Source organism: Photobacterium phosphoreum (assembly GCF_002954725.1).
In the GTDB taxonomy this organism is placed as follows: domain Bacteria; phylum Pseudomonadota; class Gammaproteobacteria; order Enterobacterales; family Vibrionaceae; genus Photobacterium; species Photobacterium phosphoreum.
In genome coordinates, this window is sequence record NZ_MSCQ01000001.1 from 941,275 (window position 1) to 998,367 (window position 57,093).

General features: G+C 37.7%; 59 protein-coding genes and 3 pseudogenes (1 of these 62 only partly in view). 23 read left to right on the forward strand and 39 right to left on the reverse strand.

Annotated features, from left to right (window positions below; genetic code table 11):
- The 10 genes from BTO21_RS04125 to BTO21_RS04170 form a co-directional block, all read right to left on the reverse strand.
- Window positions 1-621, reverse strand: partial view of an O-antigen ligase family protein gene (locus BTO21_RS04125; protein ID WP_045029367.1) — the beginning only. It extends 765 nt beyond the left edge of the window; the window shows 621 of its 1,386 coding nt (coding positions 1-621); it begins with the start codon at window positions 619-621; its stop codon lies off the left edge, out of view.
- The gene (locus BTO21_RS04130; RefSeq protein ID WP_045029365.1) at window positions 611-2,065 is read right to left on the reverse strand and encodes a lipopolysaccharide biosynthesis protein; all 1,455 of its coding nucleotides are present in this window, start codon (window positions 2,063-2,065) and stop codon (window positions 611-613) included. Before BTO21_RS04130 ends, BTO21_RS04125 begins: the two co-directional genes overlap by 11 nt.
- 9 nt (window positions 2,066-2,074) lie before the next feature.
- Entirely contained in the window at window positions 2,075-3,217 is a 1,143-nt protein-coding gene (locus BTO21_RS04135; RefSeq protein ID WP_105026694.1) for a glycosyltransferase family 4 protein, read from the reverse strand.
- Between the two features lie 152 nt (window positions 3,218-3,369).
- Complete coding sequence (locus BTO21_RS04140; RefSeq protein ID WP_045029364.1) at window positions 3,370-4,392, reverse strand: glycosyltransferase family 4 protein; 1,023 nt, start codon at window positions 4,390-4,392, stop codon at window positions 3,370-3,372.
- The gene (locus BTO21_RS04145; protein ID WP_105026695.1) at window positions 4,376-5,851 is read right to left on the reverse strand and encodes a sigma-54-dependent transcriptional regulator; all 1,476 of its coding nucleotides are present in this window, start codon (window positions 5,849-5,851) and stop codon (window positions 4,376-4,378) included. The genes BTO21_RS04140 and BTO21_RS04145 overlap by 17 nt, the downstream gene beginning before the upstream one ends.
- Window positions 5,852-6,161: 310 nt before the next feature.
- A complete protein-coding gene (locus BTO21_RS04150) occupies window positions 6,162-7,682 on the reverse strand; it encodes a response regulator (protein WP_105026696.1) in 1,521 nt (506 codons plus the stop codon).
- 1 nt (window position 7,683) lies between these two features.
- On the reverse strand, window positions 7,684-8,391 hold the full coding sequence (locus BTO21_RS04155) for a CpsD/CapB family tyrosine-protein kinase (protein WP_045029362.1): 708 nt from the start codon (window positions 8,389-8,391) through the stop codon (window positions 7,684-7,686).
- Window positions 8,391-10,505: an SLBB domain-containing protein gene (locus BTO21_RS04160; RefSeq protein ID WP_045029361.1), complete on the reverse strand. Its 2,115-nt coding sequence runs from the start codon at window positions 10,503-10,505 to the stop codon at window positions 8,391-8,393. Before BTO21_RS04160 ends, BTO21_RS04155 begins: the two co-directional genes overlap by 1 nt.
- Window positions 10,506-10,510: 5 nt before the next feature.
- On the reverse strand, window positions 10,511-11,350 hold the full coding sequence (locus BTO21_RS04165) for an OmpA family protein (RefSeq protein WP_105026697.1): 840 nt from the start codon (window positions 11,348-11,350) through the stop codon (window positions 10,511-10,513).
- Between the two features lie 30 nt (window positions 11,351-11,380).
- Window positions 11,381-11,698, reverse strand: a complete 318-nt coding sequence (locus BTO21_RS04170; RefSeq protein WP_045029359.1) for an STAS domain-containing protein — start codon at window positions 11,696-11,698, stop codon at window positions 11,381-11,383.
- 482 nt (window positions 11,699-12,180) lie between these two features.
- Between BTO21_RS04170 and BTO21_RS04175 the strand changes: the two genes are divergently transcribed.
- Window positions 12,181-13,110, forward strand: a complete 930-nt coding sequence (locus tag BTO21_RS04175; protein WP_045029355.1) for an LpxL/LpxP family Kdo(2)-lipid IV(A) lauroyl/palmitoleoyl acyltransferase — start codon at window positions 12,181-12,183, stop codon at window positions 13,108-13,110.
- Between the two features lie 84 nt (window positions 13,111-13,194).
- Here BTO21_RS04175 and BTO21_RS04180 read toward each other — a convergent pair whose 3' ends face one another.
- From BTO21_RS04180 to BTO21_RS04195, 4 genes are all read right to left on the reverse strand, one after another.
- A complete protein-coding gene (locus tag BTO21_RS04180) occupies window positions 13,195-13,947 on the reverse strand; it encodes a DUF481 domain-containing protein (RefSeq protein ID WP_045029353.1) in 753 nt (250 codons plus the stop codon).
- A 204-nt stretch (window positions 13,948-14,151) separates the two neighbouring features.
- Window positions 14,152-15,444 (reverse strand): serine/threonine transporter, encoded by a 1,293-nt coding sequence (locus BTO21_RS04185; RefSeq protein WP_045029351.1) that lies wholly within the window; start codon window positions 15,442-15,444, stop codon window positions 14,152-14,154.
- A 530-nt stretch (window positions 15,445-15,974) separates the two neighbouring features.
- On the reverse strand, window positions 15,975-16,457 hold the full coding sequence (locus BTO21_RS04190) for a YajQ family cyclic di-GMP-binding protein (RefSeq protein ID WP_045029349.1): 483 nt from the start codon (window positions 16,455-16,457) through the stop codon (window positions 15,975-15,977).
- A gap of 138 nt (window positions 16,458-16,595) precedes the next feature.
- On the reverse strand, window positions 16,596-17,654 hold the full coding sequence (locus tag BTO21_RS04195; RefSeq protein ID WP_045029347.1) for a 3-deoxy-7-phosphoheptulonate synthase: 1,059 nt from the start codon (window positions 17,652-17,654) through the stop codon (window positions 16,596-16,598).
- Window positions 17,655-17,972: 318 nt separating this feature from the next.
- Between BTO21_RS04195 and BTO21_RS04200 the strand changes: the two genes are divergently transcribed.
- Entirely contained in the window at window positions 17,973-18,770 is a 798-nt protein-coding gene (locus BTO21_RS04200) for a putative PEP-binding protein (protein WP_244906764.1), read from the forward strand.
- A gap of 277 nt (window positions 18,771-19,047) precedes the next feature.
- On the opposite strand, the gene BTO21_RS04205 is transcribed toward BTO21_RS04200, so the two are convergent.
- Window positions 19,048-20,082, reverse strand: a complete 1,035-nt coding sequence (locus BTO21_RS04205; RefSeq protein ID WP_045029344.1) for an FUSC family protein — start codon at window positions 20,080-20,082, stop codon at window positions 19,048-19,050.
- Between the two features lie 96 nt (window positions 20,083-20,178).
- Complete coding sequence (gene cra / locus BTO21_RS04210) at window positions 20,179-21,162, reverse strand: catabolite repressor/activator (RefSeq protein ID WP_045029343.1); 984 nt, start codon at window positions 21,160-21,162, stop codon at window positions 20,179-20,181.
- 325 nt (window positions 21,163-21,487) lie between these two features.
- Between cra and fruB the strand changes: the two genes are divergently transcribed.
- The 3 genes from fruB to fruA all read left to right on the forward strand — a co-directional run bounded on the left by fruB (window position 21,488) and on the right by fruA (window position 25,419).
- Window positions 21,488-22,606: a fused PTS fructose transporter subunit IIA/HPr protein gene (gene fruB, locus BTO21_RS04215; RefSeq protein WP_045029339.1), complete on the forward strand. Its 1,119-nt coding sequence runs from the start codon at window positions 21,488-21,490 to the stop codon at window positions 22,604-22,606.
- Between the two features lie 46 nt (window positions 22,607-22,652).
- Window positions 22,653-23,597 carry a 1-phosphofructokinase gene (gene pfkB / locus BTO21_RS04220; protein WP_045029414.1) on the forward strand — a complete coding sequence of 315 codons (945 nt, stop codon included), beginning with the start codon at window positions 22,653-22,655 and terminating at the stop codon, window positions 23,595-23,597.
- Window positions 23,598-23,664: 67 nt separating this feature from the next.
- Window positions 23,665-25,419 (forward strand): PTS fructose transporter subunit IIBC, encoded by a 1,755-nt coding sequence (gene fruA, locus BTO21_RS04225; protein WP_045029338.1) that lies wholly within the window; start codon window positions 23,665-23,667, stop codon window positions 25,417-25,419.
- 862 nt (window positions 25,420-26,281) lie between these two features.
- Here the strand turns inward: fruA and BTO21_RS04230 are convergent.
- A complete protein-coding gene (locus BTO21_RS04230; protein ID WP_105026698.1) occupies window positions 26,282-26,674 on the reverse strand; it encodes a hypothetical protein in 393 nt (130 codons plus the stop codon).
- A gap of 293 nt (window positions 26,675-26,967) precedes the next feature.
- Window positions 26,968-27,276, reverse strand: coding sequence for a phage integrase N-terminal SAM-like domain-containing protein (locus tag BTO21_RS04235; protein ID WP_413505391.1), 309 nt, complete (start codon window positions 27,274-27,276; stop codon window positions 26,968-26,970).
- A gap of 190 nt (window positions 27,277-27,466) precedes the next feature.
- Between BTO21_RS04235 and BTO21_RS04240 the strand changes: the two genes are divergently transcribed.
- A complete protein-coding gene (locus BTO21_RS04240) occupies window positions 27,467-28,636 on the forward strand; it encodes an SIR2 family protein (protein WP_105026699.1) in 1,170 nt (389 codons plus the stop codon).
- A 318-nt stretch (window positions 28,637-28,954) separates the two neighbouring features.
- Here the strand turns inward: BTO21_RS04240 and BTO21_RS04245 are convergent.
- The 3 genes and pseudogenes from BTO21_RS04245 to BTO21_RS04255 all read right to left on the reverse strand — a co-directional run.
- Window positions 28,955-29,230: pseudogene (locus tag BTO21_RS04245) on the reverse strand (site-specific integrase); the annotation flags it as partial.
- Between the two features lie 154 nt (window positions 29,231-29,384).
- The gene (locus BTO21_RS04250; RefSeq protein ID WP_045032875.1) at window positions 29,385-29,669 is read right to left on the reverse strand and encodes a type II toxin-antitoxin system RelE family toxin; all 285 of its coding nucleotides are present in this window, start codon (window positions 29,667-29,669) and stop codon (window positions 29,385-29,387) included.
- Entirely contained in the window at window positions 29,659-29,907 is a 249-nt protein-coding gene (locus BTO21_RS04255) for a type II toxin-antitoxin system Phd/YefM family antitoxin (protein ID WP_012535627.1), read from the reverse strand. The genes BTO21_RS04250 and BTO21_RS04255 overlap by 11 nt, the downstream gene beginning before the upstream one ends.
- Before the next feature lie 237 nt (window positions 29,908-30,144).
- Here BTO21_RS04255 and BTO21_RS04260 point away from each other — a divergent pair, with 237 nt between their 5' ends.
- A complete protein-coding gene (locus BTO21_RS04260; protein ID WP_045032871.1) occupies window positions 30,145-30,408 on the forward strand; it encodes a BrnT family toxin in 264 nt (87 codons plus the stop codon).
- Window positions 30,398-30,643 carry a type II toxin-antitoxin system BrnA family antitoxin gene (brnA, locus tag BTO21_RS04265; RefSeq protein WP_045032869.1) on the forward strand — a complete coding sequence of 82 codons (246 nt, stop codon included), beginning with the start codon at window positions 30,398-30,400 and terminating at the stop codon, window positions 30,641-30,643. Before BTO21_RS04260 ends, brnA begins: the two co-directional genes overlap by 11 nt.
- Window positions 30,644-31,087: 444 nt before the next feature.
- Here brnA and BTO21_RS20320 read toward each other — a convergent pair whose 3' ends face one another.
- Entirely contained in the window at window positions 31,088-31,288 is a 201-nt protein-coding gene (locus BTO21_RS20320) for a phage integrase N-terminal SAM-like domain-containing protein (RefSeq protein WP_105026817.1), read from the reverse strand.
- Between the two features lie 32 nt (window positions 31,289-31,320).
- On the opposite strand from BTO21_RS20320, the gene BTO21_RS04275 reads away from it, so the two are divergent.
- Window positions 31,321-31,572, forward strand: a complete 252-nt coding sequence (locus BTO21_RS04275) for a type II toxin-antitoxin system Phd/YefM family antitoxin (RefSeq protein WP_065193610.1) — start codon at window positions 31,321-31,323, stop codon at window positions 31,570-31,572.
- A complete protein-coding gene (locus tag BTO21_RS04280; RefSeq protein ID WP_420874929.1) occupies window positions 31,490-31,738 on the forward strand; it encodes a type II toxin-antitoxin system RelE family toxin in 249 nt (82 codons plus the stop codon). The genes BTO21_RS04275 and BTO21_RS04280 overlap by 83 nt, the downstream gene beginning before the upstream one ends.
- Window positions 31,739-32,040: 302 nt before the next feature.
- Here BTO21_RS04280 and BTO21_RS04285 read toward each other — a convergent pair.
- The 6 genes and pseudogenes from BTO21_RS04285 to BTO21_RS04310 form a co-directional block, all read right to left on the reverse strand.
- Window positions 32,041-32,322: pseudogene (locus BTO21_RS04285) on the reverse strand (site-specific integrase); the annotation flags it as partial.
- 185 nt (window positions 32,323-32,507) lie between these two features.
- On the reverse strand, window positions 32,508-33,014 hold the full coding sequence (locus BTO21_RS04290; RefSeq protein ID WP_181314113.1) for a GNAT family N-acetyltransferase: 507 nt from the start codon (window positions 33,012-33,014) through the stop codon (window positions 32,508-32,510).
- A complete protein-coding gene (locus BTO21_RS04295) occupies window positions 33,011-33,283 on the reverse strand; it encodes a type II toxin-antitoxin system TacA family antitoxin (RefSeq protein ID WP_045028709.1) in 273 nt (90 codons plus the stop codon). The genes BTO21_RS04290 and BTO21_RS04295 overlap by 4 nt, the downstream gene beginning before the upstream one ends.
- Before the next feature lie 51 nt (window positions 33,284-33,334).
- Window positions 33,335-33,631 (reverse strand): phage integrase N-terminal SAM-like domain-containing protein, encoded by a 297-nt coding sequence (locus BTO21_RS04300; RefSeq protein WP_082056827.1) that lies wholly within the window; start codon window positions 33,629-33,631, stop codon window positions 33,335-33,337.
- A 76-nt stretch (window positions 33,632-33,707) separates the two neighbouring features.
- Window positions 33,708-33,986 (reverse strand): type II toxin-antitoxin system RelE/ParE family toxin, encoded by a 279-nt coding sequence (locus tag BTO21_RS04305; protein ID WP_045028708.1) that lies wholly within the window; start codon window positions 33,984-33,986, stop codon window positions 33,708-33,710.
- Entirely contained in the window at window positions 33,983-34,267 is a 285-nt protein-coding gene (locus tag BTO21_RS04310) for a type II toxin-antitoxin system RelB/DinJ family antitoxin (RefSeq protein WP_045028706.1), read from the reverse strand. The genes BTO21_RS04305 and BTO21_RS04310 overlap by 4 nt, the downstream gene beginning before the upstream one ends.
- Window positions 34,268-34,473: 206 nt before the next feature.
- Between BTO21_RS04310 and BTO21_RS04315 the strand changes: the two genes are divergently transcribed.
- Window positions 34,474-34,770 (forward strand): hypothetical protein, encoded by a 297-nt coding sequence (locus BTO21_RS04315; RefSeq protein ID WP_045028705.1) that lies wholly within the window; start codon window positions 34,474-34,476, stop codon window positions 34,768-34,770.
- 132 nt (window positions 34,771-34,902) lie between these two features.
- On the forward strand, window positions 34,903-35,454 hold the full coding sequence (locus tag BTO21_RS04320) for a hypothetical protein (RefSeq protein ID WP_045028703.1): 552 nt from the start codon (window positions 34,903-34,905) through the stop codon (window positions 35,452-35,454).
- A gap of 115 nt (window positions 35,455-35,569) precedes the next feature.
- Here the strand turns inward: BTO21_RS04320 and BTO21_RS20375 are convergent, their stop codons facing one another.
- Complete coding sequence (locus BTO21_RS20375; RefSeq protein WP_412779383.1) at window positions 35,570-35,629, reverse strand: hypothetical protein; 60 nt, start codon at window positions 35,627-35,629, stop codon at window positions 35,570-35,572.
- A gap of 186 nt (window positions 35,630-35,815) precedes the next feature.
- On the opposite strand from BTO21_RS20375, the gene BTO21_RS04325 reads away from it, so the two are divergent.
- The gene (locus BTO21_RS04325; protein ID WP_045028701.1) at window positions 35,816-36,163 is read left to right on the forward strand and encodes a DUF3024 domain-containing protein; all 348 of its coding nucleotides are present in this window, start codon (window positions 35,816-35,818) and stop codon (window positions 36,161-36,163) included.
- A gap of 555 nt (window positions 36,164-36,718) precedes the next feature.
- Here BTO21_RS04325 and BTO21_RS20405 read toward each other — a convergent pair.
- A pseudogene (locus BTO21_RS20405) lies at window positions 36,719-36,844 on the reverse strand (hypothetical protein); the annotation flags it as partial.
- A gap of 94 nt (window positions 36,845-36,938) precedes the next feature.
- Window positions 36,939-37,250 carry an NIPSNAP family protein gene (locus BTO21_RS04335; protein WP_045028700.1) on the reverse strand — a complete coding sequence of 104 codons (312 nt, stop codon included), beginning with the start codon at window positions 37,248-37,250 and terminating at the stop codon, window positions 36,939-36,941.
- A gap of 415 nt (window positions 37,251-37,665) precedes the next feature.
- Between BTO21_RS04335 and BTO21_RS04340 the strand changes: the two genes are divergently transcribed.
- Both BTO21_RS04340 and BTO21_RS04345 read left to right on the forward strand, forming a co-directional pair.
- Window positions 37,666-37,980 carry a hypothetical protein gene (locus BTO21_RS04340; protein ID WP_045028698.1) on the forward strand — a complete coding sequence of 105 codons (315 nt, stop codon included), beginning with the start codon at window positions 37,666-37,668 and terminating at the stop codon, window positions 37,978-37,980.
- Between the two features lie 320 nt (window positions 37,981-38,300).
- Window positions 38,301-38,543: a hypothetical protein gene (locus BTO21_RS04345; RefSeq protein WP_232572954.1), complete on the forward strand. Its 243-nt coding sequence runs from the start codon at window positions 38,301-38,303 to the stop codon at window positions 38,541-38,543.
- A gap of 101 nt (window positions 38,544-38,644) precedes the next feature.
- Here BTO21_RS04345 and BTO21_RS04350 read toward each other — a convergent pair whose 3' ends face one another.
- Complete coding sequence (locus tag BTO21_RS04350; protein ID WP_065193617.1) at window positions 38,645-38,860, reverse strand: HP1242/YdcH family protein; 216 nt, start codon at window positions 38,858-38,860, stop codon at window positions 38,645-38,647.
- 316 nt (window positions 38,861-39,176) lie between these two features.
- On the opposite strand from BTO21_RS04350, the gene BTO21_RS04355 reads away from it, so the two are divergent.
- The 4 genes from BTO21_RS04355 to BTO21_RS04370 all read left to right on the forward strand — a co-directional run bounded on the left by BTO21_RS04355 (window position 39,177) and on the right by BTO21_RS04370 (window position 42,759).
- A complete protein-coding gene (locus BTO21_RS04355; protein ID WP_045028694.1) occupies window positions 39,177-39,584 on the forward strand; it encodes a VOC family protein in 408 nt (135 codons plus the stop codon).
- A gap of 61 nt (window positions 39,585-39,645) precedes the next feature.
- Window positions 39,646-40,155 carry a GNAT family N-acetyltransferase gene (locus BTO21_RS04360; RefSeq protein WP_045028692.1) on the forward strand — a complete coding sequence of 170 codons (510 nt, stop codon included), beginning with the start codon at window positions 39,646-39,648 and terminating at the stop codon, window positions 40,153-40,155.
- A gap of 70 nt (window positions 40,156-40,225) precedes the next feature.
- Window positions 40,226-40,876 (forward strand): polysaccharide deacetylase family protein, encoded by a 651-nt coding sequence (locus BTO21_RS04365; RefSeq protein WP_105026701.1) that lies wholly within the window; start codon window positions 40,226-40,228, stop codon window positions 40,874-40,876.
- A 20-nt stretch (window positions 40,877-40,896) separates the two neighbouring features.
- Window positions 40,897-42,759 (forward strand): HAD-IIIC family phosphatase, encoded by a 1,863-nt coding sequence (locus tag BTO21_RS04370; RefSeq protein ID WP_045028688.1) that lies wholly within the window; start codon window positions 40,897-40,899, stop codon window positions 42,757-42,759.
- Between the two features lie 62 nt (window positions 42,760-42,821).
- On the opposite strand, the gene BTO21_RS04375 is transcribed toward BTO21_RS04370, so the two are convergent.
- The 3 genes from BTO21_RS04375 to ppsR form a co-directional block, all read right to left on the reverse strand.
- The gene (locus BTO21_RS04375) at window positions 42,822-44,168 is read right to left on the reverse strand and encodes a DEAD/DEAH box helicase (RefSeq protein WP_065195287.1); all 1,347 of its coding nucleotides are present in this window, start codon (window positions 44,166-44,168) and stop codon (window positions 42,822-42,824) included.
- 93 nt (window positions 44,169-44,261) lie between these two features.
- Entirely contained in the window at window positions 44,262-44,540 is a 279-nt protein-coding gene (locus BTO21_RS04380; protein ID WP_045028686.1) for a hypothetical protein, read from the reverse strand.
- 103 nt (window positions 44,541-44,643) lie between these two features.
- Window positions 44,644-45,477, reverse strand: a complete 834-nt coding sequence (ppsR, locus tag BTO21_RS04385; RefSeq protein ID WP_045028685.1) for a posphoenolpyruvate synthetase regulatory kinase/phosphorylase PpsR — start codon at window positions 45,475-45,477, stop codon at window positions 44,644-44,646.
- Between the two features lie 151 nt (window positions 45,478-45,628).
- On the opposite strand from ppsR, the gene ppsA reads away from it, so the two are divergent.
- The 3 genes from ppsA (at window position 45,629) to BTO21_RS04400 (ending at window position 51,003) form a co-directional block, all read left to right on the forward strand.
- Complete coding sequence (gene ppsA / locus BTO21_RS04390) at window positions 45,629-47,995, forward strand: phosphoenolpyruvate synthase (RefSeq protein ID WP_045028684.1); 2,367 nt, start codon at window positions 45,629-45,631, stop codon at window positions 47,993-47,995.
- A 147-nt stretch (window positions 47,996-48,142) separates the two neighbouring features.
- A complete protein-coding gene (locus BTO21_RS04395; RefSeq protein ID WP_105026702.1) occupies window positions 48,143-49,021 on the forward strand; it encodes a sulfurtransferase in 879 nt (292 codons plus the stop codon).
- 17 nt (window positions 49,022-49,038) lie between these two features.
- Window positions 49,039-51,003, forward strand: a complete 1,965-nt coding sequence (locus BTO21_RS04400) for a response regulator (protein ID WP_045028682.1) — start codon at window positions 49,039-49,041, stop codon at window positions 51,001-51,003.
- Between the two features lie 52 nt (window positions 51,004-51,055).
- Here BTO21_RS04400 and BTO21_RS04405 read toward each other — a convergent pair whose 3' ends face one another.
- Window positions 51,056-53,254, reverse strand: coding sequence for an immunoglobulin-like domain-containing protein (locus BTO21_RS04405; RefSeq protein WP_045028680.1), 2,199 nt, complete (start codon window positions 53,252-53,254; stop codon window positions 51,056-51,058).
- 515 nt (window positions 53,255-53,769) lie between these two features.
- Here BTO21_RS04405 and def point away from each other — a divergent pair.
- Complete coding sequence (gene def / locus BTO21_RS04410) at window positions 53,770-54,282, forward strand: peptide deformylase (RefSeq protein ID WP_045028679.1); 513 nt, start codon at window positions 53,770-53,772, stop codon at window positions 54,280-54,282.
- 60 nt (window positions 54,283-54,342) lie between these two features.
- Here the strand turns inward: def and BTO21_RS04415 are convergent, their stop codons facing one another.
- From BTO21_RS04415 to BTO21_RS04425, 3 genes are all read right to left on the reverse strand, one after another.
- Window positions 54,343-55,308, reverse strand: a complete 966-nt coding sequence (locus tag BTO21_RS04415) for an LD-carboxypeptidase (RefSeq protein ID WP_045028677.1) — start codon at window positions 55,306-55,308, stop codon at window positions 54,343-54,345.
- A gap of 64 nt (window positions 55,309-55,372) precedes the next feature.
- On the reverse strand, window positions 55,373-56,500 hold the full coding sequence (locus tag BTO21_RS04420) for an anhydro-N-acetylmuramic acid kinase (protein WP_045028676.1): 1,128 nt from the start codon (window positions 56,498-56,500) through the stop codon (window positions 55,373-55,375).
- A gap of 151 nt (window positions 56,501-56,651) precedes the next feature.
- A complete protein-coding gene (locus BTO21_RS04425) occupies window positions 56,652-56,939 on the reverse strand; it encodes a hypothetical protein (protein WP_045028675.1) in 288 nt (95 codons plus the stop codon).
- Between the last annotated feature and the right edge of the window lie 154 nt (window positions 56,940-57,093).

The following is a 57,093-nucleotide window of genomic DNA, read 5'->3' on the forward strand; positions in this document are numbered from 1 at the left end:
CAGCATTGATCCAATATCACGACCGATTGTTGCACGAGTTCCCTCAACTAATCCAATGCCTTCAATTCTATTATAAATGGCGGTGATTGCGACAACCATTCCAGAGAAAATGATGGCTTGTAAAGTAAGCGTTAATTGACTGGGTTTTTGAATTAAAATAGCTATCGAGAAGGTCATAATAATGATTTTCCAATACGTATTTTTAAAACTTTCAAAGGCGAGAGGGCGATCTACAGCAAAGACAATACCTACCATAATAATCAACATGAATGTGGTAATTAAGGTGAATTCACGACACCAAAAAAGCTGGATATTACGTTGAATAAATATTTGCCACATAAATGCAGCCAGTGAGATTATCGATAAATATTTAGGTATTTTAAAATCATATAAAAAAGGAAAAACTTCATGTAATCGAAAAAATGAAAATAAAATAAACAGTAACACAATAAAAAAAGGATGATTAAAACTATAGTAAGCGCCTATCGGTATTACACCAATCGTAATAATTAATATTGGATGAGGTAGGAAATACCATATTATGCCGATAATGAAAGACAATAAAAGTGTTATAAGCCAATACGATGGTAGTGCTTTTGGTGGAGAATGATCAGATAGCATCATTATCTCCTATGATTTTTTTTGATTTATTTATGCTTGGAAAGATAACTAAGCGGCTCCAAAAAGCGTAACTTAATAAAATGAGAAGCGATAAAATAGCACTTGATAAATGGAATACTATTGTTTGTTGAAATTGGCTTAATCCTATAGATATAGCACTGATAGTAAACAAAACAGCGATTTTATTGAGAGCAAAAGGAAAATGAAAACACCGCTGGGATAACCAATAAGTGCTTAATGTTCTAATACTTTGCGCAACCATTAATGCACTAAGCACGCCATTAACTTTATATTCTGGCGTCAGTACGATAATGAGTGTTACTCCAACGACAGTTGCAAGGCAATTAATCACTAATAATTTTTTTGTTTCTTGTTTAATGAGTGCCCCCATATTAATCAGCTCATTAAGCTCTTTAATTGCAAAAATGATCACTAAAACTACCACTATATCTTTTGCGGCGTGATAGGTTTCAGGCATAAACCAATCAATAAAAACAGGCGAGAAATAACATACACAGATAGTTAAGCTACAGAGTAAAACAATACTAATATGAGTAATTTGTGTGGTGGTATTTACACCATTGTTAGATAGATATTCAAACCGTTTTGGCATCCACCACATACCAAATGGTTGCATCAATAATACTAAGATTAAGGCAAATTTAAATGCGACGGCATACAGTGCGACATCATTGAATGAAACATAGAAAATCAAGAACCAGCGTTCCAACCCATTGAGACCAAAAATAATCAAGCCGCTGAACATCAGTGGCAAACAATAAGTGAAATATTTATGTGTAGTATTAATATTAATATGGTAGTTAATACACGCTTTTTTATTTGTTTGATATTGCAAATAGATGATCACGACCACTTGCAACATGGCACTAATAAATCCTGCTAAAATTACGGCTTTTACACCAAAGCCATAATGGAGCACAATCATAGTTAAGAGCGCATGAAACAGTGCTCTGCCGGTGGTGATATAAAAAAACAGCAGTGCCTTTTCTTGCATTCTTAATGCCGATAAAACAACCATGGTGACAGCTTCAAAGGCCAATGGAAGTAATAATAGTTTAAGTTCCAGTGTCGAGGTTTGTAATTGACTAAGTTGACTTAATAATGGACAAATTAACCAAATGATAGGTAGAGCAATAGCCGCCATAATCATACTAATAATAAAAATATCTGCGGTAATTTGGGGTTGCTGGCTTTTTTTTGCAGTACCTGAAAAACGGTATAACGCTTCATGTAACGATAAACCAAAAATAATACTGATAATAACGGAGATGGTAACCAGAATTTCTAAGCGGCCTAATTCTGATTGAGATAAATGGGTTGCGATATATGGCAGCATGATAAGTGACACTCCCTTCATAAGCACGATGCTAGTGCTATAGAGAATGATATTTTTAAGTGGCGTCGCTAAAGGCCATATGCGCATATAGCTAACCTATACCGATGTGGAATTGGGTTGACAAAGGGTGGCTATGATTACGGCATAACATTGTTCGGCTTGATAATTTTGAGCTAATATTGCGGCTTCAGTGCCTAATATCGAAAGTTGTTGGGGGTTGTTGCTGATATAGTCTATTTGCTGCTGGAGTGATTTACGATCATTAGAAATATATTTTAAACAGTTTTTTTTGTGCGTTAGCTGAGTATCCCAAAAAGCACCATCTTTGGGAATAATGATACACATACCAGCAAATAATGCTTCTAAAATAGACAGTCCGAAAGGTTCTTTGTCACTGGTTGAAATGAATATATTACTGCTTGCACGAATACTATCGATTGATAATGGCTGCTGATACCAGGTTATAGACTCAATAGGTTGAGGAGCAAGAGTGATCGGTAATGTGGTGTTTTGAGGCACAAGGTAACAAATATTGGTTGGGATTCTTTGATTTACCGCTGTTTTCCTTATGACTTCGAGCAGCAAGTCGAGTCCTTTCCACTTTAAAAGCGAAGCCGCCCAAAATAATGTTGGCGTATGGTATTGGCACAACGAAGGGGCACGCTCTTTTGCTATGCCATTTATAAACGGTAAAAAGTGGCCTGATGATAATAACTGTTGACATTTTTGGTCGCGAATTTTGGGTTTACGTTTTCGCCAACGATGCTGTATTACTGCAATAATTGAAGCGTAAGCACTGTGTAAATAAAACACATTGTCTGCTTGATATAAGCATAATCCACATGAACGTGAAATACTGATATTACCATGAATGAACTGGGCTACTTTGTATCTTAATAACCACTTTAACAGGTAAAGGGGCATATCATTTCCTGGGCAAGATGCACCAACAGCAACATTTATTGAGCCATGAAGACAACGTACATACAAAATCCACCAACAAAAATAGAACTGTCTTAACCAATAGCCATTACCAACATCACTAATAGGCAACCATGATGGATAAGGTAACGATATAATATTGGCTTGTTTCATCTGCCATGATTGAGGATCTGACGTTAAGATAGTTAGACGATGTTGTTGGCGATCAATAAGGTTTAACACTTCGCGAGTAGCGAATTTAGACCCACCAGTGTAGCAAATAGGGTCAAAAACAAAGATATGATGATCATGAGCCATGACGTCCTTCCGTATACTGATATAAATGCACTAAGCTATGAATATAATAAGCAAAAGGAGTGCCAAATTTATTTATCTTAACCATTTGAAAATGAATATTTTTTTTAATAGTGGTAACTATTTAAATCGTTATTCTTAAATTGAGAATAAAACTAATGATTATAGATATCGAGTAAACGAGGGATAACCACACGTGATGAATAGTGTTGTTCAATCATATGTTGAGCTCGTTTTTGTATTTGACTTCGGTGTAGTTGGCTTAATTGAGACCAATGAATAATAGCTGCAACCAGTTGATGTGGTTCAGTAATCCAACCATTAATATTAGATTGAATAAGCTGGTGGATATTACCTACGGGTGTAGCAATAACAGGAATACCGCGTCCCATAGCTTCAAGTGCAACCATTGGTAGGCCTTCATAACGAGAACAAATCACCAGTAAGCCAATATGCTGCCATATATTATCCATTGATTGTTGTTGACCATGAAATAGTAGGTTAGATGGTGCTTGTTGACGCAATGCTGGCTCTAAAGGGCCATTACCATAAATATGGAAGTTAAATTGTGGTAAACATCGAGCGAGATCGACAAATCTGTCAGGGGCTTTTTCAGCACTTAATCGACCCACAAAGGCAATTTGTTGGCCATGAGAAACTGTCAGTTGTTCAGTATTTATAAAGTTATTAATAATTTCCGTTTTAAATGGAATACGTTGTTTTATATCATCACTTACGACTAAATTAGCGTGATTTAAATAGGCGCTCCATCGATCTATAGCATCATATAGTTTTACTTTTCCTGTGGGAATTTCTCCCGCATGAAAGGTATTAATAAATCGTATGTTAAGAGAAGAAAATAAGAGACACAACCGTATTAAGCGACAATAAATAGCCGCTTTGTAACCATGAGAATGAATAACATTGGGTGGGTTTTTTAAGGTGAATTGCAGTAATGAACGTACAGAACCGGATAAAAACTGATAATTAATATGAGCATGGTTAAGTAAATGGATTAAGGGGTGTTGTTTGTGATAGCGGCGTAAAAAAATAATATCAACGTCATGCTGCAGTAGGGTTAGACCTTTAGCGAGTTGTAGGATATGTGATTCAATACCCCCGATATTTTTACTATCAATAACTAGCCAAATGCGCAGTGGCTTAATCTGACTCTTCATAAGAATCCCAAACTTGTTTTTTTCTGTATAACGTCGATGGGCTTAGTTCGAGAAGTACTGCTGCATTTAGAACATTACCATCGCAATAATCAATAGCATTTTCGATAACTTCACGCTCTATATCAGCCATAGGACGAATGAGGTGAGTATTAATTGCTTTTTTGTCATCAGGTTCACTTTTTAAAGTCGTCATTGTATGTAATGGTGGTTCTATATTTGTTATTGGCTTGATTGGAGTAATGTTATTGAGTTTTATGTGTTGCTTATCAGGTGTTTTTGCCGTTGTTTTAAAACTATTAAGTGGTTCTGGTAGATGCTCCATTGATATATGAGTGTTATTATGAAGTACAACAATATTGCGAATAATATTTTGTAATTGGCGTACATTACCGGGCCAAGAATAATGGCAGAGTTTTAATTCAACATTACGTTTTATGGCCTCAAATTTTTTATGATCTTGTTTGGCAAATTTCTTTAAAAAGAAACGAGCAATATCAAGAATGTCAGTACCTCTATCGCGAAGTGGAGGCATTTTAATGGGGACAACATTGACACGATAATAGAGATCTTCACGGAATCGTTTTTCATTAAGTTCAACCAGTGGATCACGGTTAGTCGCACAAATTATACGTAAATCTGTAGCAATTTCTTTACTGCCACCAAGAGGGGTAAAGCGCCCAGTTTGTAGAAAACGAAGTAATTTTTTCTGCATTTCTAATTCCATTTCACACAATTCGTCTAAAAAAAGTGTTCCTCCGTTTGCGAGCATGGCTGCACCTTTACGATCGGTGGTTGCGCCAGTGAAAGACCCTTTTAGATGACCAAAAATTTCACTTTCCATTAAATCTCGAGGTATCGCACCACAGTTAATTGCCACAAAAGGTTTGTTGTAGCGTTGGCTTTTATAATGAATAGCTTCTGCACAAACTTCTTTACCTGTGCCACTCTCTCCTGAAATAAAAACACTGGCATTGGTTGGCGCAACGGCATCTATCATTTTATAAACAGCCTGCATTGGTAAGCTCGATCCTATAAAACCTTGATACTTATTGCGATTGAAATCATTTTTAATATCTTCGACTATTCCTTCCAGTTTGTTGTGCGCAAGGTGGTTTTTAATCGAGGTTTTAAGGCGGTTTGCTTGGATTGGTTTTTCTAAAAAATCATTTGCACCACTTTGAATCAGTGTGACTGCAATATCGATAGTGCCATGAGCTGTTGCTATGATTACTGCTGTTGGGATCTTTTGATCTCGAATCCACTGTAAAATTTCTTCGCCTGATATATCAGGAAGCTTGAGATCTAAAATAATTAATTGTGGTGGGTTCTTCACTATAAATTTTTTAGCATCTTCACCTGTTGTAACATGAAAGAACTCATAAGGTTCATCTTTTACATATTGCTTATAAAGAATCGCTAATGATGTTGAATCTTCTACTAAAAGTACTTTTTGTAGCATAGTAACATCCTGTTTATAGAGACGGTTTAACGACTAATTTTTATTTATTGTTAATTTTAGTGTTATTTTTATCCTAATTTGTACGATTAGCGACAAAATATTATCGGCAGTAAAATACTAAAATGGGTTATTAAATAATGATTTAAGAACATTATAATATGCTAATACTTACCTTATTATTTATTATAGCTGCTTTTAAAATGCTTGTTTAAGAATACACGGATGTGAAAATTCTATTTTGAGCTAGTTGATATTTACTATAAATGAAGGAAATAATAGGAATATGCTTTTAACATACAACGATAGTCAGTTATTTTTTCTCAATCAGCAATAATAGGGCATCGTCATTAGGAGGAGTGCCAGCTAATGCATCAAAAACCTGCATTATTTTATCAAGTGCTACATTGAGTGGTAAATTTGCGGTTATGATTAAATGCTTTTTTATCGCACATTCAAGTGTTTCTCGTTCTGTAATCGTATTACCTGATTCAAATAAACCATCAGTTATTAAAACAATACGTTCATTTTTTTTTAAGGTAATGGATAAATTATTATATTCAGTATGGGGTAATAATCCGGGCAAGGTGCCTTCAGCTTTGATTAAATCGAGTTTCTTGTGATGAATATGCATAGGGTAAGGATGTCCGGCACAGCTTAATTTGATCGTGTTAGTATTAATAAAGCTAAGGCAGCACCCCGTTAACATTGTTTGTGATAGCAATTGATCTTTATAGGCGTTATTAGATAATTTTGTGAGTAATTGTGCTGGCTGAGTAAGATCAGTATTTTGCATAAGCCCACGGATATAGCCAGCATAAGCATAAGAAAAGAATTTTGCACTTTCATCATGCCCCATGACATCGGCAACTAATAATTGTGTGATACCGTTATCACGGGTTGATAGTACAAAATCGCCACCACCTCTACCCGTATTACGTTGCTGAAAAGCCAGCCGCCAGTGTTTTGATTTTAAATTAATTTGAGGCAGTAAAGTATCGGTTATTTTTTGATTTACTTGTTGCGAAAGCGCATGGTAAACCTGATTAAAACGCGCCAATACACGGTGAATTGAATTGAGTAATTGTTCTTTTTGAATGGGTTTTGTTAAATAGTCATCAATACCTAAAGTGGCAGCATCATGAAGTACGGTTTCGTCTTGTGACTGAGATAAAAAAATAAACGGTATTGAAGATATTTTTCTTTTTTCTAAGTGTTGTCGTAATTCTATACCGTTCATTTCTGGCATTTGAATATCGGAAATAATCAAATCGACAGTTTCATTTTTTAAAAAAGTTAATGCTTGTTTACCATCATTCACAGAGCTTACAGTAAACTGATGTTTTATATATGAATGGAACAGTGCTCTTTGCGATTTTTGGTCTTCAACTAATAATATATGGGGTTTAATACGGTGAGTATCGCGCTCCCAAATAATAGTAAAAATATTGTGTGTTGGTAGTGATTGGTACAATATTTCATCTGAGATAGTTTTGATGATATGAAGGCCATAACCACCGCCTTTTAATGCATTGGTATTATCATTGATGGCAGTATGATGCGTGAGTGGGTTCCACGTTCCACCAGAATCTTTGATAATTAACAACCATTTTTTTTTCGATTTTCTCAAGCTAACGGTAATATCATTACTAGGTGGGGTCGAGTGAAGAATGATATTAGTACACCATTCAGAACAGCATAATAGACAGTATTGTTTTATATTGATTTTAATATCAAGGTGATCGAGAATTTTAGACAGTGATTGACGTAATATTCGCACAGATTCTAATGTGGAAGACTGGGTACTTGTAAAGAGAAGAATAGAATCTGTCATTTTACACCAAAATAGATAAAAACCGATTATGTTGTATAAAGTGGATAAGCTTGGTTGTTATTTTTTCAGGTAAAAAAGTACAACGGTTAATCTCACGACAGATTTCATCTTTAATATGAGGTTGCAGTTTATCATTAAAGACTAATCCAATCAGCTGAGCATTATATACAGTTAATTTTTCTATCGTATCTTTAATTTCATTTTGCTGTGTTTTTCCTGAAAGTACGATAAGAATAGTACCATCACAGCAACTTGCAACTGTATGTGCGGGAATATTGTGTAAGGAAGATTGAGAAAGAGGAGAGGTATCAATAATGATTTTATCAAATTCTAATAACCACGCATCAATTTTAAGTTTTAAGTTTTGAGGTTGACGTAATTCAATAATATGGGCTTTATTATTAATAATAGATGCGCCTAATAACCCTACTTTATTATGGGCATCATAGGTTAAATAATTATTTAAGTTCTGGTCTTGGTGTGATTTATTAATAATATCTATTAATGGTATTAAACTTGGATTTTGAACGTTAAGGTCAACAAGCAGAGTGCGATAACCCGCTAATAAATACCGTTCAGTAATCGCTTGTGCGATAGACGTAACGCCTTCTTGTGGATTACTAGAAGTAATGCATATGGAATGATAATTTTGTTGCTCTAAGAACAAAAAGATATCTTCGATTTCCATCTGGTATGAAGGGATCTTCATTACAATGCTCCAAGGAGAGCAATAGTAGCAAGTACCTGGAATATATCTTTGAAACCAAGGCGAACATTAGCAAGAATACTTTCATCTTTGTTAGGCACATAAACGGTATCACCAGCTCTTAATACAGGGAGCAATCGATAATCACCGGTTCGGCTAAATTTAATGAGATCAAACGTTCGAGCTTGCCCTTGATGACGAGAGTTATTAATAATACTAATTTTTTCAGGATAAGCATTGTTCGTTGTGCCGCCAGCTTTGGCTAATATATCGAGTATCGTCATTGAGTCATTATAGCGATAACGTCCAGGTTTATGCACTGCGCCTAACATACGAATGGTTGACTCATTAGTTTCATCGATCCAAGTGCGATCTTTTTCTGGAATATAGATTGAATCACCTGTTTTTACTATAGGTAATAATGATTCGTCCCCAGTCTCAAAATAAAGAGCGAGATCTAACTTTGAGACTTTTGAATATTTTTGATTACGGTGAGTAATTCGAATATTGTGCAAATCGGCATTGATTGTAGGGCCATCAGCTGCAGCAAGAATATCTAAGAAATGAAGGTTATTGGTAAAGCGATAACGACCACCAGAGTTAACTTGTCCAAAAACATAGATAGAACTATCAGATGTTTGACGTACCCATTGTGATTTATTATCAGTGGGATCTAGGGGTAAATCACGGACTCTTATTGTAGCACCAGCACGGATGACAGGGAGTGTTGATTCAGATCTTCCTTCAAGCATAAAGCTATCAAGGTCAAAGGTATAAACCTGGTTTCTGCCATTTGCATCTGGTGTGACAACTTCAATGTTCGCGGTATCTGCTCGTACAGTGGGTCCTCCCACGTGGGCGAGTAAGTCAAGAAATGACATTTCATCAGACCACTCTATGCGGCCAGGATCTTCGACTTCACCAAGTACACGTACTGCACGATGAGGTGCTATTTTTAACCATGACTTCTCATTCATATCTGTTTTTTCAGGAACGAAAATCGCATCGCCAGACTCAACGGGTGGGGGGGATTGGTAATTAGTGCCTTCGGTGTACCCCGAGAGGTCAAAATTAATCACTTTACCGTCAGATTTGATAACGCGAATTTGGCGAGATTCTGCAAACCGTGTTGGACCGCCAGCATTAGCCAGAATACTCATGAAACTTGCGCCTTTTTTACCTTCATATGCGCCGGGTTCTGCGACTTCTCCCATTACGTAGACAATATTGGCACCAAATTTAATCTCTTCTTGTTGTTTAGGAATAAAAATGGTTGAACCTGGATACAGCTTGGGTAGTAAAGTTTCGTCACCTGAGTCTAAGTATTTTTTTAGGTTAAAAGTACGTGGTGCATTATTAGAAATAACTCTGATTTGCTCAACAGTCGCATAACGAGTTACGCCACCTGCACGCATTAAGACATGCACAATAGAGGCCCCCTCGTTATAGGAAAACGTACCAGGATCGTGAACTTCACCAAATACTTTGACAGCGTTTTTATCATCAGCAGCATCACCAGCTTGTGCTAATTTAGCGGTATCAAATTCTTGTTCAATATTACCAATCATTGCTGATGCTGGAATAAACAGGGTATCGAGGGACTGCAGGGTCGGTAATTTTGATAGATCACCAGAGTCTAAAAACGCTTTATAATTAAATGTTGTTATTGTGTCACCACGGCGCAGTTGTAAGCGATTGAGTTGTGCGCCTGGCCGTAATCCGCCAGCAGCATGCAATGCCAGTTGTACCGAGTCGGTGTCGGCAATAATATATTCTCCGGGTTGATTAACATAACCTTGAATATTAATAATAAGTTGGCGTTTACTGATAAAAACTTGCAAGTGACTGAGATCTTGCATCACGCTTTTTAAGCTGATTGTAATGATTGCAACCATCTGTTTTTCTGTTTTTCCAGCAATGGCTAACGGTCCGACTTCCGGTAAAATTATCCGTCCTTGTTTATTGACTTGAAACGTTTTATTTAAAGATTCTTCACCAGGTAAAATGATAGTAATAACATCGCCAACACGCACCTTATTGGATGATTCAGCATAAGCATATTGACTCAATAAGATAAGAGTACACAAAGAGAATAAAATGAGCTTAAAGAGATGCATTGTAATTACCTCTCTGATAAGTGATTAAGTGTGAGATTTTGATCAATATGCATTAATTCAATGGTTACACGACGATTACTTAAGTGCTCGCTTGGTTGTGGTATTGATACTAAAGAAGGGCGAGAATTAATAGCCTCAATATGAATGCGATTAGGATTGAGGCCAAAAATACTGAGATAACGCTTTATTTGCTCAGCCCTCTGACGAGCAAGTTTATTGTCTGGCATATCTGCTGCAAAGACATCGCTATGGCCGGTTATTAATATTTTATAATCGGCATTTTTGGCCAATAATTGTGAGGCTACAGATAGGTTAATAATATAGTTAGGATCGAGTTCTACGGAGTTAAAAGTAAATTGATTAGCGCTATTGAGTAAGTTGTAAATCTCTTTAGCAAAGATAACATCATTCGGTTCCATAGTGCTGTTTCGTGGAGGTTTACATTTTTGTTGTTGCTTGGCATCTTTTGTTTGGTGTTCTAACCGTTGTAGTAAATTACGCTGAATAATCAAACTATTGGTCGCATCAACTTCTAATCCTCCAACAAGTTCACTGGCAATACGAGATTCATTTCGTTGTGCTTGAAGCACGGTGGCTGGAAAACACCATTGAGCCTGATCCGTGATGAGCATGTCAAGATGGCGAGCAACAAGTACCCATTCAAACTGTAAACCATCTTCTGGGTCTAATGGTGGAAGATGATCGAGTGTCGTTGAGCGCGTATTTAAATAGTTATTAGCACCACCTCCACGTCCATGCTCAGCAAAAGGGGTACAACCTGATAATAAAAGTAAGCTAATAACGAATAGTGACTTTAAATTATGTTTTATGCTTCTAAATTCCATAGCGTGATCACCTCCATGATAAGAGCAGTGCTAGTCACTATGTTCATTAACTGGAATAGCATTCTCAATTCTTAGTAATTTTAGCAATGAAAGCGGTTGCCCATGGGCATTTTTTATTTGCATACTGTGTTGCTTTTCTGTGAGTCGTTTATAGAGATAAACTAAAGCCCCAATCCCTGATGAATCTAAAAAGGCGACATTTTCCATGTCTACGTCAATATGTGAATGTGGTTTACTAATTACATCATCAATGGTTGATTGGATATTTTGACAACCAGCAGCATCCATATCACCATTGATAGATAACACGATCGTATCGTTATTTATCTCTAATTGACGTAATTCCATATTTGACACCTAATAAAGTAATATTGAGATTGTTAACAAAATTGCAGTAATTGTGCCAACAATATTATTCATTATATTCAAGTGGTTAATTTTTTTTTGGGGGGCGAGTAAACGAAATACCGTCATTTCTTTATTTGCAATGCAGTATGGTAGTTATCTTATTTAGACGTTATAACAATGCGGGCTATTGTCAGCGAAGCAACAAGCATAACGGTATGGTTGTTAATCAAGAGCATAAAAAACAGAGATAAGAAGGGACGTTAGTGAGATGTTGAAAATAATAATAAATGTCAAACGAAAAATAATAAGATACTGTTAGATAATGTTATTTTTTATTTTTAATCGCAAAAGTTAGTATTATTCTAATTTTGACAATAAAAATCATACTTTTGCTTTTTACTCGAATGCTAAAGGATTATTATAGACCTATTCAACTATCATGTTTTTTAGTTAATCATTAAAACCCAAGGCTATAATATCGTATGAGCTCTAAGCATATTCCGGTTTTTTCTTATTCATTGTTGCATCCTCGTTACTGGGGAACATTAATGTTACTAGCACTAATGTATCTCCTTAGCTTATTGCCTTATCGTGTGCAGTTCTTCTTAGGAAAACATATTGGCCGTTTAGCGATTAAATTAATGAAAAATCGCCGCCATACAATTTATCGTAATCTAGAGCTATGCTTTCCATTAATGAGTGTCAGTGAGCGGGAAAGTTTAGTTAAGAAAAATATTGATAACTCAGGATTAGCACTATTTGAAACGGGTATGGCATGGTTTTGGTCTGATGCGCGCGTTAGTCGCCATGTCACGATCAAAGGTATGGAGCATATGGAACAACTAGAACGCGAAGGTAAAGGCGCGTTGATGGTTGCTGTGCATTCAATGAATCTTGAGTTGGGCGCGCGCGCTTTTGGTATTAAAAAAACCGGAATGGGTGTTTACCGACCTAATAATAATCCGTGTTTTGATTATTTCCAATATCAAGGCCGGTCACGATCTAACCGAACTTTAATCGATCGTAAAGACGTTAAAGGTATGTTACGAGCATTAAAAACAGGGGAGCGTGTATGGTATGCCCCTGATCATGATTATGGCTTACGTCGTTCAACATTTGCACCTTTGTTTGCAGTTGAGCAAGCATGTACAACGACTGGAACTAGCTTATTAGTTGATGCGTCACATTGTGCGGTAGTGCCCTTTACCATGGTACGTGATGATGACAAAGTAGGTCATTATACGTTAACGATATGCCAGCCAGTAGAAGGCTTTCCTCATAAAGATCCAGAAGCGGCAGCTGTGTTTATTAATAAGATTGTTGAGCAATCAATTATGGCAGCACCAAGTCAATATATGTGGCTTCACCGTCGTTTTAAAAATCGTCCAGAAGGACAGCCAAGTCTTTATTAATTAAAGCGATATTACTAATATAATGAAGCTCATCTTTTTAGATGGGCTTTTTTATTGGGTGGCGTTTTAGTCTCATTATTAAGATTAAAAATCATACGTTAAGCTAACTGTACTATAAATTTCGGAATGACTTTTATCCGAAGCCACTTCGGTATTATAGATATATTGAGAGTCGAGCAATAATGAAATATCACCAATAAGTTTATTTTTAATATAACCATCAATAGAGTAATTGGTATTTGAAACACCATAATCAATACCGCTATTTGCACCGACGGTTAATGTAGAAGTAATATGTTTTTCTGCATTTAAGAACGCATTGGCAATGATATTTCGTTCAATTTGACTTGGATGATCAAGATCATTTAGTTGACGTTTACTGTAACGAAAACCTGGGCCCCCGCCAATCGTTAACTTGGTCGTTTTGGTATCGTAAATTTTATAACCTAAACCTGTCGCAATAATATATTCATGGCGATAAGTTTCAAACTGGTCATGGTTATATTCATTACGTAAGTAAATAAATTTATGCGAATTAATCATATAGTGATTATTCAATGTAACACTGTATTTATTAACGCCATCTTCTTCTTTTGATGAATCGGTATAATAAGAACTAAATTTAAGTTTATTACTCCAGTCATCAGTACTGTGCTTTAACGTAGCGGCAGAATTCATCGACATCGAAGTATTTGTCGTTTTAGAGTAAATAAAACCTAATTTTGCCGTGCCGTTAAAATCAGAACAATGCTCTTCAATTGGTTGATTATTAATGTTTGTGGCGTAGGCAGCATGGCAAAATAAAGTTGTAATAGGTATTAACAGTAATGCTTTCATTGTTTAGCCGTCGAATGTAATTTGAGCCACAATGTAAGAAATATAGCCATATAAAATGTCATGGCTTTGTATGGTTGCTGTAAAGTGCTTGTGATGATGCTTAATGATGTGGATGACAGCAAAATGAAGTATTTATAACGTTTTGGTTTAAATAAAGAAAAAGGCTAATAAATTATTAGCCTTGTCATGGTGCTGATTACGTTGTTACTGCGTAAGTGAATAAAAAATAGCAGAAATAGACATTAAACCAATAACAGTAACGAAAACATTACTAATTGAACCTGCATATTTTTTCATCGCTGGCACTTTCTTAATTGCATACATTGGCATGATAAACAATAACATCGCAATAATGGGTCCACCCAAGTTCTCAATCATACCTAAAATACTTGGGTTCAGTGTAGCAACGGCCCAAGTAGTAAGAAGCATAAATAAAGCAGTGAAACGATTAAGAGCCTTATCTGAAATAGTTTTATTCTTATCTCGTGCGACTTTGTGAATAATACCATTTAAACCTTCACTTGCGCCTAAGTAGTGACCAAGGAACGATTTTGTTATGGCAATAATAGCCACAATCGGTGCGGCATAAGCAATAACAGGTGTATCAAAATGATTTGCAAGGTAAGTCAGAATAGAGGCATTTTGCGCTTTAGCTTCTATTAGGTTAGCAGGCGTTAAACTTAATACGCAACTACAAACAAAAAACATTACCGTAATGACCATCATAATATGGGCACGTAATAAAATACGAGAACCTTGACGCTCTGCGTTAGCACCATATTCTTTTTCTTTAGCCACCGCAAAGGAAGAGATAACCGGTGAATGGTTAAAAGAAAAGACCATTACAGGTAAGATCAACCATACCGCCAACATTACAGTATTAATGTTACCACCTTGAGGAATGATATCGGTGAAAATAGCATTGTTCCAATGAGGGACAAGATATAACGCAAGCATCAGTAAGACAGCAACAAAAGGGAAAACTAAAATGCTCATCGCTTTTACGATCAGTTGCTCACCTAAACGAACAATGGCCATTAAAATCAGAATTAAGATCAAAGCCAAAATAGCACGAGCTGGTGGCTCAATACCTAATTGGTATTTCATGAAGCTTTCAACAGTATTGGTTAAAGCCACACTATAAACGAGTAAAATAGGGTAGATGGCAAAGAAATAGAGCAGAGTAATAATCTTCCCCATATTTTTACCAAAGTGTTCTTCAACAACATCCGTAATATCAGCACCAGGATTGGCACTTGATAGTACAAAGCGCATCATCGCTCGGTGAGCAAAGAATGTCATTGGTAACGCCAAAATCATCATCACGATGAGGGGAATTAAGCCACCAACGCCAGCATTAATCGGTAAAAACAAAGTGCCAGCACCAACTGCTGTACCATATAAACCTAGCATCCATACAGTATCACTTTTACTCCAGCCGAGATTTTGGGTTTTTTCGGCAGTTGTTGCAGTTGTTTTTTGTTGTGCGGTGCCCATGATGGACATCTCCTTTATTTTCTTTTCAGTTAATGTGTATTGAATAAATTGAGTCGCACAACAAGCGATATACAACAATTGTATTATCGTAAAAATGAACGTTCCGTGATCGTATAAGCATATCCGTATTAGCTATCGTTGCTGTTGCTCTTTATCCTAAATTTGTTAATAACAGAGAATGAAAAATAATTAACCATTATTGAAGTGCGTGAATTATAGGGTATAAGCATGCTTCGCAACAATTTTTGCAAATAAAAAAATTCCGTTTGCTTAAAAAGTATGCTTGGTTGTAAGTAAGGTGTTGGTGATGTTGTATTGTGGTTTATAGAATGGTTGTGTATGTAGAGGTGTTGTTTTGTTAGTGTGTGATTTTATATTTGTATGACGTATTTTGATATAACAGTAAAGTATAAACTTAATGACTACAGTTTAAATGTTGTTGGATTTTTTAAATAAACTCAAAAATAGTTGAGCGTTTAAGGCAAAAAAAAGGAAGCGTAGATACGCTTCCCTTATGATATTAACCGTAATTAATCACGGAAATTATCAAATTGGAATGGCTGACCAAGATCTTGAGCACGAACCAGTGCCATAGTTGCTTGCAAATCATCACGCTTTTTAGCTGTTACACGTAACTTTTCACCTTGAATAGCCACTTGAACTTTTAATTTCGCATCTTTAATTGCTTTAACGAGTTTTTTAGCATTAGTGGTTTCAACACCTTGCTTAAATTCAATATTCTGTGACGCTGTTTTGCCTGAGAAATTGATTGATTTACGCTCAAGCGCATTGGCATCAACACCACGTTTAGCAAGGTTACCACGTAAAATCGCCACAATCTGATCAAGTTGAAATTCTGATTCTGAAGTGATTTTTACGATTTCTTTGTTTAACTCTACGTTGGCTTCAACACCACGAAAATCAAAGCGAGTGCTAATTTCTCGGATTGAATTCTCTACCGCATTTTTGATTTCTACGGTATCTACTTCGGAAATAATATCAAAACATGGCATGTTATTGGCCTCTAATCTGAAGATGGGAAATATATCCCGTTATAAATTAACGCGTACATTATACCGTTAATTTATAACGAGAGGAAAGGAGCAACAATATCTTGGTGCGCCTTTATTGTATTAAGATGTTAAGCGGAATTATGCGTTAGCGTCTTTAATCGCACCAGCCAGCATATCAAGCATCACCAACGTATCATTCCAATCGATACATGGATCTGTGATTGATTTACCGTAGACCAGTTCGTTTTCTTTACCGCTGATCACCGCTTGATTACCTTCTTCAATAAAGCTTTCAGCCATAATGCCAGCAATAGAGCGGCTGCCATTACGAATTTGGTTACAAATATCAGCCGTTACATCAAGCTGGCGTTTGTGTTGTTTTTGACAATTACCGTGGCTGAAATCAACAATTAACTTTGGCGTTAACTCAAATTCAGTTAAAGCGGCGCACGCTGTCGCAATATCTTGTGGGTGGTAATTGGGCATTTTGCCGCCACGAAGAATAATATGACCATATGGATTACCAGAGGTGCGATAAATCGTCATTTGACCATTTTTATCTGGCGAACAGAATAAATGTGATGCACGAGTCGCTCGAATAGCGTCAATGGCAATTTTAATATTGCCATCAGTACCATTTTTAAAGCCAACAGGGCATGACAATGCTGATGCCATTTCACGGTGGATCTGAGATTCAGTGGTGCGGGCACCAATGGCTCCCCATGTGATAAGGTCAGCAATATATTGACCGGTGATCATATCTAAAAATTCAGTCGCGGTAGGTAGCCCCAACGCATTAATATCAATTAATAGTTTACGTGCTTTATGCAAACCAGCAGCAAGATCAAGGCTGCCATCAAGATGTGGATCGGAGACTAGACCTTTCCAACCCACAACGGTACGCGGCTTTTCAAAATAAGTACGCATAACGATAAAGAGTTGGTCTTTATATATTTCTTGTACAGCAGCAAGGCGTTTCGCATAGTCAAGCGCAGCATCAGTGTCATGAATTGAACATGGACCTACAATCACCAAAAGACGTGAATCTTTACCTGATAGGATAGCTTCAACTTGCTTACGTGCGTTATCAACATGCGCAGCAATAGCATCTGTCATTGGTGAGGCTGTTTCTACTTCTGCTGGGGTCGGCATTCGGCCGAGACTCATTGTGCGAAGTTCATCTGTTTTCATTGGCATAATAGTTTGCCTACCTTGGTATCTCTGTAATAACCCCGTTAAGATAGCCCAAATCATCGTTGGAATAAACCAAACTTGTGATAACAAATAGGTTTTTAATGAGTGACAGCGGCTATTAATCGCTGAAATGGTGATTTAGCATGCAAATATTACTATTCATAAACCTAGTGGCATATGTCAATAACGTTGACTAATTGTTAGCAAATAACGTTTTGTTCTTGCTTGAAAATTAAACACGCAGTAAGGTCAAGAGAGAGTTATTTAATGGATTGATAGTAATAGACATCAGTCTTTTTAACATGGATGTATAGGTGGTGTATGACAACACAAACAGAATTAAAGCTTGCAACAACAACCGTATTACGTAATGCACAACAACTAACGACACTGAGTAATGAAGGTATCGGGCTTGTATCATTAGATGATCTTATTGCAACCGCGATTGGTATCCATCCATTAGTTTTTACTCAGCAAAGTGCTTTATCGCAACAAACCCAACAAGCACTACAACAAAAAATAGACGATCAATATGGTCAGCAGACAGTAGCGTTAGCTGAATATTACGTTGCGATGCTAACTGAGTTATTAGTGTCGGCCGCGAGACAACAAGGTGATGCATCATTAAAAGTGCAATTGGCCGGAGCTTATTCAGAATGTCGACGTCAATTATTAGGTGCTGAATTAGAAACTTTAGAAAGTAATCCGCAATTAGGTTTACGCGGTGTCAGCTTTTGTGCGGATGCTAATTATAGACCGAGTTTTGCTTTACAATGTGAAGCCATTAAGCGCGCTCGCGCAACGGTTGGTGGCGGTAATATTGAACTGGTAGTGCCATTTGTGCGCACATTCAGTGAAGCAGCAACGATGATTGACCTTCTTGCTGAACAAGGTTTGTGCCGAGGTGCTAATGGCTTAAAAGTCCACATGTTGTGTTCTGTGCCAGCGAATGCTTTATTAGCAGATACCTTTATTCATTATTTTGATGGTTTTGTCGTAGATGTTGAGCAACTTGCACAATTGGCATTAGGGCAAGATTTTGTTAATCCACATTTTAATTATCGTGTTGATACTCAAAATGATGCAGTTATTAAAAATGTGGTTAGCAGTAATAGGTAACACATCAAAAGATTGCGATATTTATTACAGTGCGATTGAACAATCACCGCGTTTGCAACGATGGTTGGTTGATCATGAAGTCACCACTGTTATTTGCTAGCAGTTAGCAGTTAGCAGTTAGCAGTTAGCAGTTAGCAGTTAGTGCTAATAATAACCACTGGTTAAGAATATTAATCAGCACGATTAATTGTCATCGTGCTGATTTTCTTTTTCTATTCTTGGCTTTTTCTTATTGAGCTATTATTAGCGGGTCGCTAGTCAGCATTTGGTAACGGTATTATTGATTAATGATCCGTAATTGAAGAATCAGTGCATCGAGTCGACTAATAAATTGACGAGTTAGCCAGAAATAGCCGTAAATACCCAGAGCATTTGCAGTATCTGTCGGTGATATTTCTTCTACCATTGTCGGAAGGAGATTCATATCAGGTAATGCATCAATATCCGCTAAACTAGTATGATTAACTGATGCTAGCTCTAATTGCGTTAAAATTGTAATAATATGTTGTTGATACAGCTTTAAGTCGGTTTGAGCCAGTAATTGACGGCGACTAATATCTGAACTCCAATGGGTTTCAATTAATTGTTCGGTAATACTAATTAATGTGCGTTGTACCGTTATAATAGTTCGATAATGTCCCGCTAACTTGTGTTTTTCTTTTTGGACGTTAGGTAATAGGATGATCATTTTCATATGTCGTTCTAACACTTCACGTTTCATCGAATTAAGTTGTTTAATACTCAGCATATGAGCAGAAGCATGGGCTTGATAAAGCTGACGTAATGCGCGTAAGTTTTGATTAAACAGTGTATTCCAGCCTGTAATTGCACGAATAGGCATTAACATTGAAAAGGCAATCGCAATCAAACTACCAATTAAAATATTGGCTACTCGCCATAGCGCCACATTAACTTCTAATGCCGTATCACCTTGATAAGAAACAATAATTAATGTCATGACGGCTAAAAAGAAGAAATAAATATTCTTACCGTAAGATTTTAGTGACAGTAAGAATACCCATGCCAACATCCACACCGGTATTAGATAATCAAGATGGTGGGGGAATAAGACCGTTAACAGCCCTAATAAAGCCCCTAATAATGTGCCGCCAATACGCTGAAAACCTTTGTAAACAATGGCGCCAGCATAAGGTTGCATCATAACCACGACCACGGTAACCGGTCCCCACATTGAATGTGGAACGTGGACGACAGAATAAAAGGCAAGCGTAAAAGCTATGGCTAATGTTACCCGTAAAGCATGAGAGAATTGCGCATGCGATATTAATAATGCTTTAAGACGTAAATACATGGCGCAGCCTATAGCGATTCAATAAAAGAATATGATTATGAGTTATCGGGTATTTTTTCATTATTGTTATTATTCCGCAATAGAATAATAGCGGTATTATCGATGAATAACTTGGCGCGGGATCACTTCAATATTTGGCTCATAAGTCCCTTTAATGGCATTTAACGCCAGTGTTAACGCATGATCAGCAATAAGCTCAAATTGTTGTGACAGTGATTGTATTTTATTAGGTAAAAAATCCAGTAGGCGATTATCACCAAAGGTAGCTAAATAGGTATCACTCATCAGTTGAGGATTCTTAAGCAGACAATCAAGTACACCTTCAAATAAGGTATAAGATGTCGCTAAAATAGCATCAGGAAAACAATCATCATCAATCCATTGTTGAACAATTTGTTGGCCATTTTGTTGACTAAAATGCTCACCATAGCCAATCAGCGATGTTATTGGTTTTTGATGACGTTCAATCGCGGCAATAAACCCTTGTTGGCGTTCTTTTGATACGCCAAGATCAACAACCGCACCCACTAAACCAATACTGTTAATTGGTTTATTTAATAACGATTGGGTGAGTTGATAAGCACCTTCTAAATCTTCACTGATCACCGAGACAAAAAATTCATCATCTAAGGCGCGGTCAATGGCAATAACAGGGATGCCCTTAGCTTGAATTTTCCGATAAAAAGGGTGATCAGCCGCTAACGCACTGGCAACAATTAACGCATCAGTACGGCGACTTAATAGCATATCAGCCACTTTCATTTCAGTTTCAGGATCATCATCAGAGCAAGAGATGATCATTTGATAACCTGCTTTGCGTGCATTACGTTCTAATAACTTCGCAATTTTGGCATAACTGGTGTTTTCTAAATCAGGAATAATAAGCCCTAAAGAATGACTGTTACCGATACGCAATGATGTCGCTGCATGATCGGGGCGATAGTCATGTTCTTCAACAACCGCCATTACCTTTAGTTGGGTTTTCTCACTAATACGATATTGTTTTGCTTTACCGTTAATGACGTAACTTGCCGTCGTGCGAGAAACACCCGCGAGTTTTGCAATTTCATCCAATGTCATGGCGCTTATCCATTGTTAAGAAGCTAATTTTGTGCACTTGATCATATATTGATAGAGCGTATGCTTTACACGTTTGCAATTCTAGCTGAAACGATTCAGTATGCAAGCTGAAAGGTTTCAGCAATAGGTTAAAGCAACATTTGAAGTGGATAAAAAGTGTAGCGCGAGGATCGCGTCTTTTTTATTTCCCTTTTAGCTGAAACGATTCAGCTATTGATAAGAGAGTATTGTTTATTGTTATTAAACGGATTGCGCTTATCAATAGCTTTAATGAACAGCATTATAAATAGCAATAATCTCACAGAGTATTGAATCGGAGAATTACATGTTATCACTGTCTAAAAATGATATTACGATGCAGCAAATAGCATCGAACAAACAAGACGCAATTAAAGCGTTGGCGGCTGATCTTGAAGCAACAGGATTGGTACAGACAGGGTATGTCAATGGGATGCTTGCTCGTGAACAACAAAATTCCACTTATCTGGGTAATGGCATTGCGATCCCACATGGCACCACTGAAACCCGCGATTTAGTTAATCATACGGGGGTGAAAATTCACCATTTCCCACAGGGTGTGCCATGGGGGAATGATCAAACGGCTTATATTGCCATCGGTATTGCGGCTAAATCAGATGAACACTTAGGTATTTTAAAACAGTTAACCAAAGTGTTATCAGCTGATGGAATGGAAGAGAAGTTGCGCCGCTGTGAATCTGAGCAAGCGATCATTGCATTACTTAATGGCGATGAGCAGCAAGAAGCGGAATGTAATCCAGAGCTTATTTTACAGCAATTTCCAGCGCAAGATTTATTGCAGTTAACTGCGGTAGCGGCAGGATTAATTAAATACCAAGGTTTTGCAGAAACAGCCACCGTAACGGATGCGATTAATCAAGGTGCGACCTATTTAGGTCAAGGCTTGTGGTTGGTGAAAAGCAATAAACAAGTAAAACGTACTGCGATTGCTGTGGTAACACCTCAAGTTCCGTTTGAAGAATTAGGACATCCTGTTGCTGGCATGATCATGGTGGCAGCCAATAATATGGCGCATAAAGCCAATCTTGAGCACCTCACTAATTTGATCTCTCAAGGCAAAATTGGTCAATGGTTAGCATCATCAGCACAAGAGATGGTAACGGCACTGACACAAGCGAGTTTAGAAGGTAGCCAAGCTACATTTGCGATTCGAAATCCACATGGTTTACATGCTCGTCCAGGCGCAATGTTGGTTAATACCACTAAAAAATTCGATGCCAATATTCAAGTGGTTAATATCACCAGCGACAGTAAACCTGTTAACGCAAAAAGCTTAATGAAAGTGATTGGTCTCGGGGTGAAATGTGGTCATGAACTGCAATTTACCGCCCAAGGCAGTGATGCTGAAGCGGCATTAACCGCAATCGGTCAGGCTATTGCTGATGGATTAGGCGAGAAACTATAAGGGCGTCGTTATGACTATTCCAACAACTTATTTAGAGACAACCACTATGCACCAAGCAGTAAAACCTAAAGTCGTCACCGTTACCTTGAACCCTGCATTGGATTTAACGGGAAGTTTAGCGACGATTGCATTAGGCAGTGTCAATGTGGTCGATAAGGGTAGTCTGCATCCTGCGGGTAAAGGGGTTAACGTTGCCAAAGTATTAGCCGAGCTTGGTGCTGATGTAACGGTGACAGGTTTATTAGGTGCTGATAACCAAGAACCTTTTTGCCAATTGTTTGAGAAAATGGGCGCGACAGATAAATTTGTTCGTGTAGCTGGCGCAAACCGTATTAACGTCAAATTGGTCGAAAAAAACGGCCAAGTAAGTGATATTAATTTTCCTAGCGTAGCGGTAACGGCTGCCAATATCTTAGCATTCGAAAAAACATTATTTGAATTAGCGGTTACACATGATGTGTTTGTGATTGCGGGTAGTTTACCACAAGGTATTACTCCTGAAATGTGCGCTAACTGGTTAGAAAAGCTGCATAAATTAGGCAAGAAAGTGTTGTTTGATAGCAGTAAAACAGCATTGGACGCGGGCTTAGATGCACACCCATGGCTTGTAAAACCCAACGATGAAGAATTGGCTGAGTGGGCAGGAAAAGCATTAGAGACTCAACAACAGTGCATGGAAGTCGCGGAACAAATCGCAACCAAAGGCATTGCTAATGTCGTGGTATCACTGGGTGCGAAAGGGGTGATGTGGTTCAACCATGAAGGGTGGCTACATGCTCAACCACCAAAAATGGATGTTGTCAGCACTGTTGGCGCAGGCGATACCTTAGTCGCAGGGTTATGCTGGGGCGAGCTTAATCAACATTCAAAAGCGCAGTCATTACAATTTGCTACCGCGCTTTCAGCGTATGCCGTTACTCAAGTGGGTGTTGGCGTTAAAGATATCAGTAAAGTAAATAGCATTGCCCAAGACGTTATTTTAACTCAATAACTTAATTACATAATAGCTTAGCGACATAATAATAAGAACGTGAAGCGTTATTGACCAAGGTATAAATATGAAAATAGCATTAGTAACAGCCTGTCCTAGCGGCATTGCAACCACGATTATAGCAGCGGGCTTATTAGAAAAAGCCGCCGTAGAATTACAATGGCAAGCCAATATTGAATGCCAAACTGCGTTTAACTCAACTAAAACGCTGACTCAACAACAAATTGATGATGCTGAAGTGATCATCATTGCGGCAGGAATCGCTGTTGATGATACCCGTTTTGTGGGTAAAAAAGTTTATCAAGCTGATATCACCGCTTGTTTTGAAAATACCAAAGCATGGCTAACAGACGCAGTCACACAAGCACAAGTATTAACGGCAGCCAGCACTCAACCTGTCGCTGATGAAACCGAAAATGCGGTTAAGAAAATTGTAGCGATTACTGCTTGCCCTACAGGGGTTGCTCACACCTTTATGGCAGCAGAAGCGTTGACAGAAGAAGGTCAGCGTCAAGGTTATGAGATTAAAGTTGAAACCCGTGGCTCCGTTGGCGCTAAAAACCAATTAACAGATGCTGAAATTGCTGCCGCAGATTTAGTGATTATTGCCGCTGATATTGAAGTTGATTTAGCCCGTTTTAATGGTAAAAAACTGTATAAAACCAGTACAGGATTGGCACTAAAGAAAACCAAACCAGAAATTGAAAAAGCATTTGCAACCGCCTCGGTATATCACCATGCAGGCAATACCAATGCACAAGCGGCTAATAACAAAACAGAAAAAGCAGGACCGTATAAACACCTAATGACAGGTGTATCTTACATGTTGCCATTAGTGGTTGCTGGTGGTTTATCCATTGCTTTGTCTTTTGTGTTTGGTATCGAAGCCTTTAAACAAGAAGGCACGTTAGCCGCAGCCTTAATGACCATCGGTGGTGGTTCAGCATTTGCGTTAATGGTGCCAGTATTGGCGGGTTTCATTGCGTTCTCAATTGCCGATCGCCCAGGTTTAGCACCGGGTTTAATTGGCGGTATGTTAGCAAGTACCACAGGTGCAGGTTTCTTAGGCGGTATCGTTGCAGGTTTCTTAGCCGGTTACAGTGCTAAGTTCTTGGTTGAAAAAATTAAACTGCCACAGTCAATGGAAGCATTAAAGCCGATTTTGATTGTGCCGTTACTAGCCAGCTTAATTACAGGCTTGGTGATGATCTACATTGTTGGTGGTCCAGTATCAGCAGCAATGGCAGGTTTAACCACATTCTTAAATAACATGGGTTCAGCGAACGCGGTATTACTGGGTATTATCCTTGGTTGTATGATGTGTTTCGACTTAGGTGGCCCGGTAAACAAAGCCGCTTATACCTTTGGTGTTGGCTTGTTAGCGTCACAAACCTACGCACCAATGGCTGCGGTAATGGCGGCAGGTATGGTGCCAGCAATGGGTATGGGTTTAGCGACATTCCTTGCGAAGCGTAAGTTCTCGACTAGCGAAAATGAAGCAGGTAAAGCCTCGTTTGTACTAGGTATGTGCTTTATTACTGAAGGCGCGATCCCATTTGCAGCCCGCGATCCAATGCGTGTTATTCCAAGCTGTATGATTGGCGGTGCGTTAACCGGTGGATTATCAATGTTGTTTGGCGCAAAACTTATGGCTCCACATGGTGGCTTGTTTGTTCTGCTAATTCCAAACGCAATATCACCAGCGTTACTTTACTTAGTCGCCATTGCTGCGGGTACGGTAGTCACTGGTGTGTTGTACGCATTCTTAAAGCGCCCAGAAGAAGGCTCTGTTGCTGCTGAAGCGGCACAAGCTAACGCTTAATTAACGCGAATACATTATTTATTCAAAGCCGACTTCATTGTCGGCTTTTTTTGGGAGGGGATAAAGGGGATAGGAAACAGGTTATTAGGGACGAGGGTTTAGGAACAGCGCATGTCGTTATATTAAAGCCACAACATCCGTCATTCTCTATAATGAGATTACGAACGCGATAGGGGAGCTATTTATAGCGTTTTGTAGTGTTATTATTTTTTGATATTTTTAAACGCTCACTGAAAATTCCAAGAATAAATATAAAACCCACCCGTCATTCCCTACAGTGAGGTTACGAACGAGATAGGGAATCTATTTGCAGCGCGTTGTAGTGTTATTATTTTTTGATGTTTTTAAGCGCTCACTGAAAATTTTGATAATGAATACAAAACTCATCCCGTCATTCCCTACAGTGAGGTTACGAACGCGATAGGGGATCTATTTGTAGCGTGTTGTAGTGTTATTATATTTTGATGTTTTTAAACGCTCACTGAAAATTCTGAGAGTGAATACAAAACCCACCCCGTCATTCCCTACAGTGAGGTTACGAACGCGATAGGGAATCTATTTACAGCATGTTGTAGTGTTATTATTTTTGCTAGATGTGTTTCTTTATTTAAATAAGAGAAAGAGACGCCATATCGTACATTTTATACTATTAATACGTACAGAAATTAGTATTAGGAATAAAACTAAAAGGCAGATGCCCGATTTTGTGACTTCTATCGGGCAACCAATGTAATAATGTTTTTGATTTATAATGTTTTTTGTATAATAGCGATTAAAATACGGGCGCAGGTTAAAAGAACAAATTCGGGCAAGTTGTTAATATAATAAGTTGTTAAACGGCTTGCGAAAACTAATGAGTAGCTTATTTTAAATCGAAACGTTCTTTAATATGGTAATTACGCATTTGAGCTTTGACTATTACTTTATAACCATATTTTTTGTACGTTGCTCTTTCTTTAGGTGTAAATGGGTAATTTTTTGAAAAGAATTGATTCGTATTAATGGATATGTCTTTTTCAATTTTAATTACGAATATATACTCTTTACGCATTGTAAATCTACGCCAAAAACTAAGAGTTGTTGCTGGATAAATAATGTAACCGGCAATAGCTGGTTTTTCGGTTAAAGCTATAGCAAATAGGTGCTGATTATCTATTCTTTGACCAACGACAAGAGTATTGAAAGCTGGATTCGTTCGTTTGAAAAATCCTAAAAAAGGTTTAATCATGCTGATGCTTACTGCTATTGGCTCCATTATTGATCCTAAGTGAATATATTTAATGTTTTGATTATAATTAGGTTATTCATAAATTGATAGTTGCCGTTTAACAGACAAGGATATGTGTCGCGTAGCCGACACCTATTCAAGTGTTGGACAAGCCCGAGCGGCTTTATATAAGTAAATATTGGGAATGTCATGAAAGGTGATACTGAAAAGAAGTCGAGCGTTATCCTTGGTGTGAACCAATTAATTTAATTCATTGATTTGTAATTAGATCCTCTTTAATTATTATGTGTTAATGCCATTATCCTTATTATTTTACGTTTTTATCTGGGTCGAAAAATCCCCGCCAATTGCATTACATGCTGAAAAACATAGGACACCCATAACTTTCGTAATCCATTACGATCAATTCTGACGGTGCTCCATGAATGGGTTTTAATCAGTTGAGTAAAGTATCGCTTGAGATCATTAGTGGTTAACGTATCAGACGATTTATCTAAATGGTGAGTAATGCGACGAAGTGCACGACTATAACCATCAATAGTAGCTGGACGTTTACCTTGCAAGGTTAGGTGGGTAACATGTTGTTCATAAAGATAATCTGAACGTTGTTGTTGTTCGTTATTCATCATAAATACTCCATTAAAAGGAGTATTAAAGGTAGCTTAATAGCTGTCTGCTTTACTCTGCCGCGCAGCGGCTTCGTTCAACAAGGCAATCAAACGGAAAATTTATAGTTGGCTGTTTTTCGTTCCTCAAACATTTTAGCCAACTATAATTTTCCGCTTATTGCGGCGTTAGTTTTCAAATGAGGGGGCACCAATGCCAAAAGTTGTATATCTGTTTGGGGCTGGAATTAATCGCGGTATATCAGATCATGATGGTGTTGTACCACCGCTAGCTACAGATTTATTTGTACAAGCACTGAAAATGAGCAGATTAGGTGATGATCATTATTTAGAAAAAATCACACCAGTTTTTAAGTATATTCAAAAGTACTGGAAATTAAATCGAGAAGATTTAGAGAATAATCATTTTGACCTTGAGGCTTGTTATACCCTTTTAGAGCTTCAATTAAATGAAGCTAAAGCTTCAGGTAATCATGATGATATCGTGACACTTCAAGATACGGTTTTAAAATTGACCATCTTGTTTGCAGAAACTCTTCAAGAGTTTGAGCATTCGATTCATAATTCTAATGCGTTTAGAATATTGGGGGAGATCATTTATTCAGAGAATGCTGACGTATTAACTTTTAACTATGATACTCTCATTGAAAGCGCTATCGAATCGGCTTCAAGAGTTTCAGGTAGTGCACCCCCAACATATAGAGGTAGACCACATGAGTCAGGTGAAATCTCAGCAGAAGAAATTCGTTATAGTCATTTTAACTGGAATCGGCCATTAAGTTACGGCGTAAAATTTGACGAGGTTATGCTTCATCGTGCAGGTATTTCTACTTATGTCGATGGTGAGCGTTTTTATGACTCACACTCTGAAGGCCTTTATAAAGCTAAAGTATTAAAACTTCATGGTTCAATAAATTGGTTTATATACAGCGGAGTTAAAAAGTTTCAATACGGAAACAATGAAAGCGCTTCAAACAAAGGTAAAACATTACTTTCTAGAGGTAACTGGTGGTTTAACGAGCCAGCAGAGAAAGACGGGGAGATTATTGAACCAATGATCATTACCCCTACTTTATATAAAAACTATACAGAAAATGAGCTTATATCAAGTGTATGGAAACAAGCTAAAAGTTCACTAATAAAGTGTAATCGACTTATTGTTGGCGGGTATTCTTTTCCTCCTACCGATTTTGCTGTGAGGAGGTTATTTCTTGAAGCTTTTGAAAGTCACTCTCCAGATGAAATTATAGTTATCAATCCTGACACAAGTGTAGTTAAAACCATTAAAGATTTGAGCCACTTTAAAAAACCAATTCTAGTCTGTAAAGATCTCGATGAATTCATTAAACTTTATCAAACGTAGAAAACTAACAGATAAGGATATGTGTCGCGCAGCCGACACCTATCCGAAGTGTTGGGCAAGCCCGAGCAACCTTATATAAGCAAATATTGCGAATGTCATGAAGGGCGATGTCGAAAAATACCTGTCATTCCCTACAGTGAATGCCCGCGAGGGCGATAGGGAATCTACCATTAGCGTGTCGTAGAATTACTATTTCATTGGTGTCTTTTAGGCTCGATCTCGCTATTAATAGATCACGGATAGCTCATGCTTCGCTTCCGAGATGACGGATAATAGGCAGTGAATTCTTTGCTGTTATACGTAAATTAATTATCACCGTTCCCAACCCCGTTGAAGTACATGCTTAAAGAAAAACTGTAATTCATTACGATCAATTCTGACGGTGCTCCATGAATGGGTTTTAATCAATTGAGCAAAGTATCGCTTGAGATCATCAGTGGTTAACGTATCAGGTGATTTATCTAAATGGTGAGTAATGCGACGAAGTGCACGACTATAACCATCAATAGTGGCTGGACGTTTACCTTGTAAGGTTAGGTGGGTAACATGTTGTTCATAAAGATAATCTGAACGTTGTTGTTCGTTATTCATCATAAATACCCCATTAAAAGGAGTATTAAAGGTAACTTAATCGCTGTTTACTATACTCGGCGTTGTCAGTTTGCCTTTAGTTTCAGTGATTAAGGCAGTAAATTCAGCCAGGTCAGCATAGTAGCAAACGTGTTATGCAGGCACTAAACCTCCATGGTCAAATCCTGTGCATCGCTTTTTTGTATACGTCGCTGCGTTCTCTTTTGCCAACAGCTAAAACGGTGACAATTATTACGTCATCCTCAACTTTGTATACTAATCGGTAACCAGACTGTCGTAGCTTAATTTTGTATAAATTATCAGCCCCTGATAGCTTTGACGCAGGAACGTGAGGATTATCTAAACGTTCTAATAGTTTTTTCTTAAATTGTTCACGAAGCGTTGTACCAAGTTTATTCCATTCTTTATATGCGCTCTTTTTGAAATCTAACTTATAAGTCATGGATGTCTACCGAAATAGTTTCTTCATTCTCTCGTTCTGCGGCAAGAGATAATAGTTCGAGGTCTTCAATTCGATCCATCAATAGTTCATAAGCTTCTGCTGGTACACAATAAAATGCAGGCTCATTTCTGTTTAGTACAGCAACAGCCTCGCCATAAGCACTTGAAGCAACTTTCATTGGGTTAGCTTTAAACTCGGTAATGCTTGCTGCAACATCAGCTAAAATTCTAGTAGTCATAATGGTCTCTAATTAGGTTGATTATTCGGTCATTATAGCGTGTCATTGCGGTTTAACAAAGCAATCAACACGATTTATTACATTCGGCGTTGTCGGTTTGTCTTTGGTTTAGGTGTTTAAGGCAGTAAAATTCAGCTAAGTCGTCGTAGTAATAAACGTGTTATTGCGGCGTTAACCGTCTTTTCGAAACATCATCGAAAGTTGCCTTTTGAGTAATAATGGTATATTTTTAACTCTATGGTTAATTTTGAATTTGATGAAGTTAAGAGTAACTCGAATCTTGAAAAACATGGTGTGGATTTTAATGTAGCTCAATTGCTTTGGAATGACCCAGATTTAATTGAGATCCCAGTAAATACTCACGATGAACCAAGATATATCGTAATAGCCATGCTTAATGGTAAGCATTGGACTGGTGTTATTACATATCGAGGTCAAAATATCCGAATAATTTCGGTTCGACGCTCAAGAAAAGGTGAGGTAAAGGTTTATGAAAGCTAATGAATTTGATGCAAAATTTGACGATGGCGACGATATTCTAGGCGATCTAGATTTATCTAAAGCTAAGCGTCCAATGCAAAGTCAAAAACGAGTAAATGTTGATTTTCCAACATGGATGATTGAATCATTAGATCGTGAAGCTAATCGTGTAGGTGTAACTCGCCAATCGATTATTAAAGTTTGGTTAGCTGAAAAGTTAGAAAGTGTAGCGGCGAATCACGCAGCAAGCCACTGATATCAAAACGGTTAACAAATAAGGATATGTGTCGCGCAGCCGATACCTATCCGAAGTGTTGGACAAGCCCGAGCGGCTTTATATAAGTAAATATTGCGAATGTCATGAAGGGTGGTGCTGAAAAGAAGTCGAGCGTTATCCTTGGCGTGAACCAATCAATTTAATTCATTGATTTATAATTAGATCCTCTTTAATTATTACGCGTTAATGCCATTATATTTATTATTTACGTTTATCTGAGTCGAAAAATACCTATCATTCCCTACAGTGAATACCCGCGAGGGCGATAGGGAATCTACCATTAGCGTGTCGTAGAATTACTATTTCATTGGTGTCTTTTAGGCTCTATCACGCGATTAATAGATCACGGATAGCTCATGCTTCGCTTCCGAGATGACGAATAATAATCAGTGCTATTCTCTGCTGTTATGCGTAAATTAATTATCACCGTTCCCAACCCCGTTGAAGTACATGCTTAAAGAAAAACTGTAATTCATTACGATCAATTCTGACGGTGCTCCATGAATGGGTTTTAATCAGTTGAGCAAAAAAGTGAAATTGGTGCGTTACTTTAAGTTGGTCTGTAACGTAATTGGCGTTATATGTAAAAAATAAAAGTAGCAGCCAATCTGAAAGGTCTAAAATTAGTACTTAATTTAATGCTTTTTGGTGGAATCATGAGACAAGTTTTAGCTGATTGTTCAGCAAGTATTTCAGAATTAAAAAAGAATCCAACGGCTCTTTTGAATGAAGCTGATGGCGCTGCTATAGCCATCTTAAATCACAATAAACCAGTTGCTTACCTAGTGCCTGCTGAGACTTATGAATTTCTAATGGATATGTTAGATGATTACGAGCTTTCTAAGCTTGTTGAAAGCCGCAGACTTGATTTATCAGACGCTGTGGAAGTCAATATCGATGACTTATAAATTAAAATTACGTGGTTATGATTCTGTTTATAAAATTAAATTGCGTACAGCAGGCTATCGTTTAGCTTATGAAGTCATCGACGATGAAATTGTTGTTTATGTATTAGCTATTGGTAAAAGGGACAAAGATGCTGTTTATAAGAAGTTAGGTTCACGCTTTAGGTAGTAAGATAATAAATAAGAATATATGCCGCGCAGTCGATGTCTATTTAAAGATTAGACAAGCCAGAGTAATCTTATATAACTATAAATACTACGAATGTTATGAGCCCGTCATTCCCTACAGTGAATGCCCGCGAGGGCGATAGGGAATCTACCATTAGCGTGTCGTAGAATTACTATTTCATTGGTGTCTTTTAGGCTCGATCACGCGATTAATAGATCACGGATAGCTCATGCTTCGCTTCCGAGATGACGAATAATAATCAGTGCTATTCTCTGCTGTTATGCGTAAATTAATTATCACCGTTCCCAACCCCGTTGAAGTACATGCTTAAAGAAAAACTGTAATCCATTACGATCAATTCTGACTGTGCTCCATGAATGGGTTTTAATCAATTGAGCAAAGTATCGCTTGAGATCATCAGTGGTTAACGTATCAGGCGATTTATCTAAATGGTGAGTAATGCGACGAAGTGCACGACTATAACCATCAATAGTGGCTGGACGTTTACCTTGCAAGGTTAGGTGGGTAACATGTTGTTCATAAAGATAATCTGAACGTTGTTGTTGTTCGTGTTTATTTTTAATACTCTATTAAAAGGAGTATTAAAGGTAGCTTAATCGTTGTCGGCTTTACTCTGCCGCGCAGCGGCTTCGTTCAACAAATGCATCAACACGATGCTTATAACATTCGGCATTTTTGGTTTGAAGTATAATTGGTTTTGAAAGTTGGTCGTCAGCACGTGTTATGGTGGCGTTAACTGCTTCTTGGTTTAAATTAATTCACCGATACTAGCTCTAATGTCTGCAATTGTAATAAACAGTTTGTTATCAGCGTCTTTAAATGCGGTAAAACCGTATTTTTCATAGAAATCCTCAGCGCCATCTTTTGCATCAACAATGACGACAGGGAAGGCGACCGTTTCACTTGCCATTAATAGTTTTCTAAGCGCATCAATCAAAAGCCATTCACCGAAACCTTGACCTTTGTATCTATGGTCAACGGCTAAGCGAGCAATTAAACCACCAGAAGTTACACTGTGATGCTTCTTCTGTAATTTAGGAGGTAAATCCTGAATATCAATCGGTGTCATTGTTAATGTGTAATAACCAATAATGTGCTCAGGACATTGCTTATCTTCAAGAACAAAAGTACGAGTATTGTCTTTCTTAGCTTGTTGGCTTGCCATAACTTTTAAGTAATTATTGAGTGCGGTAATACCACAATCAAAACGATTTCGGTCATGCTTGGCTTTTTCTAATTGGACAGTATTCATTATTGAGTTTTATCCATGTAACGTGAAGCGGCTTTTTGTAATTTACTATTTGGTTTAGCTGGTTGGTCTAACGCAGTCATTAAAGTCATAGCATCTTGCTGGCTTAGTTGTAGGGTTCGTTCACGTTCCATAATAGTTTTTGCTTTTTCTACAGCTGCACTAAGCACAAATGAGTTAATGCTAGACATACCGGCAATAGCCGCAGCTTGAGATAGTAGTTCTTGTGTATCAATATCTACACGTGCTGTAATACGAGGTAATGCAGTAGTCATAATAATCCCCATTCAGTGTCAAAGTGGCACATGTGAATTGTAGTTTAATTATTATACGCTGACAAGTTTTGTGCCATTTTGGCACGCTGTAAGAGATGGTAAGAGATAGGACATCCATAACTTTCGCAATCCATTATGATTAATTCTGACGGTGCTCCATGAATAGGTTTTAATCAATTGAGCAAAGTATCGCTTGAGATCATCAGTGGTTAACGTATCAGGCGATTTATCTAAATGGTGAGTAATGCGACGAACCATCAATAGTGCTGGACGTTTACCTTGCAAGGTTAGGTGGGTAACATGTTGTTCATAAAGATAATCTGAACGTTGTTGTTGTTCGTTATTCATCTTTAATACTCCATTGTAAGGAGTATTAAAGATAGCAAACGTGTTATGCAGGCGTTAGTTTGCCCACTGACTACAATCAGTCGGTAGGGAATTTTTGCTTTTGGTGTAGAACTCGCATTACACGAATTGCTGAGCCATCAACCCAGTAGGAAACGATCATTGAGATTTCCGGGATAATTAGTAATCGTCCTCGAATACCATCACGTTGAACACCCATAAGTGGTTGTTCAAGTAAGTTTTCTACTTTAGCTTCGATGATTTCGTCAGTTTTTTCTGCTGCGTTAGGGTTGAAGTCATAAAGAAACTCAAAGATCTTCTCACGATCATTTAGCGATTCTTCTTCCCATAAAATCATTGTTGAACTCGGTTGCGAATCTTAGCTTTTCGTTCAGCCATTCGTGCTTTTGCTGAGTCATGGTCAACAAATGAAGCTTTTCCTAAGTCAAACTTCTCAAATGCTAGGTTTACTTGTTCAGTTAACCAAGCGTCGTGAGATAATGCTTTGCGTTGTTGTTCAGCCATTTGCTCAGTAAGTTCACGGCAAGCATCGCTAAGTGTGCGTCCTTGGCTCTCAGCCATTTGCTGAGCTAAGCGTTTAATTTCGTCATCAACACGAAATTGAATTCTAGTGTCCATGAGTTGCTCCTAAATTAATGTGCACACAAATGTTAGCACTGGAGTTGGGTAAGGGCAACTAACAGATAAGGATATGTGTCGCGCAGCCGACACCTATTCAAGTGTTGGATAAGCCCGAGCAACCAAATATTGCGAATATCATCAAAGGTGATGCTGAAAGTCGTTCGCATGTGTTATTGCGGCGTTATGTGCTATGAGGAATAGTTATGATAAGTAGCGAATATGTAGTGAAAAAATCTAATGATAAAGATCTACATTTGATTATTGAACTAGGTTTACCCGAGTCAGATCCAACTTCAGAAACTGGTGACTATCGTTGTAAATTTAGTGTGCTGGCATTGGATATTGATGAATATATTTATGGCGTAGATGCCATACAGTCATATTGTATGGCTCTAAAGCGCTTTAATTTTCTTGTAAATGATCTTATCTCTGAGGGGGGTAAGTTTTACTATCCTGGCTTTCTCGATATTGAAGTGGATATTCTGGCAACGTACTTTTAGGTACGGATATGACAGATAAGGATATGTGTTTCTCAGACCCCAATTTTTCGTTTTAGAGCGTCAATTTTAAGTATATTTGCATAGTAGCAAACGTGTTAGGCATCTAGTCACTATACGCAGAGAGTTTTAATTATGAATGTTTGGTTCCTCAGAATGGATAAATATAGCTTGGATAATAAAGATTTTGGTGAAAAAAATGCATTTATTCATAGCGCTCATGGAAGTTGTGATGCCCCTCGTCTCGCTAAGGAACATAAAGATAAAGTGTTTCCGGAGCTAGCACTAAATAGTAAAGACTTAGCAAAATTAATCCGTTCAATTAAAGATGATTTGATTAAAAATGGGCAAATTAGCTTAGAACAATCAGGAAAACGTCGTTGTGATATTGCGATACGATATTGGGTATCCGTTATGCAAGTTGGTGATTTAGTCTTTGTAAGAAATAAACAAAATAAGATCATATTAAGCCGTATCACAGACTATATATCTGAAGTTTTTTTTGAAGATAAAGGGGCTTTTAAACGACCTGTCGAAATTATAAATGAAATTACTGAATCAATGGTTCCATCTGAGATATGGGAAAGAACCAAAGGGCGGAAAACAATTGAAAGAAATGCTAAAAAACATATTACTGATTGGGTAGTTTATAACTACGAATCGTTGACCAAAAAGAAAAATGCCTAACAGATAAGGATATGTGCTGCGCAGCCGACACCTATTCAAATGTTGGACAAGCCCGAGCAGTTTTATAAGTAAATATTGCGAATATTCTCTGTCGTTATGTATAAATTCATTTCTGCTATCCCCAATCCCGTTGAAGTACATGCTTAAAGAGAAACTGTAATCCATTATGATCAATTCTGACGGTGCTCCATGAATGGTTTTAATCAGTGAATAAAGTATCGCTTGAGATTATCAGTGGGTAGTTAACTGCACCCAGCAAGGTGTTATGTGCTTTTGTTGCCAAAATTGAATATCGTTTTGGAAATCAATTAGCTAAAATAGTAAACTCAATAGAATAAAAATTACTATTGTTGAGATTAAAATGGCATTTTCAGAATTTGAATTAAAAAGATATGGAAAGGTAATCGATGATTTTTTAGTAATCCATCGTCCACCTGTCGAAGTGAGAGCTCAAGTTGATATCTCTTACCGTATTGATGGACAAAGCATCGAAATTTTTGAGCTTAGGCCAATGTGGAATGATCCTGCCAAAATAACTGAATCTTCAATTGCAAAAGCAACTTACGTTAAATCAAAAGGTGAGTGGAAAATTTACTGGATGAAGTCTGATCTTAAATGGCAGAGTTATGAACCAATGCCATCAGTAAAGGAATTATCCTCTTTTACGGAAACAGTTGCTGCCGATGAATACAGTTGTTTTTGGGGTTAAAAATAGAATGTAAATAACAAATAAGAATATGTGTCGCACAGCCGACACCTATTCAAGTGTTGGATTAGCCCAAGTTTTATATCAGTAAATATTGTGAATACCACGAATGGTAATGCCTTGCTGGTATATCTTGTGTGGTAATTTAATGTAAATAATATGATTAATCTTCAAAATTAATGCGAGGTTAATTGAGGTTTTCATATTGTTAGTGTTTTATTAACTTTTCTTTGTTGTATTCTCTGGTTTGTTGTTAATTGTTTGTTGTAGTAAATATAACCACATGAGAAATATTAATTAATTAGGGTTTTTATGAACTTTGTCATTATTTTTATCACTATTATGTTGAATAATTTAATCGAGAATAAATTGGGATATAGCTACAATGTGTTTTCTGATCCGTTTGATATAAAGTTGCTACTGATTAATATTGCGTTATACATTATTATTTATTCAGCGTTATGTTTTTCATATAGTAAGATAAAGCTGATTTATTCAAAATAAAATATAGGACACCCATAACTTTCGTAACCCATTACGATTAATTCTGACGGTATTTCATGAATGGGTTTTAATTCGTTGCGCAAAGTATCGTTTGAGATCATCAGTGGTTAACGTATCAGGCGATTTATCTAAATGGTGAGTAATGCGACGAAGTGCATGACTATAACCATCAATAGTGGCAGGACGTTTACCTTACAAGGTTAGGTGGGTAACATGTTGTTCATAAAGATAATATGAACGTTGTTGTTTGTTATGCAGGCGTTATGTTTCGGTTTTATAGATCGACAGGGCGAAGAAGCTTTATACTGATTGACTCTTCTTCTATTAATGTAAAAACTTTTGGTCGAATATTGGCTATCCACCAATCATTATACGTATCTTCATAAATGCGCTTACGAGAGGCTTCATCTTCGAATTCTCTCAACCATACAAAGAAGTCAGTTCCATCATTAGTTCGTAGGTATGTATCAATAATCACCATCCCTTTAGAACGTTGATATGGAAGAAGTTCTTCACGCATCCAATTAAGCCATTTATCAGTTTGTCCGGGTTTAATTTTGTATTCACGTAACTCGATAATTTTCAAATTATTATTCGCTTACAGTAATTTAAAGGTCATTAAATTGATTATTGTATTTACTGTCAAGTAAATAATAATGTTATAGCATAAGCTATCTGCTGGTTAGGTTTGTTTTGCGGCATAGTTTTTTAAAGCATGCTTATTTTAAAAATATCCGTCATACCCTACAGTAAGGTTACGAACGAGATAGGGAATCTACTATTAGCGTGTCGTAGAATTACTATTTCATTGGGGTCTTTTGGCTCGATCTTACGATTAATAGATTGTGGATAGCTCATGCTTCGCTTCCGAGATGTGAATAATAGGCAGTGAATTCTTTGCTGTTATGCGAATTAAATAACGAATTTGTTAATAAGTTGATATACATTGCATACTTAAAATGTTAATAATTTGGGGTTGCCAAATTGTCTTGGATATTATTATGTATAAATCATTATTTATTAGTTTTCTTTTTCCAAATCTAGCTTTAGCCGCAGACTCTTTTTTCGAAGAGAAATATCTCTCAACCATGACTGAAGTTAGATACTTGAGTAATCAAAATTGTACGAGCATTATTTGTAATCAAGAAGGTGAGCCAGTAATCGTTCCAAGAGTTGAAATCAAAGAAGAGAAAAATGTTATGCCGTTCTTCGTATTAATGGAGGAAGGTAAGGTTTATCCAAAGACAAAGCGTCCTCGTAATTGTCGGGATCTTAAAGAGATGTATGGCGTTAGTCTTGATAAGTGTCGAAACTAATTAACTCACATAACAGGTAAGGGTATATGTCGCACAGCCGACACCTATTCAAGTATTGGACAAGCCCAAGCAACCTTATATAAGTAAATATTGCTAATATCATGAATAGTGAAGATATGGTTCTGGTATTGGAACGATTTCATGTGGTTTATCAATAAAAATAGGAACTCACAATTTGTGATTAAATTTATTACAGTTGGGTACTAAATAGTTAATTATCATCATAAAAATGAGATGTCTTCCTAAGAAAAGTCAGTAATTAACTGTTAGTAAAAAAGCATGTTAATTTCAATGGTATCCCATAAAGTGGTGGTGTAATTATGATGACTCCATTGGCAATATCTAATTATCTTGGCTTATTACTTTTATTGGGGTTTATCTATCCATTTTTACTGGTTGCAATTAATTTTGTGATATATGCCCCCATTCGTCGAAATAAAATCACCGGTTGGTTTAATATCATTTGTGCTTTATTAGCCATAATATTGTTGGTTTTACATCTGAATATAGAAATCATATATGGAAAAGATCTACTTGATGCTTGGTCGAATCATCAAAAATAAAGTTAACTGTTTAATTTATTTGGTTTTATGACAATGTGAATACAGTAGATATTAAAGCAGAAAAATAAAGAGGGTGATTATCTTTTCTGCTTTAATCAGTGTTATTTATTAGCGGCATTTTTTAAATAAGCTAATATTTCATCTTTTAGTAAAAGTTTTTCTTTTTTCAATTGATCAATTTTAACTTCATCAAAACCATCTTTTGCGGTCATTTTTTCAATTTCAGTATTTAAGGTATTGTGTTTGTTGTATAAACGGTCAAATGGAACATCTTTACCTTTTAATGAATCGATTAATGCACTGTATTCTGTAAACATGATCTTATCCTCGCAATTAGTGTGTTCTTAGTTATACGCATTATTGAGATAAAAAATAAGAGATATTTAGATCTATTTATGAAAACGCATTTTACTTTTTATGACCATTGAAATAAGACCGTATCGCCATAATATGCGGGATCTAATAAGTTACTACCATCCGTATGCGTGTAGGTTTTCTTGTAGATAGGCACATTCATCATACTTTCAATATATTCTTCGTTTTATTTCATGAGCAGTGACTATTGTTCGCTTCTAAATGAGTTTGTTGGTTAAATCAGGTAGAATCTTACGTTTAAATAATAGAGAGAAAGTTATGAGTAAGCCCATTGAACAACGAATCGGTAATATTGCTTTAGTTGTTGAAAATTATGATGATGCGATAGCATTTTACACCAAGAAACTTCAATTTGAACTTGTTGAAGATACTGACTTAGGCGGCGGTAAACGTTGGGTTCAAATTTCACCCCCAAACTCTACAGGGACTAATTTACTTCTCGCACAAGCCAGTAATGACGAGCAGTTAAAGTCTGTTGGTAATCAAGCTGGGGGGCGTGTGTTCTTATTTCTTCAAACGAATGATTTTTGGCGAGACTATGAGTTTATGAAGGCACAAGGTGTCGAATTTACCGAAGATCCTCGTTCAGAAGAATACGGTACAGTTGTCGTGTTTAAAGATTTATACGGTACTAAGTGGGATTTATTACAGTTAAATCGAAAGTAATTGATAGTAATATCGATGTTTGACGTTATTACAGCGTTAGCGTTTTGAGGTAGCAATTTAAATGAAACTAATATCTGAAACACAAAGATTAATAATAAGGCAATTAACATTAGATGATGCTGAATTTATTATACAGTTATTAAATGAAGAATCGTTTATTCGTTATATTGCAGATAAGAATGTTCGAACACACGCCGATGCTGTGAATTATTTAATGAATGGACCATTAGCAAGTTATCGAGATTATGGCTTTGGATTAAACGTGGTCTTATTGAAAGAGACGACAACGCCGATTGGGATCTGTGGTTTATTAAAAAGAGCAGAATTAGATTATCCTGATTTAGGGTATGCATTTTTAACTGAATTTTGTCAAAAAGGGTACGCAACTGAAGCGGCTTTTTCTGTTCTCAATGCTGGCATGAAAGCTCATTCTTTAGATACTGTTTTAGCGGTAACATTACTTGATAATGAGAGTTCTAATCGGTTATTACAAAAAATAGGGTTTGAGCTTAAAGGTACAATGGCATTGTATGGTTCTCAAAACAATGTATATGAGTATATGTCAGCATAGTCGTGGCCGATTGACTTTGGTTTTGTTACTGCCTATACCTAATTAAAGAAGTCAATAATGGATGGGATGCGTGGTAAGCCTAAAAACCGTTATAAAAAGCGTTATCCCATCATGGATCGCCACCTACACAATGCGTGAAAAAGGGATTTTATTAACGTTTGATGATGGACCTAGTCCAGATATTACTCCCCACATATTAGATGTACTTAAATACCATCAAATCAAAGCGGTATTTTTTATATTAGGCAAACAAGCTCAACTATATCCAGAGATTATTCAACGTATAGTTGCTGATGGTCATTATATTGGTAATCATTCGTTTGCGCATAAAACGGCCGATGAGATAGGCTTTAAGGCTTATGCTAATGATATAAAACACTGTCAGACTATTCTAAAGCCCTTTATTGCGGCAACTCCGAGATTATTTCGCCCGCCACAGGGGAAGTTATCCGTTTCTGCTTGGTCTGCTATTCAATGTAATTATATGCAGGTAATTTTATGGTCAATTGAATCAGGTGAATGGGGGCAATATTCGCATCAATCCGTTGATCAAATGCTGGCTCGCTTAGTCAGAGAAATCCAACCGCATGATATTGTTCTTATGCACGATAATAGTAGCAAGGTGCTGTTATTACTTGAAAAACTAATACCGATATTAATAGAAAAAAAACATGTTTTTGTGGACCCCAAACAAGCATTCCCTTGTATCTATAAGTATTAAGTTAATAATAGTGTATTGCTATGTATCAATTAGAAGTGCTGTCTGATCAAGATTTACAACAAGCGATTTGTTTACCTGATGAAGTGCGGCAGGCTTTTGTTTCAGGGCAAACGGTAATTGATCATTGTGTTAAGTATTCTGTTTTACAGTGGGAAGAACATTGTACTGAATGTGCCATGCCTGCGTGTTATAAAACCTGTGAGCTTTACCAACCACGCCGTGATGGTCATTGTCGACGGTTTATTAATGGTATTGTTCCGCTGCATATTCCACAGCGTAAATCATCCGTTGTTCAGGTCGATTTTAAGCAGTGGGGAGCGTTAATGGCGACCTCTTATATCGGTGTTATAGCACCAGAGCAAGCTAATATTATTGATAACAAAGCAGCAGTGGCAGAGTCTGTGGCCCAACGTGGGCAATGGCTAGATCGATTATCCATTGCAGGGCGACGTGGTATTGTGGCACGAATGGCTACCCGTTATAAAAATCATCTCAGTCAAACAATCAATCCAAGTCCATATTTTGATGCGTTTATGATTGAGCTATATAGCCCACAAGCAATCGATTTGAGTATCGTTATTCGAGCAACCACAGGAAAGTTAAATCAAACCCCATTCCAATATCGGTTAAAAAAACCTGCCGGTTATCACCAAATAATGATCCCCTTTATTGATATTGCTCCCTATGTTGATTTTCAAACAATGCATTTCATTAATATTATTCCTAACCGTAATGAAGACGATCAAACAACGCCTATTACTGTGATATTTGGATTTGTTGGATTTATTCAGCAATCGCCTCAAGTTGATAATGACAAGGTGCTAGCGGTATCAGTTAATCATAAACCGATTAAAGTTTTGGTTTGGGATTTAGATAATACATTGTGGAAGGGGGTATTAGTGGAGGATGGAGAGTCAGAGCTTCAATTACGGCAAGGTGTGGTGGAGATTATAAAAACTTTAGATGCTCGCGGTATTGTAAACTCAATTGCGAGTAAGAATGATCATAATAGGGTATGGGCACATCTTAATACTTTAGGGATTGCGGAGTATTTTATTTTCCCTGAAATTCACTGGCAACCGAAAAGCCAATCCATTCAACGAATAGCTGAAAACTTTAATGTTGCTATAGACACTATTGCCTTTATTGATGATTCGGCATTTGAACGCAATGAAGTAAAATCGATCCATCCTCAAGTGCGTATATTTAAAGATGATGACTATCTTAGATTAATAGATTTAGCGGCATTTAATCCTCAAACGTCAGTAGAATCAGGATTAAGACGATCTTTTTATGCAGCTCAACAACAACGATCAGCAGTACGCAGTGGTTTTGATGGTCAATATTTTGATTTTATTAAGGCCTCTCATATTGAGTTATCGGTTGGTTTGGCGCAACTTTCGAGTATTGATCGTGTACATGAATTAGTACAGCGCACTAATCAAATGAATTTTTCAGCCACTCGTTATGATCGTGACAGGTTAACTGAGTTAATTAACGATCCTTTGGTTGCGACATTGTTTTTAACCGCAAAGGATAAATTCGGTGATTATGGTACGGTGGGGGTTTGTATTATTGATATTCAGCAACAACGTGTCATTGATTTGATGTTCAGTTGTCGGATTCAATCAAAGCGGGTAGAGCATGCATTTTTGGGGTGGCTATTAGATACTGCTTACCTGTCGGGGTGGAAGTGTTTGCAAGTAGAATATAAACCGACAGCAAAAAATAGCCAATCAGCCGCTGTCTTTTCTGATCTAGAATTTAAACAAATTAGCCAATTTCAAGGTGTGATGATTTATAGTAAACCAACAACGACTAAACATATCGGTGACGGCTTAATCACTATTAGCGCGCCTAATATTACTTTTACTGATTGCTAGCTAGGTTTCATCATACATATCGCCATCTTAATGTGTGCACTAAGATGGCGATGTTGTATTAATTACACAGATTTAGGCTTGCGTGTGCCGCGAGGAATACCAGTATCACGATCAGTGATTGGCTTACGGTTTCTCGGCTTCTTTGCCTTTGGTTTATCTGTGCTTGGTGAATTGCTACGCGGCTTGTCGTTGCGACGGGGCTTGTCACCGTTACTATTATCATCTTCAGGTTTAATGTATTTAGGTTTGAAGTTTAAAATAGAAATAGGCACTTCTTTGGTTGGTACAAAACCTTCAATTTCTTTACGAACGATTAGATGGCCTAACAGACGTTCAATCATGCATAAGTTTTTGAAGTTATCGCGTGATACAAATGAAATCGCTTCACCTTTAGAACCAGCACGACCAGTACGACCGATACGGTGAACATACTCTTCAGGAGGGAAAGGAAGATCATAGTTAACCACGCGAGTTAACTCATCAATATCTAGACCACGAGCAGCAACACCGGTTGCGATTAAGTATTTTACTTTACCTGCTTTGAAATCTTCTAATACTTGCGCACGAGAGCCTTGGCTACGACCACTATGAATCGCTTCTGCGGCAATGCCACGCTTTTCAAGTTGGCTAACTAACTTAGCTGCGCCGTGTTTAGTTTCAATAAAGATTAACGCTTGATCCCATTGTTGCTCATTAATTAAATGGCTCAATAGAGAAGATTTCATGTCTTTATCAACAGTGATCAAACATTGGTCAATTTTAGGTTGTGATGCTTCATCTTTAGCAACGCTGATCTCAACCGGATTACGTACCGCTGTTTTTGCAAGAAGACGCACTTGAGCCGATAGGGTTGCTGAGAACAACATGTTCTGGCGATCAAGCGGTAAACGCTCGATGATCTTATTAATATCTTCGATAAAGCCCATATCTAACATACGGTCAGCTTCATCAAGCACTAAGATTTCAATCGCATCAAAATGAATAGCGCGTTTAGTGTACATATCCAGTAAACGGCCAGGAGTCGCAACTAAAATATCAACACCTTCAATAAGACGACGTTTTTGTGGTTCGTAATCGACACCACCGTACATTGCCATTGAGGTTAAATTAGTGTGTTTGCTGTATTGAGCAATATTTGCTTCAACCTGAACCGCTAGTTCACGTGTTGGCGCAAGAATCAATGCACGCACTCGTTTGGCACGTACTTGCTGACCATCATCAAGCATTTGTAAAATTGGAAGCACGAAGCTTGCCGTTTTACCTGTACCTGTCTGCGCGGCTGCAAGCAGGTTTTTGCCGGTTAGTGCCACCGGAATGGCTTTTTCTTGAATCGGCGTAGGAGTGGTGTAACCCATATCGGTTACTGCTTTGACGATAGCGTCGCTTAATCCAAGCTTAGAGAAAGGCATGTAAAATCTCAGATAAATAAATCAAATAACGGCTTCCCCTAATGTTAGGGTAACAGCCGACGAACAATATCGCGGATTATAGCACGGGCGACATTAGGTCATTATATTATTTCGTATTAAGCCACGGCGAACATTTTTACAGAGTTTGCCTAGCTGTCGAATTTCATCAAATTGTGGAATAACACCACGTTCAATCGCATGTTCCCAATAACTGACTTCAGTATCGACTAACTCTAATAGTTTTTTAGGACAGCCAATGCATTTGTTATCTGGGCCACAAACAAAAGTTTCAGGCTCATAAAGTGGAAGCGCTTGCTTAACATCGCTCAGAAGCTGGCGCATCGCTGTTTGACGATCAGGTTTCTTATTCATGCTATCAAGTGTGTTTACGCTAAATAAACATTCTAATTAAGCATAATACAAATAACCATGTTTATATTATGCTTGTAATAAATTTTACCAATAGTTTGTTGATTTAGCACATGTTTCTTTTTAAACCACTCATTGAAAGTAGCCGCGTTGATATTTCTTCAACCGATAATGACGAGGTGTTTAAATAAGGGATGGCTTCACGACGAAACATTGCTTCAACTTTCTGCAATTCATCTTGGCATTGCTCTGGGCTTGCATAATGACTATCAGCCAAGCGTTCATTTCTAATGGCGACTAAGCGTTCAATATCAATCGTAAGACCAAAGGTTTTAAAACGGTAGGGTTCAATGGCTTTAGGCAGTTTTAGTGCCGACATATCATCAGCGATGAAAGGGTAATTAACCGCGCGTAATCCAAACTGCATTGCGAGATATAGGCTGGTGGGGGTTTTTCCGCAACGAGATACTCCTAATAGAATAATATCGGCTTGTTCTAGATGGTTGAGTGAAATGCCATCATCGTGGGCAAGGGTATATTCAATTGCTGCAATACGATTATGATAACTCGCAGAGTCTTTATTTATACTGTGTGAACGCTGTAATTGTGGGGTGGCTTTTATGGCTAAATCACGTTCTAACGGCTCAACTAATACCTTCAGCACATCATAAAAAAGCGCATTCGCTTGTTCTATAATCTGCTTTATTTCAGGGACAACCATAGAATAAAACACGAGAGGCTGGATGCCGTATTTTTCATTAGATTGATTTATAAGATTTTTAACTTGTTGAGCACGTTCAGTCGACTCTACAAAGGGCAAGGTTGTTTGTTGAAGATCTAGCGAAAATTGACCTAAAACGGTATGGCCGAGCGTTTCTGCTGTTATCGCTGTACCGTCTGAAATGTAAAACACGTCACGAAAATTGGTTTTATTCTGCATTAAATATTGAATCCTTCAAAAAAAGTTGCAATTCTGTGCTTCACAGGAATAGCGAAGAGATACGTTAGCACAAAATGGCATATCTTTAACACTGTTTACGCAAACGATTGCGGGTGTCGCTCGTTTTAGCAAATGATCAAGGAGAACTACCGTGCAGCAGAATGTTATTTGGTACAGTGATCTATCAATGAATGATGTTGATAGAGTTGGTGGAAAAAATGCTTCCCTGGGTGAGATGGTAGCTAATTTGTCTAATGCTGGGGTAAAAGTACCTAATGGTTATGCGACAACCTCCCATGCTTTTAATCAATTTTTACAAGCGAATGGATTGAGCCAACGTATTTACGCGTTATTAGATACATTGGATGTTGATGATGTTAATGCACTAAAACTAGCTGGTGCGACTATTCGTAACTGGGTGCTTGAAAACCCGTTACCCGCAGCACTAGAAGCTGATATTCGCCATTGCTATCAACAGTTGGGAGAGGGGGATGAGATGCTATCCGTTGCGGTACGCTCATCTGCAACGGCTGAAGACCTGCCTGATGCATCGTTTGCTGGACAACAAGAAACATTCTTAAATGTACGCGGTATTGATGCGGTTATTGAAGCGACTAAACATGTGTTTGCGTCTTTGTTTAATGATCGTGCAATCTCATACCGTGTTCACCAAGGTTTTGATCATGAAGGCGTGGCGTTATCTGCGGGTATTCAACGTATGGTACGTTCTGATAAAGCGGCATCGGGTGTTATGTTTACCCTTGATACTGAGTCTGGTTTTGATCAAGTCGTCTTTATTACCTCGTCATGGGGGCTGGGCGAAATGGTGGTTCAGGGAGCTGTAAACCCGGATGAATTTTATGTCCATAAACCGACCTTAAAAGCCGGAAATCCTGCGGTTGTTCGCCGTACTATTGGCTCTAAGTTAATTAAGATGGTTTACGCGGATGGTAAAGAATTAGGCACACAAGTTGAAATAACAGACACCACCGCCGCAGAGCAGAACCAGTTTTCATTAACTGATACTGAAATTATGGAACTGGCAAAACAAGCACTGATTATTGAACAGCACTATGGTCGTCCAATGGATATTGAATGGGCCAAAGATGGTAATACCGGTGAGTTGTTGATTGTTCAAGCGCGGCCTGAAACGGTACGTTCACGTGATAATCAACAAGTGATGGAACGTTTTCATCTTAATGATCAAGGCAAAACGTTGATTGAAGGTCGTGCAATTGGACAACGTATTGGTAGTGGCCCTGTACGCATTGTGTCTGATTTATCGCAGATGGATCAAGTTCAGCAAGGTGATGTGCTGGTGGCGGATATGACCGATCCTGATTGGGAGCCAGTGATGAAAAAAGCGGCTGCGATTGTGACTAATCGTGGTGGACGGACTTGCCACGCTGCAATTATTGCGCGTGAATTAGGCATTCCAGCAGTGGTTGGCTGTGGTGATGCAATGTCATTATTGCAAGATGGTCAAAATGTAACCGTATCTTGTGCACAAGGTGAAACTGGCTATGTGTATGATGGCATACTTGAATTTGAAGTGCGTCGTTCTGAAGTTGAACAATTGCCAACATTACCATTAAAAGTGATGATGAATGTGGGTAATCCTGATCGTGCGTTTGATTTTGCTTGTATTCCCAATGAAGGTGTTGGTCTGGCGCGGTTAGAATTTATCATCAATAAGATGATCGGTATTCACCCGAAAGCGTTGTTAAATTACGATCAGCAAAGTGCCGAAATAAAAGCAGAAATAGATAAACGTATTATCGGTTATGCAAATCCAGTTGAGTTTTACATTGAAAAACTAACGGAAGGGATTTCAACGTTAGCGGCTGCATTTTGGCCTCAGCGGGTGATTGTCCGCATGTCTGATTTTAAATCAAATGAATACCGTAATCTTGTTGGTGGCATTAATTATGAGCCGACCGAAGAAAATCCGATGTTGGGTTTCCGTGGTGCATCACGTTATATTGCGCCACATTTTCAAGATTGTTTTGCGCTTGAATGTGAAGCGATAAAGCGTGTTCGTGAAAAAATGGGACTTAAAAACGTAGAAATTATGATCCCCTTTGTACGTACTGTCAGTGAAGCTGCCTCTGTGATTGATTTATTGACTAAATTTGAACTGCGTCGCGGTGAGAATGGCCTTAAAGTAATGATGATGTGTGAGTTACCTTCTAATGCTATTTTGGCTGAAGAATTCTTGAAATATTTTGATGGTTTTTCAATTGGTTCTAACGACATGACCCAACTTACATTAGGTTTAGATCGTGATTCTGGCGATATTGCTCATTTATTTGATGAACGTAATGACGCAGTGAAAGCGATGCTATCGTTAGCCATTAAAGCGGCAAATAAGGCTGGTAAATACGTTGGTATTTGTGGTCAAGGCCCTTCTGATCATGAAGATTTTGCGCGTTGGTTAATGGATCAAGGTATTGATTCAGTGTCATTGAATCCAGATACAGTATTAGAAACATGGACATTTTTAGGCAAGCCTCATTAAATGGCTGCTTAAAATAATACCTTAAAAGAAAATTAAGCCCGGCTATTATGTCGGGCTTTTTTGACGTTCTTTGCTACGCTTAATAAATACTGTTATGAAACTAATGGTATTAATTTGTGAGTTATATGTATTAGCAGGGATGAAGCCATGAGTAAATATAGAATAACGATATTCAGTGTTATGGTTTTATTTATCCTTGGTATAAGCCCAACCTATGCAAGTGAAGGTCAGCATCCATGGGTGATAGAAAGTCATTGGCTACATCAACAAATTACGCATCAACAGCCCGTCATGATTTTTGATGCCCGTAGTCAAGAGCAATATCAGCAAGGGCATATTAATACTGCAATTAGTTTTCCAACCGCATTAACCTATGTTGAAATTAACAATGCTTATTATGTAAAAAATATAAAAAAAATAGCGCCGTTATTACAACAAAAAGGAGTGACAGTGTCACAAAAAATCATTATTTATGATCAAGGTGATCTTAAAAATGCTGCTCGTTTATTTTGGGTATTAGAATTATACGGTATTAAAAATATCGCTATTCTTAACGGTGGTATGGATGCATGGCCAGAACAATATCCGTTAACGAAAACTCATACAACACCTCAACCGTCACAGTATTTTCCCGTATTAAATTCATCCGTCTATGCCAGTACAACCGTCGCTAAAGTTGCCGCGTATAGTGATTTATATCAATTGTATGATAGCCGTACCTTAGATGAATTTATGGGAAAGCGTTCAGCAACGGAGAAGTTTGGGCATATTCCTAAAGCAAAGAGTATTCAAAATAGTACGTTTTTTAATACGACAACAGCAGGGGTCAAACTATTAAAGTCACCTAAGCAATTAGATATTATCTTTGCAACCTTAGATAAAAGCCGTAAAAGTGTGACTTACTGTAATAAAGGTAAAGCCTCGACGTTGACGTATTTTTTAATGAAACAAGCGGGATTTAAAGTGTCTCATTATGATGGCTCATGGTTAGAGTGGTCAGAGAAAGGATTACCCATAGAGAAGTAGATCGAAAGGGGTATTTTATGAAAGAGACATCTGAGAATTACTGCATTCAACAACCATTAAAAATACAAAAATGGTTGTTTAATAAAATCGCATTAATGATGAGTGGAGTATTAATTTGTGTGATGTTAACGGCATTAACTCTCAGTTATTATAGTAATACTCAGCGGTTAGTTAAAAATGTTAAAGTAATGATGAATGCATTAGCACCAGTATTTATTGATACAATTGTATTTCAAGATACAGAATCATCTTTAGAATTTAATCGATTAATTAGTCAATATAAAGAAATTCGCTCACTCTCCGTATACGATCTTAATAATAAACTCCTCCATTATTACCATTCAGATAATGCTCAGGATGTGACATTACGACCGTTTTTGTATATGTCCGGATTATCTCGGTATAAAAAAGATTATTTATTAAGTTATCCCGCTTATTTTAATGGCGATCCTATTTTTAAATATGTGGTGTATTACAGTGCCAGTAATATATTTAAAACTATCGTGACCCAAATACTCATTTATGTTTTACCTTTTTTGTTTTTTATTGTGTTTATTCTTTTTTATATGTACCACAAAGTCACTCAACCGCTTAATTATCTTATTCGTGAATTAACCAGTATGGGTTCTGGAACATTAGATATTTCAGCATTGAAAAAAGACAACAGCGAAGTATCACTATTAGCGATTGAACTGAGTAAAGTAGATAAGTATATTTTTAATAATGAAACCAAATCACAAGGATTGAACAATCAGTTACAGCGACAAACCAATAAATTAAATGAAGCATTACGTATTAAAGGTAACTTTATGGCCAATATGAGCCATGAAATTCGCACTCCAATGAATGGGGTATTAGGTTTTGTGCAATGTTTAGAAGATAGAGATTTAGATAACCAATCAAAACAACAGGTTGAGTATATAAAGCAATCAGCCAATGCGCTATTGATCATTATTGATGAAATATTGGATTATTCAAAATTAGAAGCTGGCAATGTCGAATTGCGTTTTAATCATTTTCATTTAACAACCTTTATTCATGGTTGCATTGTTCCTTTTAAGCATGAGTTACAAGAAAAAAACATTCAATTAGAGACGTATATTGATGCCAATATTGCACCTTATTTTGATGCTGATGAGGGGAGAATACGGCAAATATTGACTAACTTGTTGGGTAATGCGGTTAAATTCACACCTCATGGGAAAATTGAATTACGAGTTGCGTTATTAGGTGATATTGAGAGCACAGCTGCAACGGCTCATGATCAATTAGGGCTACACCAGCAGTTATGTTTCAGTGTTAAAGATTCTGGGATTGGGATTGCGCCTGAAAGTATTGAGGCTATTTTTGATTCTTACACGCAAGCAGATGGTTCTATTTCGCGTCAATTTGGCGGAACAGGGTTAGGGCTATCGATCTCTAATAGTTTATGCCAATTAATGTTAACGACGTTGAATGTTGAGAGTGAACTGGGTAAGGGAACCACTTTTTGGTTTAATGTTGATCTTAAATGTTGTGATCATCCGCAAACAACCCGTTGTAGTGAAAATTATAATCATGATTTAAGCCACTATTCTAATAAACGCATCCTAGTGGTTGAAGACAGTAAGGTGAATCAACAATTAATAAAGGCGTTTTTAGGCTCGTTTGGATTGTTAGACATTAATATTGTTAGTGATGGTGCATTGGCAATTGAGTATATTCATCATCATGAGGTGGATGTGGTATTGATGGATTGCCAGATGCCGAATATGGGAGGGATTGAAGCGACACAACGTATTCGACGTATGAATATCGTACAACCCTATATTATTGCGTTAACGGCCAATGTGCTCGAACAAGAAAAACAACATTGTATTGCTGCAGGGATGGATGATTATCTATCAAAACCAATAGATAAAAAAATGTTATCGCGAACATTAGAAGAGGCTTTTTTACAAGCTGAGTCATTATCATTATTAAAAAAAACCAGCAATAAGTGAGTTTACTTATTACTGGCTCATGGTTAATTATCAATAATTATTCTGTTGATAATTATAGTTTATCCCAAGCGTCAGCCCAGTATTGAGAGGTTGCAGGTGCATAAGAAGCACTTGCACACCAAGCAGTGTAAGGCCATGGTTTACATTGGTAAACATTACCATCACTAGCTAGAACTTTATCACCTGCAAGGTAATTTTTACCTACTTCATACGCAGGCGCATCCGTTACTGGTGGTTCAATAGTACCTTTCTCTTCAAGAGTGAAATGTGCACTTTGCTCTACGTTTTCACTGTTTGATTCTGCAATCATGCGCAGTGAATATTTACCTGCAACCACATTCTCAAGCACCATATTAATGGTTTTGCTGCTATCTATGTTTGCGGTAAATTGACCACCTGAAACAGGGTAGCCCATCGTATCAATAACATTGATCTGTACTGAACCTGCTTTGTTGGCGTTATAGTTAAGTGTTAATTGTGCAGTGCCGTTTGTGATGGTGTAATTACTATTAACACCCGTTAACGTTGCTGTAAAATCAACATCTGGTTGCTCAGTACCGCCACAGTCACTGCTGCCGACTTCGCGCCATACACCCCATTCGCCAGTAGTGCCTGGCTCATGACCTTGTGTCCACCAACCTGCTTGCCACTCTTTGCCGTTGTGATTAACAACATCACCTTCAACATAGGTAGCATCTGCTTGCCATGCTGGGGTACAAACGATAGAACCATCATTAACAACTATAATACGTTTTACTGTTACTGTTTGGTTTGCGCTGTCAGTAATGCTGTAAATCAGCTCATATGAACCCACAATAGCAGGGTTTACAGTGCCTGATACTGAGATATTTGTAGTTAGATCACCATCTTCTGCATCTGTTGCAGAAACGCCAGCCATTGGGTCAAAATTTTCACCCACTTTAATTACGCTATTTGCTACGCCTGTAAAGGTTGGTAGGGCGCTAAACACTGTGACTTTACGCGGTGATACGGTTTCGTTGTTATCAGAATCCATCACAGAGTAGGTCAGTACATAGTCACCAACACGTTGAGTATCAACACTGCCTGTCACTGAAACTGAAGATGTTAGATTACCGTCTTCTTTATCTGTCGCTGTTACGCCAGCCATTGGTTCGAAGTTGGTTTTATGCTGAACGCGAGCGTCAGTAATTCCTGCAATCGCTGGTTTACCCGGTTGTACTACAGGTGGTGTTTGGCTATGAACAAATGGACCATACGTTTCAATGAAGCTACTGTTATATGCTTTACCTGATGCGTCAGTACCGATATCCCAGTTAATTGACCATGTCATTACACCACGAAGCGGTTGTGATTGTTTTTCAAGGCGCGCAAAAGCATTAAATAGATCTTGAGGATCGTTAATAAAGCCTGTTGCAGCAGCATCAATGTTAGTTGGAATACCAAAGACTAATTTGTCGTGTGGGATAGTGGTAAAGCCACGCGTACCGTTAACTAATGAGTCAGCTATGTAATAGATAAACTCTTCTTTTAGCTCATCGTTATTTTGTGCAATCCAGCCTGGGCCTTCAACGTAAACACCGTCACCACCTTGGTTGTAAAACTGTGGGTTGATCCAGTCGTAGTAACCATCAAGGCCGGTAATATAAGGAATATATTTACCCGCAGCCGTTAAGTATGGGAACTCTGGTGCCATAGTAATAAGGAAGTTTTTACCTTGTTCACGGTAGTGATCTTTTACTATGCGCAATGCAGCAGGGATAACCGTTTGGTTATCTTTAGCATCAATAGCGGCTTGTTCAAGGTCGATATCTAGGCCGTCAAAACCATAAAGATCAGTCAGACGAATGATTTCAGCGGCGAAAGCATCTTCGTCGCCTTTTTGTAGTTCAACGTGTGCATCTGCACCACCAAGTGCCAGTATTACTGCGCGACCTTGATCGTTAAGTAGCTTAATTTGATCGATAAATTGTGTTTCTGTTAACCCTGTTTCTGTGTCTAAATGAAAAGTAGGGATACGACCTTCTGCGGTGTCATAAACCTTCATAAAAGAAACAGCAACCACATTATACATTGGGTTAGTGGCTTCTAGGCTCATTGCTGGGGCATTACCTGCTTTATAGCCTCGGCCATCGGCCCAGTTATGCCAGTAACCAACAACCACTCCACCGTCAGGGTTAACCATCTTTTCACCAGCATTAGCAGTAAAACTCATTGAGGTTAACGCTAGAGCAATAGCGTTTAATGTTAGGAATGTTGTTTTTTTATTCATTTATTTAACCCTAGTATAAGTAATAAGAGGTAATAATCAGAGAGCGAATAAATGCTACCATAATGGTTATTGATTAGAAGCGTGATTTTGTAACAAAAAACATTTAAAACAAATATTTAACCTGTCAATTAATTGTCGTAGCAGTGTCATTTTTTGATTGGAAATTGTCATTATTCGCAATTAATTGAACGGGGAGTTATTAATGAATGTTTTTTTTATAAAATAATAAATAAAGTGAGCAGAAATATAAAAAAGCACTGAAAGCAGGAAAATGTTGGAAAGGATTATTGTGATTATATTATGACAGTATATTAATAAAACAGTCATTTTTATGGTAATTAACGTGTTAGATTAGGATCACTTATCAAATTAATTGTTATTATCAATTGTTGCTAATGCCACTTTTTAGGTAAAGTAGCACTATCAACAGAATATACGCAGGGATTTTGATCCTTGGCGTTAATCTGATAAGTTACCGTAAAGTAACCTAAACACTAGATTAAGTAAGAGATAAAATGGCAATTTTACAAGTATTAACCGCTCCAGATCCACGACTAACGATTCAAGCAGAAGCAGTAACTGATGTTAAATCTGAATCTGTTCAACAGCTTGTAGATGATTTACTTGAGACATTATATGGCACAAGCAATGGTGTTGGTCTTGCTGCAACTCAAGTTGGCCACAAAGAAGCTATCGTGGTTATTGATATCTCTGATGAACGTGATCAACCATTGGTGTTAATCAACCCAGTAGTTGAAAGTGGCGAAAATAAAGTAATGGGTCAGGAAGGTTGTCTTTCTGTACCTGATTATTATGCTGATGTTGAGCGTTTTGAATCAGTGGTTGTTACGGCATTAGATCGTGAAGGTAACGAACTACGCTTTGATCGTGATGATTTCCTTTCCATCGTGATGCAGCATGAAATCGATCACCTTAACGGTACATTGTTCATTGATTACCTCTCACCGCTAAAGCGTCAGATGGCAATGAAGAAAGTAAAAAAACACGTTAAGATGATGGCTAATTAATCACGCAATCTGATTTGATAAGAAGGCTGTTGAGTAATACTCAGCAGCCTTTTTTATTGCCTAATGATCAGCATTATTCAGCGGGGTTTGACGTAATGTAATGTATTCGGAGGCATCTAATTCGACCGACTCTATGTTACGCTGTAACGTTACAGTTTCACCTAAGATAAAGGGCTGGTTGTATTTACCATGTCCGAAGAACGGCAAATAATAAACAGGCTTATCATATTGCTCTGCGAATCGTTGTAATACTGTTTTATACATTATGCGTTCTTGGTCGGTTGGCTCTGTGGAATAATATTGACCAAAAATAATAGCCGTAACATTAAAGTCTTTTAGAAATAATAATTGTTGTAAGTATCTGTCTAGTTGACGAAAGGTAACGCCAATATCTTCGAGTATTAATACTTTATCTTTAAAGTCGGGTTGGTAGTGGGTACCAAATGTTGCAGCCACAAGGGTATGGTTACCACCAATCAACATACCACTGATAGATGCAGTCTGTTGTGCTAATACGTTAAGTGGTAATACATTATTATACTCAATACCTTCTATTATCAGTGCCGCGATATTCGGTAATGGTTGTTGATTGGCTGAATCCATTTCTAAATGGTTATTGGCATTAACACCATGAATAGAGCGCCAGCCAAGTTCATTATTTAAGAACCCATGAATTGCAGTGACATCACTAAACCCAACAATCATTTTTTCGGGTATGGCTAATAGCTGCTGTTTATAGCGGTGTAAATAAGGCAACAAGTTTAATGCACCACCACCACCACGATAGAACCACAACACATCAATAGTTGGGTCAAGTAAGGCTTTAATTAAGTTATGTGCTCGCGCTTGATCAGTATCAACATAGCCAAGATCAGAGATGTTTTGCTGTAAATAATGACAACTGACCTGATAACCATGTTGAGCCAAAATAGCAGTAACCTGAGGCACTTGTGATGGCTCAAATTGAGTCGAGCAAGCAATCAGAGCGAGATTTTTATATTGTCTATTGGTAGCGGGTGTGTTCATGGAAAACTCTCATCAAAGGCCAATTATTATCAAAGTACAAGAATCATCAAAGCGTAATATATCGTTAATCGGCAGGGTAAATTGCCCCTAATTGCGCTAAACGACTGGCTCCAGTGACTTCGGGTAAATTACCTGATTGATGGTGCATCGTACGATAGGCTAGCCATGCAAATGCCATTGCTTCCATATTATCAATATCTATACCACGATCTGCGGTTGTCATAACCTGCCAACTTGGTAGTAGTTCTGCAAGTCGCTGCATTAAAATCGGGTTATGAGCGCCGCCACCACAGACTAATAGTTCATTTGGTGTAACGGCAGGGGTTAGGCCTGTTTTTTTAACGTCATTAGCAATAGTTTGCGCGGTATATTCAGTGAGTGTTGCTTGAATATCGCAAGCAGAGAGTTGCAGATCAGCAATCGCAGGTTCTACTAAATATTGCTCTAGCCATGTGAGGTTAAATAATTCTCGGCCAGTGCTTTTAGGGGCTGATTGCTGCAAATACGGCTCAGACAATAAGCGGGTTAATAATACTGAATTCACTGTTCCTGAACGTGCCCAATTACCGTTTTCATCATAACTTTTTTGCTGGTGGAGGTTGATCCATGCATCCATCAACATATTGCCAGGGCCTGTATCAAACCCTGTCACTGCTTTATTGGGTTCTAATACGGTGATATTGGCAATGCCACCAATGTTTAAAATAACGCGGGTACATTGGATTGAACTAAAAAGCTGTTGATGGAAAGCGGGAACAAGCGGCGCACCTTGTCCACCAAATGCCATGTCTTTACGGCGAAAATCAGCAATGGTCGTAATGCCTGTTTTAGCGGCAATAATATTGGCATCACCAATTTGCATCGTAAATGCATATTCAGTATGGGGGGAGTGAAACACCGTTTGACCGTGGCTGCCAATAGCGGTGATTTCTGCTGCGGTAGTATTAGTGTTTGCAAGTAGTGCTAATACGGCATCAGCAAAAAGGTGACCTAAGCGGTGGTCTAGCTCACCCAATGTTTGTAAATTAGTAGGTTGACCTAAACAAATATCTAATAAAGATTGTTTAAGGTTATTACCCATAGCAAAAGGATGCGAGCCAAGTAAATTAATATTATGGTTGTCAATTTCTACTAGGACAGCATCAACGCCATCCATACTTGTTCCTGACATTAAGCCAATATATTTTTCCATCGCGATTTCCACTATATTTCTATTTAACGGCAATGACTTATCACACGCGCTAAATCAATTAATTATACTGATTAGAGTATAAGGTATGCAGCCACTTTAATCAGAAGTGACTGAGAAATAAAGTGCAAATAGAATATTTATCCTATTGCGATCAATGCATAACAGCACGTGAAGTGGCGAGGCTTTGAGATCCTTGCTGTTGTACAACGCTATTCATTTTATTAGCAAATTCAACTAATTCATCACTAACTGCTGAGCTTGCGATGATTGCATCGTCAAGATCACAAATTTCAATCATATGACCCGTTGTACCGTCATCATAAGTACCAGAAACAAAATGAATTGCCGTATCAGTTAGAATTGAACGGCCATATGTATTCTCGACTAAACGCATCCAGTGGATTAATTCATCATGATTTTCTATGATTTTTGAGTGCATAAACACTGATCCTTTCGCATTGGAGGCATACATTGAGAGGACAGGTTGTCCTTTATTTTGTGATGACCTTTTATGCATTAAGTCTATCAGTAGTGCTTAAATGATAACTTTATCTTCACGACAAAAATGAGTCCCTAAAAAAACTAAAAGTGAC

What these genes read in the sequence shown, in the direction of transcription:
- BTO21_RS04130 (WP_045029365.1), bottom strand. Translation starts at nt 2,065, where the DNA reads ATGCGCATATGGCCTTTAGCGACGCCACTTAAAAATATCATTCTCTAT.
- BTO21_RS04135 (WP_105026694.1), bottom strand. Translation starts at nt 3,217, where the DNA reads ATGGCTCATGATCATCATATCTTTGTTTTTGACCCTATTTGCTACACT.
- BTO21_RS04140 (WP_045029364.1), bottom strand. Translation starts at nt 4,392, where the DNA reads ATGAAGAGTCAGATTAAGCCACTGCGCATTTGGCTAGTTATTGATAGT.
- BTO21_RS04145 (WP_105026695.1), bottom strand. Translation starts at nt 5,851, where the DNA reads ATGCTACAAAAAGTACTTTTAGTAGAAGATTCAACATCATTAGCGATT.
- BTO21_RS04150 (WP_105026696.1), bottom strand. Translation starts at nt 7,682, where the DNA reads ATGACAGATTCTATTCTTCTCTTTACAAGTACCCAGTCTTCCACATTA.
- BTO21_RS04155 (WP_045029362.1), bottom strand. Translation starts at nt 8,391, where the DNA reads ATGAAGATCCCTTCATACCAGATGGAAATCGAAGATATCTTTTTGTTC.
- BTO21_RS04160 (WP_045029361.1), bottom strand. Translation starts at nt 10,505, where the DNA reads ATGCATCTCTTTAAGCTCATTTTATTCTCTTTGTGTACTCTTATCTTA.
- BTO21_RS04165 (WP_105026697.1), bottom strand. Translation starts at nt 11,350, where the DNA reads ATGGAATTTAGAAGCATAAAACATAATTTAAAGTCACTATTCGTTATT.
- BTO21_RS04170 (WP_045029359.1), bottom strand. Translation starts at nt 11,698, where the DNA reads ATGGAATTACGTCAATTAGAGATAAATAACGATACGATCGTGTTATCT.
- BTO21_RS04175 (WP_045029355.1), top strand. Translation starts at nt 12,181, where the DNA reads ATGAGCTCTAAGCATATTCCGGTTTTTTCTTATTCATTGTTGCATCCT.
- BTO21_RS04180 (WP_045029353.1), bottom strand. Translation starts at nt 13,947, where the DNA reads ATGAAAGCATTACTGTTAATACCTATTACAACTTTATTTTGCCATGCT.
- BTO21_RS04185 (WP_045029351.1), bottom strand. Translation starts at nt 15,444, where the DNA reads ATGGGCACCGCACAACAAAAAACAACTGCAACAACTGCCGAAAAAACC.
- BTO21_RS04190 (WP_045029349.1), bottom strand. Translation starts at nt 16,457, where the DNA reads ATGCCATGTTTTGATATTATTTCCGAAGTAGATACCGTAGAAATCAAA.
- BTO21_RS04195 (WP_045029347.1), bottom strand. Translation starts at nt 17,654, where the DNA reads ATGCCAATGAAAACAGATGAACTTCGCACAATGAGTCTCGGCCGAATG.
- BTO21_RS04200 (WP_244906764.1), top strand. Translation starts at nt 17,973, where the DNA reads ATGACAACACAAACAGAATTAAAGCTTGCAACAACAACCGTATTACGT.
- BTO21_RS04205 (WP_045029344.1), bottom strand. Translation starts at nt 20,082, where the DNA reads ATGTATTTACGTCTTAAAGCATTATTAATATCGCATGCGCAATTCTCT.
- cra (WP_045029343.1), bottom strand. Translation starts at nt 21,162, where the DNA reads ATGACATTGGATGAAATTGCAAAACTCGCGGGTGTTTCTCGCACGACG.
- fruB (WP_045029339.1), top strand. Translation starts at nt 21,488, where the DNA reads ATGTTATCACTGTCTAAAAATGATATTACGATGCAGCAAATAGCATCG.
- pfkB (WP_045029414.1), top strand. Translation starts at nt 22,653, where the DNA reads ATGCACCAAGCAGTAAAACCTAAAGTCGTCACCGTTACCTTGAACCCT.
- fruA (WP_045029338.1), top strand. Translation starts at nt 23,665, where the DNA reads ATGAAAATAGCATTAGTAACAGCCTGTCCTAGCGGCATTGCAACCACG.
- BTO21_RS04230 (WP_105026698.1), bottom strand. Translation starts at nt 26,674, where the DNA reads ATGGAGCCAATAGCAGTAAGCATCAGCATGATTAAACCTTTTTTAGGA.
- BTO21_RS04235 (WP_413505391.1), bottom strand. Translation starts at nt 27,276, where the DNA reads ATGATGAATAACGAACAACAACAACGTTCAGATTATCTTTATGAACAA.
- BTO21_RS04240 (WP_105026699.1), top strand. Translation starts at nt 27,467, where the DNA reads ATGCCAAAAGTTGTATATCTGTTTGGGGCTGGAATTAATCGCGGTATA.
- BTO21_RS04250 (WP_045032875.1), bottom strand. Translation starts at nt 29,669, where the DNA reads ATGACTTATAAGTTAGATTTCAAAAAGAGCGCATATAAAGAATGGAAT.
- BTO21_RS04255 (WP_012535627.1), bottom strand. Translation starts at nt 29,907, where the DNA reads ATGACTACTAGAATTTTAGCTGATGTTGCAGCAAGCATTACCGAGTTT.
- BTO21_RS04260 (WP_045032871.1), top strand. Translation starts at nt 30,145, where the DNA reads ATGGTTAATTTTGAATTTGATGAAGTTAAGAGTAACTCGAATCTTGAA.
- brnA (WP_045032869.1), top strand. Translation starts at nt 30,398, where the DNA reads ATGAAAGCTAATGAATTTGATGCAAAATTTGACGATGGCGACGATATT.
- BTO21_RS04275 (WP_065193610.1), top strand. Translation starts at nt 31,321, where the DNA reads ATGAGACAAGTTTTAGCTGATTGTTCAGCAAGTATTTCAGAATTAAAA.
- BTO21_RS04280 (WP_420874929.1), top strand. Translation starts at nt 31,490, where the DNA reads ATGATTACGAGCTTTCTAAGCTTGTTGAAAGCCGCAGACTTGATTTAT.
- BTO21_RS04295 (WP_045028709.1), bottom strand. Translation starts at nt 33,283, where the DNA reads ATGACTACTGCATTACCTCGTATTACAGCACGTGTAGATATTGATACA.
- BTO21_RS04300 (WP_082056827.1), bottom strand. Translation starts at nt 33,631, where the DNA reads ATGAATAACGAACAACAACAACGTTCAGATTATCTTTATGAACAACAT.
- BTO21_RS04305 (WP_045028708.1), bottom strand. Translation starts at nt 33,986, where the DNA reads ATGATTTTATGGGAAGAAGAATCGCTAAATGATCGTGAGAAGATCTTT.
- BTO21_RS04310 (WP_045028706.1), bottom strand. Translation starts at nt 34,267, where the DNA reads ATGGACACTAGAATTCAATTTCGTGTTGATGACGAAATTAAACGCTTA.
- BTO21_RS04315 (WP_045028705.1), top strand. Translation starts at nt 34,474, where the DNA reads ATGATAAGTAGCGAATATGTAGTGAAAAAATCTAATGATAAAGATCTA.
- BTO21_RS04320 (WP_045028703.1), top strand. Translation starts at nt 34,903, where the DNA reads ATGAATGTTTGGTTCCTCAGAATGGATAAATATAGCTTGGATAATAAA.
- BTO21_RS04325 (WP_045028701.1), top strand. Translation starts at nt 35,816, where the DNA reads ATGGCATTTTCAGAATTTGAATTAAAAAGATATGGAAAGGTAATCGAT.
- BTO21_RS04340 (WP_045028698.1), top strand. Translation starts at nt 37,666, where the DNA reads ATGTATAAATCATTATTTATTAGTTTTCTTTTTCCAAATCTAGCTTTA.
- BTO21_RS04345 (WP_232572954.1), top strand. Translation starts at nt 38,301, where the DNA reads ATGATGACTCCATTGGCAATATCTAATTATCTTGGCTTATTACTTTTA.
- BTO21_RS04350 (WP_065193617.1), bottom strand. Translation starts at nt 38,860, where the DNA reads ATGTTTACAGAATACAGTGCATTAATCGATTCATTAAAAGGTAAAGAT.
- BTO21_RS04355 (WP_045028694.1), top strand. Translation starts at nt 39,177, where the DNA reads ATGAGTAAGCCCATTGAACAACGAATCGGTAATATTGCTTTAGTTGTT.
- BTO21_RS04360 (WP_045028692.1), top strand. Translation starts at nt 39,646, where the DNA reads ATGAAACTAATATCTGAAACACAAAGATTAATAATAAGGCAATTAACA.
- BTO21_RS04370 (WP_045028688.1), top strand. Translation starts at nt 40,897, where the DNA reads ATGTATCAATTAGAAGTGCTGTCTGATCAAGATTTACAACAAGCGATT.
- BTO21_RS04375 (WP_065195287.1), bottom strand. Translation starts at nt 44,168, where the DNA reads ATGCCTTTCTCTAAGCTTGGATTAAGCGACGCTATCGTCAAAGCAGTA.
- BTO21_RS04380 (WP_045028686.1), bottom strand. Translation starts at nt 44,540, where the DNA reads ATGAATAAGAAACCTGATCGTCAAACAGCGATGCGCCAGCTTCTGAGC.
- ppsR (WP_045028685.1), bottom strand. Translation starts at nt 45,477, where the DNA reads ATGCAGAATAAAACCAATTTTCGTGACGTGTTTTACATTTCAGACGGT.
- BTO21_RS04395 (WP_105026702.1), top strand. Translation starts at nt 48,143, where the DNA reads ATGAGTAAATATAGAATAACGATATTCAGTGTTATGGTTTTATTTATC.
- BTO21_RS04400 (WP_045028682.1), top strand. Translation starts at nt 49,039, where the DNA reads ATGAAAGAGACATCTGAGAATTACTGCATTCAACAACCATTAAAAATA.
- BTO21_RS04405 (WP_045028680.1), bottom strand. Translation starts at nt 53,254, where the DNA reads ATGAATAAAAAAACAACATTCCTAACATTAAACGCTATTGCTCTAGCG.
- def (WP_045028679.1), top strand. Translation starts at nt 53,770, where the DNA reads ATGGCAATTTTACAAGTATTAACCGCTCCAGATCCACGACTAACGATT.
- BTO21_RS04415 (WP_045028677.1), bottom strand. Translation starts at nt 55,308, where the DNA reads ATGAACACACCCGCTACCAATAGACAATATAAAAATCTCGCTCTGATT.
- BTO21_RS04420 (WP_045028676.1), bottom strand. Translation starts at nt 56,500, where the DNA reads ATGGAAAAATATATTGGCTTAATGTCAGGAACAAGTATGGATGGCGTT.
- BTO21_RS04425 (WP_045028675.1), bottom strand. Translation starts at nt 56,939, where the DNA reads ATGCACTCAAAAATCATAGAAAATCATGATGAATTAATCCACTGGATG.